Origin of the sequence: Alkanindiges hydrocarboniclasticus, assembly GCF_001982605.1 — a bacterium.
Classification (GTDB): Bacteria; Pseudomonadota; Gammaproteobacteria; order Pseudomonadales; family Moraxellaceae; genus Alkanindiges; species Alkanindiges hydrocarboniclasticus.
The window spans coordinates 115344-162092 of sequence record NZ_MLCN01000022.1; the positions used below are offsets into that span (position 1 = coordinate 115344).

44 protein-coding genes, 2 tRNA genes and 2 pseudogenes (1 of these 48 cut by a window edge) are annotated in these 46749 nt (G+C 45.1%); 30 read left to right on the forward strand and 18 right to left on the reverse strand.

Features of this window, described 5'->3' with window-relative positions; all coding sequences use genetic code 11:
* Nucleotides 1-600 carry the end of an NAD(P)/FAD-dependent oxidoreductase gene (locus BKE30_RS08680; RefSeq protein WP_076878194.1) on the forward strand. 723 nt of this gene lie to the left of the window's left edge, so 600 of the gene's 1323 nt are visible here — the last part of the coding sequence; its start codon lies beyond the left edge, outside the window; the stop codon is at nt 598-600.
* 167 nt (nt 601-767) lie between these two features.
* Entirely contained in the window at nt 768-1250 is a 483-nt protein-coding gene (slyD, locus tag BKE30_RS08685; protein WP_076878195.1) for a peptidylprolyl isomerase, read from the forward strand.
* Nucleotides 1251-1464: 214 nt separating this feature from the next.
* Here slyD and dusB read toward each other — a convergent pair whose 3' ends face one another.
* A complete protein-coding gene (dusB, locus tag BKE30_RS08690) occupies nt 1465-2484 on the reverse strand; it encodes a tRNA dihydrouridine synthase DusB (protein ID WP_076878251.1) in 1020 nt (339 codons plus the stop codon).
* Nucleotides 2485-2755: 271 nt separating this feature from the next.
* Between dusB and BKE30_RS08695 the strand changes: the two genes are divergently transcribed.
* The 3 genes from BKE30_RS08695 to BKE30_RS08705 all read left to right on the forward strand — a co-directional run bounded on the left by BKE30_RS08695 (nt 2756) and on the right by BKE30_RS08705 (nt 5438).
* A complete protein-coding gene (locus BKE30_RS08695; protein ID WP_076878196.1) occupies nt 2756-3232 on the forward strand; it encodes a pyridoxamine 5'-phosphate oxidase family protein in 477 nt (158 codons plus the stop codon).
* Between the two features lie 183 nt (nt 3233-3415).
* On the forward strand, nt 3416-4597 hold the full coding sequence (locus BKE30_RS08700) for a DUF1615 family protein (protein WP_076878197.1): 1182 nt from the start codon (nt 3416-3418) through the stop codon (nt 4595-4597).
* A 217-nt stretch (nt 4598-4814) separates the two neighbouring features.
* Nucleotides 4815-5438 carry a class I SAM-dependent methyltransferase gene (locus tag BKE30_RS08705; RefSeq protein WP_076878198.1) on the forward strand — a complete coding sequence of 208 codons (624 nt, stop codon included), beginning with the start codon at nt 4815-4817 and terminating at the stop codon, nt 5436-5438.
* A 10-nt stretch (nt 5439-5448) separates the two neighbouring features.
* On the opposite strand, the gene proB is transcribed toward BKE30_RS08705, so the two are convergent.
* The 6 genes from proB to BKE30_RS08730 all read right to left on the reverse strand — a co-directional run bounded on the left by proB (nt 5449) and on the right by BKE30_RS08730 (nt 11395).
* Entirely contained in the window at nt 5449-6582 is a 1134-nt protein-coding gene (proB, locus tag BKE30_RS08710) for a glutamate 5-kinase (RefSeq protein WP_076878199.1), read from the reverse strand.
* A 36-nt stretch (nt 6583-6618) separates the two neighbouring features.
* Nucleotides 6619-7833 (reverse strand): Obg family GTPase CgtA, encoded by a 1215-nt coding sequence (gene cgtA, locus BKE30_RS08715; RefSeq protein WP_076878200.1) that lies wholly within the window; start codon nt 7831-7833, stop codon nt 6619-6621.
* 135 nt (nt 7834-7968) lie between these two features.
* On the reverse strand, nt 7969-8307 hold the full coding sequence (locus tag BKE30_RS08720; protein WP_076878201.1) for a hypothetical protein: 339 nt from the start codon (nt 8305-8307) through the stop codon (nt 7969-7971).
* 160 nt (nt 8308-8467) lie between these two features.
* Entirely contained in the window at nt 8468-9928 is a 1461-nt protein-coding gene (locus BKE30_RS08725; RefSeq protein WP_076878252.1) for a glyceraldehyde-3-phosphate dehydrogenase, read from the reverse strand.
* A 389-nt stretch (nt 9929-10317) separates the two neighbouring features.
* Nucleotides 10318-10467: a hypothetical protein gene (locus tag BKE30_RS16010; RefSeq protein WP_158073179.1), complete on the reverse strand. Its 150-nt coding sequence runs from the start codon at nt 10465-10467 to the stop codon at nt 10318-10320.
* Nucleotides 10468-10867: 400 nt separating this feature from the next.
* Nucleotides 10868-11395 (reverse strand): lipocalin family protein, encoded by a 528-nt coding sequence (locus tag BKE30_RS08730; protein ID WP_076878253.1) that lies wholly within the window; start codon nt 11393-11395, stop codon nt 10868-10870.
* 288 nt (nt 11396-11683) lie between these two features.
* Here BKE30_RS08730 and BKE30_RS08735 point away from each other — a divergent pair, with 288 nt between their 5' ends.
* Complete coding sequence (locus BKE30_RS08735) at nt 11684-12181, forward strand: TIGR00645 family protein (RefSeq protein WP_076878202.1); 498 nt, start codon at nt 11684-11686, stop codon at nt 12179-12181.
* 51 nt (nt 12182-12232) lie between these two features.
* Here BKE30_RS08735 and uvrB read toward each other — a convergent pair whose 3' ends face one another.
* Complete coding sequence (gene uvrB, locus BKE30_RS08740; RefSeq protein WP_083698512.1) at nt 12233-14353, reverse strand: excinuclease ABC subunit UvrB; 2121 nt, start codon at nt 14351-14353, stop codon at nt 12233-12235.
* A 326-nt stretch (nt 14354-14679) separates the two neighbouring features.
* Between uvrB and BKE30_RS08745 the strand changes: the two genes are divergently transcribed.
* Nucleotides 14680-15285, forward strand: a complete 606-nt coding sequence (locus BKE30_RS08745; RefSeq protein ID WP_076878203.1) for a MarC family protein — start codon at nt 14680-14682, stop codon at nt 15283-15285.
* 63 nt (nt 15286-15348) lie between these two features.
* On the opposite strand, the gene BKE30_RS16200 is transcribed toward BKE30_RS08745, so the two are convergent.
* Nucleotides 15349-15516, reverse strand: a complete 168-nt coding sequence (locus BKE30_RS16200; protein WP_198938062.1) for a hypothetical protein — start codon at nt 15514-15516, stop codon at nt 15349-15351.
* Between the two features lie 253 nt (nt 15517-15769).
* Between BKE30_RS16200 and BKE30_RS08750 the strand changes: the two genes are divergently transcribed.
* The 4 genes from BKE30_RS08750 to BKE30_RS08765 all read left to right on the forward strand — a co-directional run bounded on the left by BKE30_RS08750 (nt 15770) and on the right by BKE30_RS08765 (nt 19075).
* Complete coding sequence (locus BKE30_RS08750; RefSeq protein ID WP_083698513.1) at nt 15770-16861, forward strand: YheT family hydrolase; 1092 nt, start codon at nt 15770-15772, stop codon at nt 16859-16861.
* Between the two features lie 142 nt (nt 16862-17003).
* The gene (locus BKE30_RS08755; protein ID WP_076878205.1) at nt 17004-18248 is read left to right on the forward strand and encodes a pyridoxal phosphate-dependent aminotransferase; all 1245 of its coding nucleotides are present in this window, start codon (nt 17004-17006) and stop codon (nt 18246-18248) included.
* Nucleotides 18249-18480: 232 nt separating this feature from the next.
* A tRNA-Asn gene (locus BKE30_RS08760) sits at nt 18481-18556 on the forward strand.
* Nucleotides 18557-18628: 72 nt separating this feature from the next.
* Entirely contained in the window at nt 18629-19075 is a 447-nt protein-coding gene (locus tag BKE30_RS08765; protein ID WP_076878206.1) for a DUF2726 domain-containing protein, read from the forward strand.
* An 80-nt stretch (nt 19076-19155) separates the two neighbouring features.
* On the opposite strand, the gene BKE30_RS08770 is transcribed toward BKE30_RS08765, so the two are convergent.
* Complete coding sequence (locus BKE30_RS08770) at nt 19156-19527, reverse strand: hypothetical protein (protein WP_076878207.1); 372 nt, start codon at nt 19525-19527, stop codon at nt 19156-19158.
* Nucleotides 19528-19747: 220 nt separating this feature from the next.
* Between BKE30_RS08770 and BKE30_RS08775 the strand changes: the two are divergent.
* A pseudogene (locus BKE30_RS08775) lies at nt 19748-20806 on the forward strand (SDR family NAD(P)-dependent oxidoreductase).
* 230 nt (nt 20807-21036) lie between these two features.
* Nucleotides 21037-21972: a sensor domain-containing diguanylate cyclase gene (locus BKE30_RS08780; protein WP_076878208.1), complete on the forward strand. Its 936-nt coding sequence runs from the start codon at nt 21037-21039 to the stop codon at nt 21970-21972.
* A gap of 186 nt (nt 21973-22158) precedes the next feature.
* On the opposite strand, the gene BKE30_RS08785 is transcribed toward BKE30_RS08780, so the two are convergent.
* Together BKE30_RS08785 and BKE30_RS08790 are read right to left on the reverse strand one after the other, a co-directional pair.
* A complete protein-coding gene (locus tag BKE30_RS08785; protein WP_076878209.1) occupies nt 22159-22368 on the reverse strand; it encodes a cold-shock protein in 210 nt (69 codons plus the stop codon).
* A gap of 383 nt (nt 22369-22751) precedes the next feature.
* Nucleotides 22752-22828: transfer RNA gene (locus tag BKE30_RS08790), tRNA-Arg, on the reverse strand.
* Nucleotides 22829-23052: 224 nt separating this feature from the next.
* Here BKE30_RS08790 and BKE30_RS08795 point away from each other — a divergent pair.
* The 9 genes from BKE30_RS08795 to BKE30_RS08835 all read left to right on the forward strand — a co-directional run bounded on the left by BKE30_RS08795 (nt 23053) and on the right by BKE30_RS08835 (nt 30814).
* A complete protein-coding gene (locus tag BKE30_RS08795) occupies nt 23053-24006 on the forward strand; it encodes an ABC transporter ATP-binding protein (RefSeq protein ID WP_076878210.1) in 954 nt (317 codons plus the stop codon).
* Nucleotides 24003-24776 (forward strand): ABC transporter permease, encoded by a 774-nt coding sequence (locus BKE30_RS08800; protein WP_076878211.1) that lies wholly within the window; start codon nt 24003-24005, stop codon nt 24774-24776. Before BKE30_RS08795 ends, BKE30_RS08800 begins: the two co-directional genes overlap by 4 nt.
* Nucleotides 24777-24830: 54 nt before the next feature.
* Nucleotides 24831-25649: an NADPH-dependent 7-cyano-7-deazaguanine reductase QueF gene (gene queF, locus BKE30_RS08805; protein ID WP_076878212.1), complete on the forward strand. Its 819-nt coding sequence runs from the start codon at nt 24831-24833 to the stop codon at nt 25647-25649.
* 37 nt (nt 25650-25686) lie between these two features.
* Nucleotides 25687-26346: a hypothetical protein gene (locus BKE30_RS08810; protein ID WP_076878213.1), complete on the forward strand. Its 660-nt coding sequence runs from the start codon at nt 25687-25689 to the stop codon at nt 26344-26346.
* A 197-nt stretch (nt 26347-26543) separates the two neighbouring features.
* Complete coding sequence (gene rodA / locus BKE30_RS08815; protein WP_076878214.1) at nt 26544-27686, forward strand: rod shape-determining protein RodA; 1143 nt, start codon at nt 26544-26546, stop codon at nt 27684-27686.
* Between the two features lie 93 nt (nt 27687-27779).
* Nucleotides 27780-28781: a lytic murein transglycosylase B gene (gene mltB, locus BKE30_RS08820; RefSeq protein WP_076878255.1), complete on the forward strand. Its 1002-nt coding sequence runs from the start codon at nt 27780-27782 to the stop codon at nt 28779-28781.
* Between the two features lie 292 nt (nt 28782-29073).
* Nucleotides 29074-29724: a septal ring lytic transglycosylase RlpA family protein gene (locus tag BKE30_RS08825; protein ID WP_076878215.1), complete on the forward strand. Its 651-nt coding sequence runs from the start codon at nt 29074-29076 to the stop codon at nt 29722-29724.
* Between the two features lie 158 nt (nt 29725-29882).
* The gene (locus BKE30_RS08830; RefSeq protein ID WP_076878256.1) at nt 29883-30332 is read left to right on the forward strand and encodes an Mpo1 family 2-hydroxy fatty acid dioxygenase; all 450 of its coding nucleotides are present in this window, start codon (nt 29883-29885) and stop codon (nt 30330-30332) included.
* A gap of 74 nt (nt 30333-30406) precedes the next feature.
* Nucleotides 30407-30814, forward strand: coding sequence for a hypothetical protein (locus tag BKE30_RS08835; RefSeq protein ID WP_076878216.1), 408 nt, complete (start codon nt 30407-30409; stop codon nt 30812-30814).
* A 133-nt stretch (nt 30815-30947) separates the two neighbouring features.
* Here BKE30_RS08835 and tsf read toward each other — a convergent pair whose 3' ends face one another.
* Nucleotides 30948-31826, reverse strand: coding sequence for a translation elongation factor Ts (gene tsf / locus BKE30_RS08840; protein ID WP_076878217.1), 879 nt, complete (start codon nt 31824-31826; stop codon nt 30948-30950).
* Nucleotides 31827-31987: 161 nt separating this feature from the next.
* Nucleotides 31988-32758, reverse strand: coding sequence for a 30S ribosomal protein S2 (gene rpsB / locus BKE30_RS08845; RefSeq protein WP_076878218.1), 771 nt, complete (start codon nt 32756-32758; stop codon nt 31988-31990).
* 234 nt (nt 32759-32992) lie between these two features.
* Between rpsB and map the strand changes: the two genes are divergently transcribed.
* Nucleotides 32993-33817: a type I methionyl aminopeptidase gene (gene map, locus BKE30_RS08850; RefSeq protein ID WP_076878219.1), complete on the forward strand. Its 825-nt coding sequence runs from the start codon at nt 32993-32995 to the stop codon at nt 33815-33817.
* 112 nt (nt 33818-33929) lie between these two features.
* On the opposite strand, the gene BKE30_RS08855 is transcribed toward map, so the two are convergent.
* Entirely contained in the window at nt 33930-35099 is a 1170-nt protein-coding gene (locus BKE30_RS08855) for a S1C family serine protease (RefSeq protein ID WP_076878257.1), read from the reverse strand.
* 179 nt (nt 35100-35278) lie between these two features.
* Here BKE30_RS08855 and BKE30_RS08860 point away from each other — a divergent pair, with 179 nt between their 5' ends.
* The 6 genes from BKE30_RS08860 (at nt 35279) to BKE30_RS08885 (ending at nt 40821) form a co-directional block, all read left to right on the forward strand.
* The gene (locus tag BKE30_RS08860) at nt 35279-36049 is read left to right on the forward strand and encodes a Nif3-like dinuclear metal center hexameric protein (protein ID WP_076878220.1); all 771 of its coding nucleotides are present in this window, start codon (nt 35279-35281) and stop codon (nt 36047-36049) included.
* A gap of 163 nt (nt 36050-36212) precedes the next feature.
* Nucleotides 36213-36815, forward strand: coding sequence for a peroxiredoxin (locus BKE30_RS08865; RefSeq protein WP_076878221.1), 603 nt, complete (start codon nt 36213-36215; stop codon nt 36813-36815).
* 165 nt (nt 36816-36980) lie between these two features.
* On the forward strand, nt 36981-37616 hold the full coding sequence (locus BKE30_RS08870) for a superoxide dismutase (RefSeq protein WP_076878222.1): 636 nt from the start codon (nt 36981-36983) through the stop codon (nt 37614-37616).
* Between the two features lie 229 nt (nt 37617-37845).
* Nucleotides 37846-38850 carry a patatin-like phospholipase family protein gene (locus BKE30_RS08875; RefSeq protein ID WP_076878223.1) on the forward strand — a complete coding sequence of 335 codons (1005 nt, stop codon included), beginning with the start codon at nt 37846-37848 and terminating at the stop codon, nt 38848-38850.
* A 148-nt stretch (nt 38851-38998) separates the two neighbouring features.
* Nucleotides 38999-39478, forward strand: coding sequence for a transcription elongation factor GreB (gene greB, locus BKE30_RS08880; protein WP_076878224.1), 480 nt, complete (start codon nt 38999-39001; stop codon nt 39476-39478).
* Between the two features lie 218 nt (nt 39479-39696).
* A complete protein-coding gene (locus BKE30_RS08885; protein ID WP_076878225.1) occupies nt 39697-40821 on the forward strand; it encodes an MltF family protein in 1125 nt (374 codons plus the stop codon).
* 63 nt (nt 40822-40884) lie between these two features.
* Here BKE30_RS08885 and BKE30_RS08890 read toward each other — a convergent pair whose 3' ends face one another.
* Together BKE30_RS08890 and serC are read right to left on the reverse strand one after the other, a co-directional pair.
* Complete coding sequence (locus tag BKE30_RS08890) at nt 40885-41418, reverse strand: GNAT family N-acetyltransferase (RefSeq protein ID WP_076878226.1); 534 nt, start codon at nt 41416-41418, stop codon at nt 40885-40887.
* Between the two features lie 41 nt (nt 41419-41459).
* On the reverse strand, nt 41460-42539 hold the full coding sequence (serC, locus tag BKE30_RS08895) for a 3-phosphoserine/phosphohydroxythreonine transaminase (protein WP_076878227.1): 1080 nt from the start codon (nt 42537-42539) through the stop codon (nt 41460-41462).
* Nucleotides 42540-42657: 118 nt separating this feature from the next.
* Between serC and BKE30_RS08900 the strand changes: the two genes are divergently transcribed.
* On the forward strand, nt 42658-43416 hold the full coding sequence (locus BKE30_RS08900; protein ID WP_076878228.1) for a ZIP family metal transporter: 759 nt from the start codon (nt 42658-42660) through the stop codon (nt 43414-43416).
* A gap of 230 nt (nt 43417-43646) precedes the next feature.
* Here BKE30_RS08900 and gyrA read toward each other — a convergent pair.
* Nucleotides 43647-46539: pseudogene (gyrA, locus tag BKE30_RS08905) on the reverse strand (DNA gyrase subunit A); the annotation flags it as partial.
* Between the last annotated feature and the right edge of the window lie 210 nt (nt 46540-46749).

A 46749-nucleotide genomic window follows, 5' to 3' on the forward strand; every position in this document is an offset into this window, starting at 1 on the left:
GCCGAACGCGAGCTTAAAAAAATGGGCATTAATGTGATGACCAGCCGGCGCGTGGTAGCAATCAGCCCGGATGGTATTGAGTGTGATGGCGATATTCATATTCCGGCCAACCTGAAAGTCTGGTCAGCCGGAATCAAGGCACCGGACTTCCTCAAAAATATTGCCGGGCTGGAAACCAACCGCATCAACCAACTGGTGGTTGGGCCTAGCCTGCAAACCACACTGGATGCCGATATTTTTGCCATGGGTGATTGTGCAAGCTACATACCCGAAGGTGAAACCCGCCCGATTCCCCCCCGTGCGCAAGTGGCCAACCAGCAATCGATTTTGCTGGCCAAGTCTATGAAAGCACGACTAAATGGCCAGCCGCTGCCACACTTTAAATTTACCGATAAGGGTTCACTGGTGTCATTAAGCCAAAAGAACAGTGTAGGTAACCTGATGGGCGATATTAATGTGCAAGGTATCATTGCGCGCTTAATGTATGTGTCGCTGTATCGCCTGCATCAGGTGGCGATTCATGGCTTTTTCAAGACAGCCGTCCTCATGACCAAAGACCTGCTTTCACGCTCATCCGGCCCGCGCCTTAAACTGCATTAATGATCTTATTTAACACTTGAACGCTGCCCTCACTTTAGCGCAATACTGTGACTGAAGTGAGGCTATCTGAAACAGTTAATAAATGAACGATTGCATTAAAAAAACAAAATAACCCGCTAAAACAGGTTATTATTATGCAACTTTTTATTTAAAACGGAAAAATTGACATGGCTGATATTCAAAATGATCAAGTAGTATCATTTCATTATACCCTGACTGATGAAAATGGTACTGTGATTGACAAATCCGAAGGCCAGCCACTGGTATACCTGCATGGTGCTGGTAACATTATTCCAGGTCTGGAAAATGCATTAACTGGCAAAAATGTTGGTGACAAACTTTCTGTTAATGTGGCTGCTGCCGAAGGTTATGGCGAATATAATGCCCAGCTGGTTCAGGAAGTTCCACGTAACATGTTCCAGGGTGTTGATGATATTCAGGCTGGTATGCAGTTTCAGGCCCAAACAGATGACGGCATTCAGATCGTTACTGTTAAAGATGTAAATGACGAAAGCGTATTTGTTGATGGCAACCACCCACTGGCTGGCCAAAACCTGAATTTTGATGTTGAAATCGTTGATATTCGTCCAGCTTCTCAAGAAGAGCTGGATCATGGTCATGTTCATGGCGCTGGTGGTCATCACCACTAAGCCCTGCCTGAATCATATGGTTTGATTCAGACATCAAAAAAAGCCGCCTTCTTCTTAAATTAAGGCGGCTTTTTTTATAACTATTTTGAGTGAAGACCCTAGCTAGGGATTCGTGATGTTTTGACATGCTGCCCAAGCTTGCTAAAGGCCAGCTCGACAAGCTCACCCGCCATCAACGCATAAAAGAAACTGTTTTTATTAAATTTTTATAGCACTAATAACCTTCCAGCAAGTTTACTGTCTCACTGTATTGCAAGCGTTCACCCTGCTCCAGCAACTGGTTAAAATAGCGAGTGACGACCTGTGCCTGCTCATGGGTGGATTCAACCTGATACATGGCTTGCCGAAATTCATTACTGGACTTTAAGCCCTTGGTATACCATGCAATGTGCTTACGCGCGATCCGGCAACCTGAATACTCGCCATAAAAAGCATATAACTCCTGCAAATGCTCCAGTAATACATTTTTAACCTCCAGAATATCCGGCGCAGGCAAGTATTCGCCAGTATCCAGATAATGTGCGATTTCACGGAATATCCACGGCCTGCCTTGCGCGGCACGTCCAATCATAATGGCATCGGCACCGGTTTGCTCCAGCACCAGTCTGGCTTTTTGCGGACTATCAATATCCCCATTGGCAATCACCGGAATAGCAATTTCCTGTTTTACCTGTGCAATCAGCGCATAGCGGGCAGCACCAGTGTACATGTCCTCACGGGTACGGCCATGTATCGCCAGCGCTGCAATACCCGCCTGCTCTGCGTGTCTGGCAACCCGCAGGATATTTTCCTCACCATTACAAAAACCAAGCCGGGTTTTTAAGGTGACGGGTACATCAACGGCTGCAACTACAGCATCCAGAATTTGGGCCACTAGACTTTCATTTTGCAGCAAGGCCGAACCCGCCAGCTTGTTACATACTTTCTTGGCCGGACAGCCCATATTGATGTCTACAATCTGCGCGCCATTGGCCACCTGATACCGCGCTGCCTCAGCCATTTGTTGTGGATCAGAGCCTGCAATCTGGGCTGAAATTGGGGCCATTTCTCCATCAAAATTGGCCCGGTACAGACTTTTTTTATTCATGCGCAGGGTTTTATCTGAGGTCATCATTTCGCTGACAGCATGGCCCGCACCAAAATATTTGCATAATGTTCTAAATGGCCGATCAGTGACGCCTGCCATTGGGGCAACAATCAGGTTATTTTTTAAACGGTACGGGCCGATTTGCATAATCATTTGTCTGGAGTAAAACGGCCTATATCATATCAATTTCTCTGTTCAAATAAAAAACCAGCAACAAAATGCCGGGTTTTGTATGTAAGTGGCAAAACTTCTTACAACACAGGCACACAAGAGTGCTTTAGGCCTACATAAAAAATTGTCAGGATGTTGAAGCTTAAAGACTGAACTTAAAGGCTCAGCCTAGAGAGGATTACTTAAGTTTTTAACGATGAGTTTTTAAATCATAATTTTATGGTTTTTATAAACCTGGAGTATAGCAATGTCTGACATCACTAAAATTGCAGAATTAACACGCGGTATCAAATTTGCCATGGTGACTTTTGTAAACCATGAAGGCCATCTTCATTCTGCGCCAATGACTACACAGGATGGAGACTTTAACGGTACAGTCTGGTTTATTGGTTCTAAAGATTCTGACCTGGTACGCAGTATTCCCGGCAATGCACAGGTTAATCTGGGCTATAGCGATCCTGCCGGCCACAATTATGTTTCCATTAATGGCGTTGCCGAACTGGTTGATGATAAAGCCAAACTGGATGAGCTGTGGAGTGAAGGCTATAATGCGTTCTTTGAGCAAGGCAAAGAAGACCCACGTATCCAGTTAATTAAAGTGATTGGTAATGGCGCCCAATATTGGGAAGGCGATGGCCGTATGGTTAGCATTATCAAAATGACCAAGGCTGCCATTACAGGCGCTACCGCCAAGCTCGGTGAAACCGAAGGCGTTAAATTGTAATTTTACAGATAGAAGCTTCAAAAGTCCGGTGTCATAAACCGGGCTTTTTTATTGGCCAATTTTTTTTTACGCTTTAACTTTTTAAACTTCATATACAAAAAAGCAGGCTAAAGAATTTGGATATAATTGGTTACAAATTGAACTTATGGCATACTATGCCTTGCCTTGTCCTGTTTGAATTGCATGATGTCTAACCGTGTTATTGGCGCCTTATTGCTTGGCGCATTTGCCCTTTCCGGCTGCCAATCCCAGACTGAAGAAACCGAAAGCCAGAGCCACAAAATTCTGGACACCAAGCATATTTATAAACTCATTCCAGCAGCAACCACCAACCGCATGGCATGGGCCAATGATGTACATGCCATTATGGATGATCTGGAAATTGAACGTAATCTCAGCAATACCTGTTCAATTGTGGCCGTCGTGGATCAGGAATCCAATTTTATTGCCGATCCGCATGTGCCTAATCTGGGCAAAAAGTCCATTAAGGAAATGAACGAAAGGCTTGAAAAAAAGCTGGGTAAAAAAATGGCTGGCTATTTTAATGACATGCTGGCCAAGCAGCCCTCGCCTGATGATAATTTCCTGATGCAGCTTGAAAAGGTTAAAACCGAGCGCGAGCTGGATGAACTATACCGGCAGATGTTCGAGTTCTTTACCAAGCAATACAAGATTAATCTGGTCACCAGTGCAGCCCGTATTATTGCAAGGCAGGACATTGAAGAAACCTTTAATCCGATTACAACACTGGGTTCAATGCAGGTGCATATTCGCTATGCAGTAGAAAACTCACGCAGTGGTAGCAATATCCATAAAATCCGTGACGACCTGTATACCCAATATGGCGGGCTTTATTATGGTATTCATCGCTTGATGACTTATCCAGCACAGTATGAAAAGCCAATTTACCGTTTTGCCGATTATAACTCAGGCATTTATTCCAGCCGCAATGCTGCCTTTCAGCAGATGGTCAACAAGCTCTCAAAACAGGAATTAAGTCTGGATGGTGACCTGCTGTCCTACAACAAGGATGGCGATATAATTTCAGAACCTACGGCTACTGAAACCGCACTAGCCCAGTTATTTATGGAAAAAAGCATTGCGCTGGATACCAAAGATATCCGGCGTGACCTGAAAAAGGAAAAGCAGCAGGAATTTGAAGAAACCAAAACCTATCAGCAGGTAGCAACACTGTATAAGGAAGAATTTAACAAAGATGTACCCTACGCCATTATGCCAGAAGTTGTGATTTCCGGCCCCAAGCTAAGCCGTGATTACGATACCAACTGGTATGCCTCCAGAGTCAACCAGCGTTATACCCGGTGCGTTAGCCGTGGTAAACGACTGGGCTTTAAATTAACCTGATTACCGATAGCCCATTCCACTAACTGATAACAACTCCTGTTTTTATCAATTAAGTCTTATTTGTTAGAAACCTGCTGGATCAATTATTGGCTTTGAATGCTTACCTCACTTGCTTAATACCATTAATAATTATTTTTAAAACTTAATCATATATTGGCTGTTTTCTACTTATAATCTATAACTGGGTGTATAAAAATTTAATCTTTAAATAATACCCATGACTCAAAACCTCGATGTTGCAAGTCCCATTGATTTACGCCAGATGAGCGATGCCAAAGCATGGGCCGATACTGCCCTGCAAAAACGTCCAGCACGCACTGATTTTTTCAACGCTTTTGCTACTCAGCATACCAATCCGCGTATTCTGGAACTGGGTTCTGGGCCGGGATTTTTAGCACAGCATATACTGGAGTGCATTACAGTGGATGAGTATGGTGCGCTGGATTTTTCTGAAGCCATGCATCAACTGGCGCAAGAGCGACTGAACAGCCATGGGCATAAAGTGCAATTTATTGAACGCAGCTTTAAGGAGAATCACTGGACAGCAGGCTTGGGGAAATTTGATGTGGTGATAACCATGCAGGCTATGCATGAATTACGTCATAAACGGTATACAGTAAATTTATTTAAGCAGGTACAACAGCTTTTAAGACCCGGTGGTGTTTTTCTGGTATGTGATCATTATGCAGGCATGGATGCCCATGGCATCAGTGGCATGCAAAATAACCAACTGTATATGAGTATTGACGAACACTTTGCTGCCCTACAACATGCTGGTTTCAGTGATATCCGCCAGCTTATGGTGCTGCAAGGCATGGTATTGCATCAGGCTAAAATATAAAAATAGCGGCTTAATAAATCGCCATATGATCCCGGTGAATCATTTCTACCGAACGGTTCTCGCCCAGAATTTCATGCACCCGCTCGGAGGGCTGGCCAATGACCTGTCGTGCCGATTGCGAGCTGAAATTAACCCGGCCAACGGCAATGCGCTCACCATTCAGATTAACGCACTCTACCACATCGCCACGTTCAAAATGCCCCTCAACCTGACGCACACCCACCGGTAACAAGCTGCGATGTTTCACCTGAATGGCTTCTACGGCACCGTTATCCAGTACCAGACGCCCGGCAGTTTGCAAATGCGCAGCCAGCCATTGCTTACGGGCCGTGATGCGGTCTTCATCCGCGGTCAGTAAGGTTCCCAGTGCCTCGCCCTGTACCAGACGCAATAGTACATTGCTGGTTTGACCACTGGTAATCAGTGTAGGACAACCGGATTTTGCGGCTAAACGTGCAGCACGCACTTTGGTGACCATGCCACCACGCCCCAGCACACCGCCACCACCTGCCATTGCCAGCAGGCTTTCATCCATGGCCCGCACGGTAGACAGCAATGTGGCGCTGGCATCCTTACGTGGATCACGGTCAAACATGCCTTCCTGATCCGTTAGAATAATCAGCAAGTCAGCACCAATCAGACTGGCTACCATGGCAGCCAGCGTATCGTTGTCACCAAAACGGATTTCATCTGTGGCAACAGTGTCATTTTCATTGATCACTGGCACCACACGCCATTTGATTAAACGCAGCAAGGCATCGCCAGCGTTTAAGTAACGACGGCGATCAGCAAGGTCATCATGGGTGAGCAAAACCTGCGCCGTTTGAATCTGGTGCTGTAGCAACGCACCAGCCCAAGCCTGAATCAGGCCCATCTGGCCAATGGCCGCACAGGCCTGTAAAGCTGGCAAATCATCAGGACGCGCACTAATTTTCATGCGCACCATGCCTTCTGCAACAGCACCAGAAGACACCAGAATCACTTCAATGCCCTGCTCATGCAGCATGGCAACCTGAGCGGCCCAATGATTTATGGCCTGATGATCCAGACCCTGCCCATTGGCAGTGAGTAAAGCCGATCCAATTTTTATGACAACGCGTTTACACTGAAGCTGACGCTGATTGCCTTGCTGTAGCAACGACATGTTTACACTCAAAATCAAATTAACCGGTTTTTTTACCTAGCGGACGTAAATATTTTCCATGCCGCTTTCATCAAAATCATCCCAATCATCATCGTCGTCATCATCTCCACCTTGACGTGCCGCACGACGGGCTTCCTTATAAGCTTCCTTGGCAGCCAGTGAATTTTCACGGGTTTCCTGTTCCAGACGCTCACGGAATTCTTTCTTAGCCTGTGCAAAGTCTGGATCTTCTACTTCCAGTTCACGTTCCTGCTCAATCTGGTCTATCAGGTAATAAACAATCTGACGGGTGCCTTCACCGGTTAAGCCCGAACAACGGAATACTGGCCCAGTCCAGCCCAGTTCACCCACAATATGGGTACACCATTCATTATGAGTTTCTTCCGGAATCTGGTCCAGCTTGTTGAGTACCAGCACGACTGGTAACTCAGCCAGTGCGGGCGAGAATTTTTTTAACTCATTAAAAATGGCCTTGGCGTTTTGTACCGGGTCTGAACCATCTATCGGCTGCACATCAACAATGTGTAATAAAATACGGGTTCGCGCCAGATGCTTTAAAAAGCGGATACCCAAACCTGCCCCTTCAGCAGCACCGGCAATCAGACCGGGAATATCGGCCATGACAAAGGAGCGGTGACGGTCTACATCCACTACCCCAAGGTTTGGCACCAGTGTAGTAAATGGATAATCGGCCACTTTGGGCTTGGCTGCACTCACTGAGCGAATAAAAGTGGACTTGCCTGCATTTGGCATACCCAGCAAACCAACGTCGGCCAGTACTTTTAGCTCAAGGCGAATTTCACGCGTTTCGCCAGTATCACCCTTGGTGCATTGGCGCGGTGAACGGTTGGTGGAAGATTTAAAATGGGTATTGCCCAAGCCACCCTGTCCACCCGCAGCAACCAGCAGACGCTGGCCATCTTCGATCATGTCGCCAATGACATCGCCACTAGCCACATCAACCACAGTTGTCCCTACAGGCACTTTGAGCACAACATCTGCACCACCACGACCAGAACAGTTGGCACCCTGCCCGTTTTTGCCACGTTCGGCACGGAATTTGCGGGTATAGCGGTAATCGACCAGTGTGTTGGCATCATCATCGGCAATGAGCAGGATATCGCCCCCCTTGCCGCCATCACCACCGTCAGGGCCACCAAACGGAATAAATTTTTCACGGCGAAAACTGGCCACGCCATTGCCACCGTCGCCAGCTTGTACCGAAATTACGGCTTCATCGACAAAGCGCATGACTATATTCTCCACCTGATAAAAAAGCACAATATTATGCCACAGTTTAGCAGCGACCTGTATAAAAGCTGCCTAAGGTTTTTAAGGCTGTTTTAGGCTTGAATACTTAAGGCCTAGCCCTGTACTTTTATATTCCTATTCGCTTTGATAATAACCTTCACTTAAGGGTGAATCCTGCGGATACAGTTTATCCTGTTGCAGGATAAGTTTCAGGTCCTTAAAAATTGACTGCTGTTGTTCATTGGGCTGGAGCTTAATGATATTGTCTTTTTGCTGCCATGTTCCACTGGACTCAATATCTGTAGCGCCATACACTAAAATGGCCTGATAGTTACCGTCAGGATATAGTCGCATCTCGGAACCCACTTCGGTAATGCCATGCAGGTAGTAGTGGCCAGTGGCAGCATTGGCGACACAGATGAATAGACTACCAATAATGGTAAAGATTATCTTTTTAACAGATTGATTTATCATTTTAGATTGCAGATTATTTGAACTGGTTAATTATTAGCAATCATTTTAAAGCCATAATCAACCGCTTGCTTTAACCATTCTAAAAAAATTGTTACTGCATCAGATAATTGCATAAAAAAACCCAGCCTAAGCCGGGTTTTTCTCAACACATAAACGTTGCTTAAACGCTAACGCTATCTACAGGAATATGCGGATAAACCACACCTGCCATTTGCTCGGCGATACGCAGAACCTGACAGCTATAGCCAACTTCATTGTCATACCAGACATACAGGGTCACACGGTTGCCACTGGTAATGGTGGCTTGCGCATCATACACACCAGCAGTACGTGAACCAATAAAGTCAGAAGACACCACTTCGGTTGAATTGGTATAACCAATCTGGCCTTGCAGGTTGGAGTTTAAGGAAATCAGGCGGATATATTCGTTGATTTCTTCGGTAGATACTTCCTGCGCCAGATTCAGGTTCAAAATCGCCAGTGATACGTTTGGCGTTGGAACACGTACCGAATTACCGGTCAGCTTGCCTTTTAATACCGGCAGTGCCTTGGCAACCGCTTTGGCTGCACCAGTTTCGGTAATCACCATGTTCAGGGTGGCAGCACGACCACGACGGTCAGCCTTGTGATAGTTATCAATCAGGTTCTGGTCATTGGTGAATGAGTGAACTGTTTCCACATGGCCATTTTCAACCGTGTACTTGTCATTAATGACTTTTAGTACTGGTGTAATGGCATTGGTGGTACAGCTTGCCGCACTGATAATCTGGTCAGAATCAATAATGTCGCTATGGTTGACGCCATACACTACATTCTTCATTTCGCCTTTGCTGGGTGCAGTCAGGATCACACGGGCAACACCAGGGCATTTCAGGTGCTGGGCCAGACCTTCGGCATCACGCCATTTTCCAGTGTTATCAATCAGCAGTGCATTATCAATACCATACTGGGTGTAATCCACCTCAGCCGGGCTGCCTGCATAAATCACCTTGATGTAATTACCATTGGCAATAATGGCTTCATTTTCTTCATCAATGGAAATGGTGCCTTCAAACGAACCGTGAATGGAATCACGACGCAGTAAGGAAGCACGCTTGGACAAATCGTTTTCGCTGGATTTGCGCACCACAATAGCTTTAAGGCTTAAGCCACGGCCAACGCCAGTTTGTTCAATAATCAAACGGGCTAGAATGCGACCAATACGGCCAAAACCATACAGAACCACGTCTCTGGTTTTTGGTTCGCACTTGTTGCCTGCTACTGGTGTCAGGGCAGCTTGCAGAAACTCATTAATATCGCCGCCTTTTTGCTCGTAGTCAGCAGCCAGTTTGCCCAGATCAACTTCACAGCTTGCAATGTTGTCAAACTTTACCAGTGCTTCCAGCAGAGGCATGGTGTCTACCACAGACAGCTCAACAGCAATCATGCGCGCACGGCGATGTGCTTTTAAAATCTGGATCACAGAGCGATTGATCAGTGAGCGACCATACACCGTAATAATAATGTCTTTTTCACGGTAAAGCTGTCCAATTAAGGCAATCATGCGTTCAGCAATTTCTTCGCGATTTTTCCAGCGGCCAAAATGTTCGCTATGCAGGGCAACGATGGTCTCTTTGCTCACGGAGGCTTCCTCTTTGGGGTTAGCTGCCATCACAGTAATAGCAGCAGGCAAGTTTTAAAGGCGCATATTGTAATGGAAAATTGCCTGCCTGAAAATGTTGCTAACGGATAAATAAGCAAGAAGTTTTGCCAGTCTACTAACTTTAGAATTTTTAATGTGATCCAACAGCGATTTATTAAGATGGATTAACGCATAACTAGAATAATGGTTAAATTTAAAACAATAAACAAGATTATGAAAGTCAAGGTAATGAATGCCTTCATTCATCTACAAGTGATGATAAGGCATTCATTACCTTGATCTTAAACCTAGCCTATAGAATGATGGGTCCTTAACACTAAACCAAAACCTCCTGTAACCAAGCCACAGCGACTTAAAATACAAGACACTTAACTGGCATGATTATCAGCATGTTTGAGGTCATCTTCTGTATGGCTAAAGGCAAGTCCTTCTACCAAATCAATTGCTGAAGCCAGTAGTGTAATCATGGTACGTGTAACCAGCTGTCCTGACTTAGGCTGGATAGTCACTTTAATCATGAGATTTCTCCAATTTATTTTCAGGTTTATTTCACAATAACGACTTGGTGCTGCATCATCCACGCTAAAAACACCACGATGATGCGTGTTACAACAACTTTAATATATAAAGTCAGCTTGTAATCATCTACGGGAAACTACCCTGCTTTTTGTGTAAAATCAGATTAAATGTATAAGCAAACCAGTAGTTTATAAAATCTAACGCAGGCTTTGGTCATATTATGTTAACAAATTCGTTTACAGTTACAAAACGAGTCGCTAAACATTCGGTTTTTTGCTGAAAACTAAAATTAATTTCTATTGGTTTTAACCGGCTTCTAATTTTTAAATTATTTAAATAAAAAACAGGAATATACCGTGGGCTTATATGGCATATTCCTGTTTTAAGCGTACTAAAAGCCTAACGCGTGTGTGATGTGCGCATCAGCTTGCTGGTATCAAAGCCCTGCTGTCTGGCCGCCTCAACATATTGCTGGTAGGTTTGCTCATCCAGCGTTGGAGTGCGGGATAAAATCCATAAATAGTTACGGTTGGGTGCACCAACCAATGCCGTTTGATAATTATCATCCAGCTTAATAATCCAGTAGTCGCCTTTGGTAAATGGAATCCAGCGCAAACCATCTGGCAGGAAACTCACTTTAAGCTTGCTATTGGTACGGTCCACAGCCTTGGCCTCACCTTGTGATGCCATGGTTTCACCATCAGCTTTACGGCACTGGTTTAATACGGATACATTGCCATTGGCTTGCAAGCCATAGGTTGCGGTGACATCGCTGGCACACTTGCGCTGAAAATACATCGGGAACCGGGCAATTTCATACCATGTGCCCAGATAACGGTTTAATTCCACCTGACTGACCGTTTGCGGCTTATTTGCTGGTGCTGCCACTGCAACCGAGCCAAGTACTGCAAAACCCAGCAGTACCATGGCACCACGTTTGAGCAATTTATGGGATGAAACTGTTTTGGTGCCTGTCATCTAAAGTCTCCTCAGCCGGGCTTGGCTGCTTATAACAGTAAATTGATAACTGCTAAAAATTTGATTAGCCTCACCTTATGCCAGCGCGCTGTAAGAATCCAATGAATTCCCTGACGTTTTTTGTATACTATTTTAGGGCTAGTTTTTGTTCGATTACGCTTAAATAATGATTGAAACCAGAACGCTTTCAGGCTTGAATAGCGCCCTATTGTTTTTAGTATTGAGTATTTGGCGTTAATGGAAAAATTTATAGAAAAAACCATGTATGCAACCCGCTGGTTACTTGCTCCGGTTTATTTTGGCTTGTCGCTAGCGCTGCTGATGCTGGCTATCAAGTTTTTTCAGGAAGTTTTTCATGTTTTGCCATACATCATATCAACCTCTGAAGCCGATCTGGTACTGGTCATCCTGTCACTGATTGATATGGCACTGGTCGGTGGACTGATTGTCATGGTCATGTTTTCCGGCTATGAAAACTTTGTTTCCACGCTGGATATTGCCGAAGGTCAGGAGAAGTTAAGCTGGCTTGGAACAATGGATGCCAGCTCACTCAAGATGAAAGTGGCCTCGTCTATTGTGGCAATTTCCTCAATTCATTTGCTGCGTATTTTTATGGATGCCCAAAATGTACCCAATGATAAACTGATGTGGTATGTGATTATTCACATGACCTTTGTGATTTCAGCTTTTATCATGGGTTATCTCGATAAGCTGACCAAGTATAAAACGACCTAAAGCCCAACATATTAAAGCCACTCAATTGAGTGGCTCTTTTTAAGCTTACAATCAATACAACAACTGCGCTTTTAAACGGGTAATTTCATCCCGAATACGGGCAGCCTGCTCAAATTGCAACTGCTTGGCCATATTGTTCATCTCAGATTCCAGCTTTTTGATGTGCTTGGCAAACAGCTTTGGATCGGCCAGCAAATGCTGATCATCACTGGACAGTGCAATATGCTTGTGCAGCTTGGCATCAATTTGGTCTTCTTCATACACCTCACCGGTATCAATTTCCTTGATAACCTGACGGATTGCACTACGCGGTGTAATCCCATGCTTTTCATTAAACTCAATTTGCTTGTTACGACGCCGGTCTGTTTCATCAATTGCACGCTGCATGGAATCCGTCATGCGGTCGGCATATAAAATAGCCTTACCATTTAAGTTACGCGCGGCGCGGCCAATGGTTTGAATCAGGGAACGATCCGAACGCAAAAAGCCCTCCTTGTCAGCATCCAGAATGGCCACCAGTGACACTTCCGGCATGTCCAGACCTTCACGCAGCAAGTTAATCCCTACCAGCACATCATACACGCCAGTACGCAACTCATGAATAATCTTGACCCGCTCTACGGTATCAATATCGGAATGCAGATACGCCACCTTGATGCCGTACTCTTTCAGGTAACTGGTGAGGTCTTCGGCCATACGCTTGGTTAAGGTGGTGACCAGCACCCGTTCATTAATATTTTTACGCAGGTTGATTTCAGACAATACATCATCCACCTGAGTCAGCACGGGCCGGATTTCAATTTGCGGATCAACCAGGCCGGTTGGGCGTACCACCTGCTCCACAATTTGCTGGCTATGTTCCAGCTCATAACGGGCGGGTGTTGCGCTGACAAAAATAGTGGTCGGTGCAATACGCTCCCATTCCTCAAATTTCATTGGGCGGTTATCCAGCGCACTAGGCAAACGAAAGCCATAGTTAACCAGATTTTCCTTGCGCGAGCGGTCACCTTTATACATTGCGCCAATTTGTGGCACCGATACATGCGACTCATCAATAATCAGCAGGGCATCTTCAGGCACATAGTCAAACAAAGTAGGTGGCGCTTCACCGGCTGGCCTGCCCGACAAATGTCTGGAGTAGTTTTCAATGCCATTGCTATAACCAAGCTGCTGGATCATCTCAATATCATATTTGGTGCGCTGCTCAATGCGCTGCGCTTCCAGCAATTTATCCTGCGACTTAAAAAATTCCAGTTGCTCGGCCAGTTCGGTTTTAATCGTACCAACTGCCCGCTCCAGATTTTCCTTGGGCGTGACATAATGGCTTTTTGGATAAATGGTAATACGCGGGACTTTTCGTACCAGTTTACCGGTGAGCGGATCAAACCAGCGAATGGAATCAATTTCATCATCAAAGATTTCAATACGTACCGCCATTTGCTCAGATTCAGCCGGAAAAATATCCAGAATCTCACCCCGCAACCGGTATGTACCCCGGGTAAATTCCAGCTCATTGCGCGTGTATTGCATTTCCACCAGACGGCGAATAAGCGCATCGCGGTCAATACGATCCCCCTGCACAATATGCAGCAGCATTTTTAAGTAAGCTTCAGGATCACCTAGACCATAAATAGCCGATACAGACGCGACAATAATGGCATCACGGCGCTCTAGCAGCGAACGGGTGGCAGACAAACGCATCTGGTCGATATGATCATTAATCGCCGAATCTTTTTCAATAAAGGTATCAGAGGATGGCACATAGGCTTCTGGCTGGTAGTAGTCGTAATAACTGACGAAATACTCCACCGCATTATTGGGGAAAAATGCCTTGAACTCACCATATAACTGCGCGGCTAGCGTTTTGTTATGCGCCATGATGATGGTCGGACGCTGGGTTTGCGCAATGACATTGGCCATGGTGTAGGTTTTACCGGAACCCGTTACACCCAGCAGTAGCTGGCCCTTTAAACCATCATTGACGCCGCGCACCAGTTTTTCAATGGCTTGCGGCTGGTCACCGGCTGGCTCGAAGTCGGTCTTTAAATCAAACGGCTTATCTAATATTTGTGTGCCAGAAAGATTGACACCGCGTTGCAATGCCTGCTCCTGAATCTGGGTTGCCACATGGTTCAGCTCATCCAAAGAGCGCATCTTGGTGGGTTCACGCATTGTATTTTAACTCTTTATATTCAGCCAGATCACACTAATAAATAAGGCTTTAGACTGAAAAATCAAGGCTATAAATACTGCTAAATGTAATTGGGGATTTAAGGCAAGTCTTAACGAACACATTGCTTTTAAAGCAGTCATCCCCGCTAACTGTAAAAGCTTTTTAAAATTTTGCTATCTATTTTTAGAAAGCTTTTGCAAGTGCATAGCCGTGTTTCTTACAAGCTTAAAACAACCCGCCAACCAAACAGGTAAATAAAGCGCCCCAGCTCACAGGTCAACTCGTTATAAAATAACCTCAACTTAAAATTCAGGCAGGAGACCGGATGTCCGAGCAATTTTTTACCTCATTTGCCTTGTTTTTTTCATTGCTAAACCCGTTTTTAATGAGCATTTACCTACTGGGTATGATCCGTCAGCTATCGCTGGCGCAGTTTAGTAAAGTGCTGGTTCAGGGTGCGTTAATCAGTAGTGTGGTATTCCTATTATTCTCATATGGCGGTGAAGCAATTTTTAACCGCTTCTTGCATGTTCGCTTTGAATCATTTCAGATTTTTGGCGGAATTATCTTTTTAATTATCGGGGTGCGCTATGTGTTTGAGGGCGCTGACACACTGGAATCTACGCGCGGAAAACCCGAATATCTGGCTGGCAGTGTGGCCATGCCCTTTATGATTGGGCCGGGAACCATTAGTGCTTCGGTGGTAATTGGCAGCAGCCTTAGTATTGCCGGAGCAGCAACCGTGATTGCCGCCACCATGGTTTTAACCTGTAGTATGCTGATTTTATTTAAATATATTCACGATAACCTTAAAGCACGCTATGCACGTTATGTTGATCGTTATATTGAGATTGTGGGCAGGCTGTCTGCCCTGCTGATTGGCACGATTGCGGTGGATATGATTGTGACTGGGGTGATGGGATTAATGTAAAAAAAGGGCTACTACAGAAGTAACCCTTAATAATCACCTGCGCCTAAAAACCTGCCACTATTATTAACGCTTGCCCATTGAGCGTCTGGTGCCTGCTGGTGGCATAAAAGTACGATCCGCATAACGCTTAGGCTTGGGACGCACCTGCTCTAGCGTTTCTTCATTTTCCTCATCGCGCTGTGGCATGGGAAATGGCAACTGGGCAACCTGTCGTTTGGCGGGCTTGCTCATCTTAAACAACCTATCATTAATCACTGTGCCTAGTTTAAACCTTTTGCTGACCAAACTGTAAAATTGTTGCATATGGCATAAAAAATTCACTTTTCAGGAACAGTTCAAACTTTATGTTCAGTTTAGTCAGGCATTATAAAAATGACTTATCAGTGTTCAACTGCTGAATTGACGATCTATGCAACAAATTGCATAATTAAATGAATATTAAACAAGCTGTAATTTTTTTAAGATGTAGCACGAGGACTTTTTGATGTCAGCGATAGCCAATCTGTTAGCTTCATTTCCACAGTTTCTCAAAAACAACAATCATTCTGAACTCGCGCTTTTTTATAAGCCAACACCAGAAAATAAAAATCTGATTCACTCAATCAAACAGTTACAGCAAAGTTATCGACCTACATTCTGGCTTGCCAATACCCATGTCCAGCTCATGTATCTTGAGCTTCAGAAAAAGCTGGAAAAGCCGCTGGTTTATGATCATGTTGAAACCCTGATCATGGCAGATGGTGGCAAATCCGGGCTGGCTTGGTATGGCTATAATCTGCCAGCTTCTACCCCAACCCTTGTTATTTTGCATACGCTAACCGGTAGCCCCCGTAGTATGCAAAACATGGTGCGGGATTTACATGAATATACCGGCTGGCGTGTGGTGGTTGCGGTGCGGCGTGGACATGCCGAGCTTGAGTTCGATCCACCGCGCTTTAATATTTTTGGTTCTACCCAGGATTTAAGGGAACAACTGGCTCGTATTGAGCAACTTTTCCCACAAACGCCACTGTATGCCGTGGGTTCTTCGGCAGGTTCAGGTTTACTGATCCGTTATCTGGGTGAAGAACAGCAAAATGCCCGGTTTAAAGCTGCTTTTGCTTTTTGTCCCGGCTACAACACGGATGAAGGCTTTAAATATTGTCATCCGCTGTATAGCAAATACATGGCCAAAAAATTAATTAAAACCTTTATCGAACCACACCAGAACAAGCTACAGCAGCTATCAACCCTTGAATATCTTAAAAATGCCAAAGATCTGGTGTCCTTTCATCAAAAGGTCTATGAGTTTTCCGGGTTTAACAGTTATGAAGATTATTCAGATGCCACCAACCCCATGAAGGTTTTTCAACAGGTTACCTGTCCTGTAATGCTGCTAAATGCAGAGGATGATCCGGTCTGTAATATTCAAAATCTTAAGCCTTATCTGGCTGATATTCAGCAAATGCCCAATATCATTGTGGTTAAAACCCGTAAAGGTAGCCACTGTGCCTATCAGCAGGGCTGGCACGGAAAATCATGGGCACATAAACTGATGGCTGAATATTTTCAGGTCATGCATAAAAATACTGTTTAAATAGCCTAAATCGTCCCAAACAACGCTGGCACAGTGCAAAGGAATTAAAAATTAGTTTTAATATCCGGCCAAACGCCTTGCAAAATCAGCTAGAATAACCCGATTTTTTGTGTTCAATTCCCCAAAAGAAGGAACCCCTGCCGTGGACGTACGTCTGTCTGACCGTGTTAACTCTATCAAGCCCTCACCGACTCTTGCTGTCACCAATAAAGCAGCTGAGCTGAAAGCCGCAGGCCATAACATTATTGGCCTTGGTGCTGGTGAGCCAGACTTTGATACCCCACAGCACATTAAGGATGCTGCCATTGCGGCCATCAATAACGGGTTTACCAAATATACTGCTGTAGACGGTACACCCGGCCTGAAAAAAGCCATTATTGCCAAGTTCAAGCGTGACAATAACCTTGATTATGCCGCTAACCAGATTCTGGTATCTTGCGGTGGCAAGCAAAGCTTTTTCAATCTGGCGCTGGCGTTTATCAATCCGGGTGATGAAGTCATTATTCCTGCACCGTACTGGGTGAGCTATCCGGACATGGTGCTCATTGCTGAAGGCGTGCCGGTTATTGTGAAATGCGGTGAAGAACAGCGCTTCAAGATTACCGCGGAACAACTGGAAGCGGCCATCACGCCAAAAACCCGTCTGCTGGTATTGAACAGCCCGTCTAACCCGACTGGCATGATTTATACCAAAGAAGAGCTGGAAGCACTGGCAGAAGTGCTGCGCCGCCATCCACAGGTGTATGTTGCCTCTGACGATATGTATGAGCCAATTCGCTGGTCTGGCCCGTTCTATAATATCGTGAATGTTGCGCCTGACCTGTATGACCGCACACTGGTACTCAATGGTGTCTCCAAGGCCTATGCCATGACTGGCTGGCGTATTGGTTATGCGGCTGGTCCGGCAAGCATCATCAAAGCCATGACCAAAGTACAATCGCAATCAACTTCTAACCCGACTTCAATCAGTCAGGTTGCTGCTGAAGCTGCACTAAATGGCCCACAAGATGTGCTGCAACCCATGATTGCAGCGTTTAAGCGTCGTCATGATCTGGTAGTTAATGGCTTAAATGCGATTAACGGCATTAGCTGTCTGGATGCCGACGGCGCATTTTACGCCTATGCGTCTATTCGTCCGGTTATTCGTGCGCTGGGTTTAAAATCCTGCACCGAATTTTCTGAATGGTTGCTGAACAAAACTGGCGTTGCAGTTGTACCGGGTGATGCATTTGGTTTAGGTGGTTATATGCGTATTTCTTACGCTACTGCTGACAGCGTGCTCGAAGATGCCCTAAACCGCATTAAAGAAGCGGTAGACAGTATTGATCCAGCCGCATTGAATGCTGCGATTGAATCTGTTGCAGCAGATCAGGCAACTGGCAAGTAATTTAACTGTGTATTTGAAAAAGCCCTGTCATTAATGATGGGGCTTTTTTATGGCTATTCCGCTGGTATTATGGCTTTGTTGTACAGTTAATAATCCTGTTTTAAAGATAAATAGAGCCGCTTGTGGTCTTAATGATTCACTTGCGCTCATGATTTAAGCAATCAACTGTTTATTTCATTAAAAGGACTTGACCCCTAACGTGTTGCTGCCTAAAATGCGCATCACCAACTGTTCTCCAATAGCTCAGTCGGTAGAGCAACGGACTGTTAATCCGTGTGTCCCTGGTTCGAGCCCAGGTTGGAGAGCCAAAATTCTAAAAATCCCTGCCTAATAAGCGGGGATTTTTTTATGGCTAATTGAAATTTTTTAGGAATCAAACAATGAGCTTATGGTGGATTATTGGGATTGCCATTTTTATAGTGCTAATTGCGCTGGCTAGCAAAAACAGGAAACCCAAACAGCAACATACACCAATTCATGCCAAAGCCATTTTAACCCGCCGTGAACAACAGTTTTTCCAGATTATGCAACAAGCCCTGCCTCGCGCTTATATTTTTCCGCAAGTCAGTTTTTCTGCCATTTTAACCACCAAAGGCTTTTATACCCGCAGTCAGTTTAACCGCAAGATTGCCGATTTTGTCTTATGCGACCAAAATCTTAATATCGTGGCAATTATTGAACTGGATGACAGTAGTCATAAAGGCCGTGAGCAACAGGACGCCGCTCGTGATGCCATGCTCAATGAAGCAGGTTATGCTGTCATTCGCTATGCCCAGATTCCTTCAAGTGCACAACTCCAAAAAGACCTGCATAAATATCTCAGATAACTGTTTTTACGTTCTATATTTAGATTATCTCTTTTGAATTATTATTTTTGAGCAAGATAAGGCTAGAGTTTTTAGCCTTCTTAGTTATTGCCTGTGTTAAATACCTTATGTTGGTTACCGCTGGCATCCCGCACGTTTTGCGCACAAATACTGGCTGTTACCTTAACTGGCTTGGCTTTGGCATCATAGCACTTGCAGCCTGCCGGGGTTTTCATGCAGCCCGCAATGTATTGTGCCGATGCGCTAGAAGTCAGCCGGTGCATTTGTGCCTTAATTTGCTCATTTTGGATCTGGATTTCATCTGCACCCTGATTGCTATTACTGGCAGCCACTGTATCCGATGAGATCTTTCCCGGTTCTGTTTTAAAAAAGGATTGCTTTTTAAGGACATTGAACACAACAAGGGCAATCACCAGAAAAATAGCAAGCTTGATAACTTTTTGTAGGGCCATGATTGTCTTTTTAATGAATAGAAATTTGGGAGTAGTGGCAAATTTCTATTATTTTATTAATATAAGCATGCCAGCCATTTAGCACTGATTTTAATAAACTTGGCTGGTAAAAAACAAGCTGTAACAGAGTTGTTTATAATTTAAGCAAAATAATTTGTTCTTACTCCGGCATACTTCAGACTATTTACTACAGCACCAGTAGGTCTGATGGAGTGCCTCAATGCCCCGTTTTTCTTATTTCTGGCTTATTCCCAATTCTCAGCAAGTATTACCCAGATTAATTTCACGCAGATTTAAGTTTTTGCTACTGGTACTATTGTTGTGCTTGTGCTCGTTTGTACATGCAGCCAGTAATACATTACATCATAAAGTAATTGTCATAACAGGTGCATCCAGTGGTTTTGGCAAGGGTATTGCCCTAAAACTGGCCAGTGAAGGCGCTACTGTAGTACTGGCTGCAAGACGTACCCAGCTTCTGGAAGAGATCGCACAATAATGCAGGCAGCTAGGGGGCAATGCACTGGTAGTAACCACAGATGTTGCCAGTGAACAGGATGTTGAGCGTCTGGCGCAGCGTACCTTAAACAGCTTTGGGCATATTGATGTATGGATTAACAATGCAGGCGTGGGCGCATTTGGCCGCTTTGATGAGGTCCCGCTTGCAGATCATAAGCGTCTTATGGATGTTAATTTGAATGGCACTTTGTATGGCAGCTATTATGCCATGCGTCAGTTCCGCCAACAGCACTATGGCTCACTGATTAATATTGCATCAGTGATGGGTAAAGTACCGCTACCCTACTACGCCAGTTATACCGCGTCCAAACATGCCATTGTCGGCCTTGATGCCGCCATTAATCAGGAATTACAGGTTAATAATGAGCGCAATATTCATGTTACTACTATCATGCCTTTTGCAGCAGACACCCCGTGGTTTAATCACACGGCCAACTATAGTGGCAAGTCGCCACGCATGATTGCTCTGGATCATCCCGATAAAATTATCAACGCTGTGGTAAAAGCCATTCGCCATCCCAAAAAAGAAATAGCTGTGGGTTACAAAGCAAAACTTGCGCTGGCTTCTCACCGGATTTCTTCCCGCTTAACCAATGCCCTGGCTGGCCGCGCTGGACACAAAATCATGATTCAGGACCCGCCACCGGCATCGCAAACCAGCGGTACATTATATAAACCTATGGCTGAAGGTACGGGTATCGTTGGCGGTATCAAACAGCGTGTAGAGCTGGAAGACCTGATACTGGAACAACAGCAACGCTAAGGCTTAAGCCTAAAATATAGGCTCAGTGGCAAACTGCTATCCTGTTGCGACTGTTCAACTTATCTTAAACATATTAGGGTTGGTTAACCAATGTGATGAATAAATTGCCAAACTTATACTTATTTATAGAAGAATTTCTTATAAAACTTTATTAGAACCGGGTTATACCCTACGAAGTAGCCTAGCCCTACTTATTGTTGCATTCACAAGCCTGTCAGTTGAGTAATACAATGAATTTTCAATTATCCGCAAGCTTTGAAGATGCAGGTCGTGCAGTACTCAACTTTTTGCATCAGCGTCTGGATTTTGATTTATGGATGATCACTCGCACCGAAGGGGATGACTGGATTGTATTGCAGTCTGAAGATCATGGCTATCAGGTAAAACCGGGGCAGGTATTTCATTGGGCCGATTCATTTTGCTCACACATGGTGCAGGGAATGGCACCCCGCATTGCCCCCTGCTCTGATGACATTGAACTGTATGCAACTGCACCTATAGCCAAAATGGTGCCTATTAAGGCTTATATTGGCTTTCCCCTACTTCGGGAAAATGGTGAGCTATTTGGCACTTTATGCGCCATAGATCCCCAGCCCAAGCCTGAATCCATCAGGCAGGAACAGGAACTGATTGATCTGCTGAGTAACCTGCTTAGTGTCATTTTGCAAAATGAATTACAGCGTACCCAGTACACTCGCTATTTTGAACGCCTGCAAGTGGAATCCCTCATCGACGACGTTACCCAGCTCTATGACCGACGGGCATGGGATCGCCTAATTAATGCCGAGGAAGAACGTAGCCGCAGGCATGGTCATCCTTCGGCTATTTATACGATTAAAATGGATAATTGGCAGGAAATCAATGAAACGCAAGGTAAAGCCGCAAGTAATGCCTTAATTAAACGCGCTACAGTTGCGTTAAAAAAAATATTGCATGATCACGATATACTGGCACGATTAAGAGAGGATGAAATCGCTATTTTGAATATCACGCTGGACAAAGCCAAAGCCGATGATTTTTTTCATTATATCAGGCAAACCCTGCAACACGTTGATGTTAAGGCGTCAATCGGCTATGCCCTGCGACATCCCTCTACAGGCTTGCATCATGCACTGGCTCAAGCTGAAAAACACGTACAAACCTATCAGCACAGTACACAACACTAACGAATATAAAATCTGATCAGTAGCTGTTAGCCCTTTAGTACTTCGTTTAAAAATTTAGAAAATAAAAATAATGCTAAGACTGGTTACCTGAGTAATCTTAGGCATAAAAAAACCTCCACTATTTAATGGAGGTTTTTTAGATCAAATCCTGTAAACCTGATGTCTACAGAATTGAAGTTTTAAAACTTAGAGTACAACGATTTTGCTGGCTTGTGGACCTTTTGGACCATCAGTTACACTGAACTGAACACGCTGGCCTTCGCTCAAGCTTTTGAAGCTGTTGCTTTGAATTTCGCTGTAATGAGCGAATACATCAGGACCAGAATCCTGTTGAATGAAACCAAAACCTTTAGTGTCATTAAACCATTTAACAACGCCAGTAGTAGTACTTGACATAATATAATCCTCATTGAAAAATTAATATGGTTTTGAGCCATATCTATTACTCAAAAAATAATCTATGAAACTAAAATCTTATGAAAACGAAGGATTATAAAATAAAACTACGAAATGACGGACTTAACGAAACAATATTATTTTATAGAGCACTTAACCTATTGGTTTCTCATTTATACGTTTATTGAAGCTGTTGGTCAACCTTTTATTTAAAATTAATGTAAAGGAACACGGCAGGATATGTATTTAGGTAACCATATAGTTCAAGCTAAAATATTAAGTACAACTTAAAGGCTGTATTAATCAACTTTTATAAGAATAGTCCATCAAACCGTAGCACAATAGAAGCTACAAGGATAATTATTTGATTTTTTAATGCGATATGGCGCGCCCGGCGGGATTCGAACCCACGACCCCTGCCTTCGGAGGGCAGTACTCTATCCAGCTGAGCTACGGGCGCATAAGGCGACACATCATAGGGAAAAAATAGGCGCTGGTAAAGCACTGCTTTTTTAATTGCTAGTTTTCTGTGCAACTTGCCAGATTTAACAAACCAGCTTTTTAAAAGAAGTGCACATGTTGCAACGCAGCGTCCATAAAATAGAACCGGATAAGTCTTGGCTTTTTTGGCAATATTACTGACAATAGATGCCCTGTGCTTAACCAGTCATTTGAGAGAATTCCATGACCGATGCTTTAGTGTTAAAGCAGCTCACCAAAACCTATAAAAACGGCTTTGAAGCATTAAAAGGTATTGATCTCACCGTAAAAGAAGGTGATTTTTATGCACTGCTTGGGCCAAATGGTGCTGGCAAGTCCACCACCATCAGCATCATTAGTTCCCTAACGCGCAAATCATCAGGACATGTGGAAATCTTTGGCCATGATCTGGATACGCATCCTTCACAGGCCAAGCAGTGTCTGGGTGTAGTGCCACAGGAATTTAACTTTGGCCAGTTTGAAAAAGTGTTTGATATTCTGGTCACACAGGCTGGTTATTACGGTATTCCCAAAAAAGAAGCACAGATTCGTGCCGAAAAATATTTAAACAAGCTAGGGTTATGGGAAAAACACGATGTGCAATCGCGCCTGCTTTCCGGTGGTATGAAACGCCGCCTGATGATTGCCCGGGCCATGATTCATGAGCCACGCCTGCTCATTCTGGATGAACCAACTGCTGGTGTGGATATTGAGTTGCGTCGCTCCATGTGGGAATTTTTAACTGAGATTAATAATCAGGGTACTTCTATTATTTTAACTACGCACTATCTGGAAGAAGCAGAAATGTTGTGCCGACGCATTGCCATTATTGATAAAGGCGTCATCAAGGAAGACACCGACATTAAAACCCTGCTCAGCCAGTTATCAGTAGAAACGTTTGTGCTGGATTTAAAGGCACCGGTCATGGACTGGCCTGCGTTTAATATTCAGGGCATGCATTTCCGGCAGGTTGATCCCTTAACGGTTGAAGTTAGCATTGATAAAGGTCTGGCATTGAATGATGTGTTTGCCCTGCTGGCAAGCCATGACATTGTGGTAACCAGTATGCGCAATAAATCCAATCGTCTTGAAGAGTTGTTCATTCATATGGTTGAAAAGAATCTGGCTGATCAAAAGCCTGCTGGAGCACACGCATGAACGTCCAGCAATTACAAATTGCCTTAAATACTCTGGTTACTAAGGAAATCCGCCGTTTTATGCGCATCTGGCCGCAAACCTTGCTGCCGCCTGCCATTACCATGAGCCTGTATTTTGTGATTTTTGGCAATTTGGTCGGTTCGCGCATCGGGCAAATGAATGGCTACAGCTACATGCAATTTATTGTGCCCGGTTTAATCATGATGGCAGTGATTACCAATAGTTATTCCAATGTGGTGTCCAGTTTCTTTAGTGTGAAGTTCCAGCGCAGTATTGAAGAGCTGATTGCCAGCCCGGTACCTCATCATATTATCCTGATTGGCTATGTGATTGGCGGAGTTACCCGTGGGCTGCTGGTTGGCTTTATTGTGACCCTGCTGTCATTATTTTTTACCGAGCTATCGATTCATCACGCCTTTGTCATGATCTTTACCGTGCTGGTTACCGCGGTACTGTTTTCACTGGGTGGATTTATCAATGCGGTGTATGCCCGCTCATTTGATGATATTTCCATTGTGCCAACTTTTGTGCTGACACCCCTAACCTATCTGGGTGGTGTTTTTTACTCCATGGATCAGTTAAGCCCGTTCTGGCAAAACCTATCCTTGCTCAACCCTATTGTTTATATGGTCAATGCTTTCCGTTATGGAATTTTAGGGGCGAGTGACGTTAACGTGTGGGCTTCGCTGGCTGCGATTAGCATCCTTTGTGTGGCGCTGTATATTTTTGCCTATCGCCTGCTGGCTCGTGGTACAGGTATGCGTGAGTAATCGTGCAAAAATGAGTATGGCTTTACATATTGATTAAACAGTATGGGTTAAAACATGAGTGTTGAACAATCGCTGCTGGGTCAAACCACCAGTTACCCCACAGAATATGCCCCGGAAATTCTGTTTCCCATTGCCCGTGCGCCCTCACGGCAGGCTTATGCCACTATTCACGGCATTGCTCAGGGCATGGACTGGTGGCATGCCTTCGAGCTGTCGTGGATGGATTTGCACAACAAGCCGCAGGTCGCCATTGGTCGCCTGCATATTCCAGCCAGTTCAGAATTTTTAATTGAATCCAAGTCATTGAAGCTGTATTTCAATAGCCTTAACTTTAAAAATTTTGCGTCCACTCAGGCCTTTATTGACTGCGTAGAACAGGATCTTAGCCGTATAGCCAATGCATCAGTCAGGCTTGAGCTTTATGATGCTGATGCGCTGTTGGTCAGCCAGCCGGTTGGTTTTTGTCTTGACCCGCTTGTACCAGACGGTTTCAGTGTGCATCCAGACCGCACATTACTAAAGCTGGACAGCTCAGCAGATCGGCAAGTGATTGAAACAAGCCTGTATTCGCATTTATTAAGAAGTAACTGCCCAGTCACTGGCCAACCGGACTGGGGCACACTTTTTATCAAATATCAGGGTATTAAGCCTTGTTATTCAAGCCTGCTCGCTTATATTATCTCGTACCGCCAGCACAGCGGATTTCATGAGCAGTGTGTTGAGCAGATTTTTGCAGATATCTGGCAGCAATTACAGCCTGAACGCTTAATGGTGTATGCCGCCTATACACGGCGCGGTGGCCTGGACATTAATCCCTGTCGTGTGTCTGATCTGGACTGGCTACCCTCACCGATTCGTTTAGCCCGACAATAATTTTTATTCCTGTATTGATATTTTTAGGAGGTTTTTCATGACGAGTTACTTTGGCATTATTCCATCTGATGAGCTAAAAAGTGATATTGATCTGGCCAAATCCAAGCGCGGTAGCAGCGAGCCACAATATCCATTGCGCGATAAAATCTCTTTAAAACTAAATGATGAACTGATTGATAACCTGCTGGTTAAGCTGGTTCAGCAATTTCCTGCCAGCGAAAAACGTGACACTGCCGAAAAACTGGCAGGTTACGTACGCAGCACCGTTAGTGTTCTACTCAAGCAACTATTGGGTAAAGCACCTAATGAGCAGGTGATGAAATCACTGGAGTTTCTGGAAAGCAGCACTTTTGTTGACAATACTGGCAATAGCCGGATTGGTGCAGCACTGCCGGATGATCTGGTTAATCAGTTAAAAGCCTCTTTTGCTGCCGTACATGCCGGTCAGGGCAAAGAACAGCGTCAGGCGCTAACCACCCAGTTCAAGCTGTTTGCTGACCAGATCATCAAGCATTTTATGACTGATTATAACAAGACTCTGGATCTGGGCCTGATCAAACGCAAAGCGGCTGAGCTGGCGACCAGTGCAGTGGGCAAAGCTGTTCATATCGCAATTGACAAGCTGATTCCGGCCCTAAGCCAGGCTGAGCTTGAAGCGGTAGCAACACATTTTGATCATCTGCTGGTACAAAAATAATTTACTGTCAAGTTTTGCTGCAACACCTTGAGCCTGGCCATTGCCGGGCTTTTTTAGACCTGATGTTTAGCCTAGCTTAAATCCTGCCTGCAAAAATCAATAAGCTGCTTTTCTCAGCCCATGGCCGTTGTATGCTAAAATTTGGCCTCAATTTCCCCTCCTGATTTTGTTTTACTTCTTCGTGGTTCTACTTCTTCATGGCAGAAAATCCGCAGTACCGTTTTTTACGTTATGCCCCCCGGGATGGCAGCAATATGCAGCTCAGTCCTACCCGCTGGGAGCGCATGCATATCGATCCATGGCTTACTGGGCTGTTCCTGCTGATTGCCAGCATGGGGCTGGTGGTGCTGTATAGTGCCTCAGCACAGGATATGGGGCTGGTGATGCGCCAGCTGGTCAGTTTTATTATTGGCTTTGTGGTCATGCTGGTGATGGCGCAAGTGCCTCCCAAGATTTATCAGGCCTTTTCACCCTGGTTTTATGCCAGCGGGCTGGTACTGCTGATTGGCGTGATGATTTTTGGTGAAGTGCGTATGGGCGCGCAGCGCTGGCTGGATATTCCTGGCTTTGGCAGTGTGCAGCCTTCGGAATTCATGAAGCTGGCCATGCCCATGATGACAGCCTGGTTTTTATCCGTCAGGCCCTTACCACCGACTTTTAAAGCCGTGGTAGTCACCTTAATGCTGATTGGCATCCCTGTGCTTTTAATTGCTGAACAGCCCGATCTGGGAACTTCCCTGCTAGTCATGGCAAGCGGCATGTTTGTGCTGTTTTTAAGTGGCCTGCGCTGGTGGATGATTGGGGCCTGTGTAGGTGCCCTTGCAGCCATTATTCCCGTGGCCTGGATGTTTTTACTACATGATTATCAACGGCAGCGGGTGCTGACCCTGATTGACCCCGAAGCTGATGCCCTGGGCACAGGCTGGAATATTATCCAGTCCAAAACAGCGATTGGTTCGGGAGGCGTTTTTGGTAAGGGCTATTTAAATGGCACCCAGTCACATTTACATTTTTTACCTGAAGGCCATACCGATTTTATTATTGCCGCGTTCTCCGAAGAATTTGGTTTGTTGGGTGTCGCGGTGTTGATGACCCTGTATTGCTGCATTATTTTTCGTGCTTTTCAGATTGCTTTTCGCAGCAATCATAATTATGGGCGCCTGCTGGCGGGTGCGATTGGTCTTTCCTTTTTTGTGTATGTATTTGTCAATGCCGGCATGGTGAGTGGCATTTTGCCAGTGGTTGGCGTACCTTTACCCTTTATGAGCTATGGGGGTACCGCCATTATTACCTTAATGGCAGGCTTTGGCTTGCTGGTATCCATTCAGACTCATCGCTAATTTTGTATTTTTGCTTTTTTGGAAAGAACGATGTTATTTAAAAATCTGCTGTTCAACAATTCACTGGCTAAATCATTGTTTAAAACATTTTCCATCACACTCCCATTGACGGATTACCGTACCGGTTTGCTGGCCTTGGTTGCTAGCTTAAGCAGTACAGTGGCAGGTGCCAATGATTTCCTGCTTGATCCGGCCTATGCCAATTTTCGCCAGAAAATGGTTACTGAATATCAGTTTTCCCATGCAGAAGTTGATTCTGCCATGAATTCGGCACAACGCATTGAGCGTATCTTGTCCATCATGACACGCCCGGGTGAAAGCAAGCAATGGTATGAGTACCGTCCGCAATTTCTGGTAGAGTCCACCATTAGCCGTGGCGTGCGTTTTAAGCAACAGTACAGCGATGCGCTATGGCGCGCCGAGCAACAATATGGTGTGCCACAATCCATCATTCTGGGCATTCTGGGGGTAGAAACCGGCTATGGCCAAAACAAAGGCAGTTTTCGCACCATTGATGCACTATCTACACTGGCATTTGGCTATCCCCGCCGTGCCGATTATTTTACAGATGAACTGGCCGCCTTATTGGTATTGGCGCGGGAACAGGGCCAGCCAGTAGAAAGCTATGTAGGTTCTTATGCCGGAGCACTGGGATATCCGCAATTTATGCCCAGTAACATCCGCAAGCTTGCTGTCGATTTTAATGGAGATGGCAAAGCAGATATTATTAATAACCCGGTTGATGCCATTGGTTCCATTGCCCACTATATGGCAGTTCATGGCTGGCAGCGCAATGAGCCTATTGGATTTCGCGCCAGTTACCGTGGGCCGGATGATTCACAAATTGTAGCACCTGATGGCCAGTTAGAGAAAACCCGTCCGGCCGGTGAATTTGCCACACTGGGATTAACCCCGCTTAATCCTGCGGTTAAGCTTGATCCCCTCGATATGGTGAACGGTATACGCCTTATGGAAGAATTTGGCCCGACCTACTGGCTGGTCTACCCCAATTACATCACTATAACCCGCTATAACTACAGCCGTAACTATGCCACTGCCGTCTGGCAACTGGGCGAAGAAATTATCAGCCGTTAATTGTTAATTGCAAATTACATTAGTTACCTAACGAAACCTGTCAAAAATGAAAAAATAAGGGCTTTGACAGGTTTTTGAAATAATTACTTACATTATTGGTTATTTTTTGATCTAATTTACGCTAAAAACAATTGTTTTTGTAACTGAACGCTATTTTTTATTGGACAAGTATTTAAATTAGTCACTATGATCACCACCAATGACATTCATTTACGATTAAACGTGGCAAAGAAACCTTTTTATGCTTGTTCAATTAAACAACATATCAGGTTCCCACCGGAGCGTTAAACATATGCAAAAATCAGTATTTTCTGTACTGACCCTGTCACTTGGTTTGGCTATCAGCACTGTATCCCATGCAGATCTGGTACAGGCCCAGCCATTAAACAACAGTTCTGAGTCTGCCAGTCTGGCCAATCGCGTATTGGATCAGGATGGAAAAAGCATTAGCTCAGCGTTGTTCAAAATGAATACTTCTTCTGTAGCCGCGCTAGCCAACAAACCAGCTATCGTTACTGCATTAAGCATTACCGAAACTGCAGGTAGCCGTGTTAAAACTGAAAACATTCCTACCCGCGTTGAAGCCAATGAAGAGCCAGGCATTATTGATCGCCTAAGCGCTGTGGCTTCAGAAGCAGTCCGTAAATTTACCCAGACTGGCATGGCGTCTTGGTACGGCCGTCAGTTCCATGGTCGCAAAACTGCCAGTGGTGATACCTTTGATATGTATGCCATGACTGCAGCACACCGCAGCCTGCCATTAAACTGCTATATCCGTGTGACCAACAAGAATAACGGTAAAAGTGTTGTGGTAAAGGTAAATGACCGTGGTCCATTCCATGGTAACCGTGTACTGGATCTGTCTTACGCTGCTGCCAACAAATTAGGCATTGCCAGTTCAGGTACTGGTAACGTGACTATTGAGCGTGTGGAAGGGCCTTAATCTTACCCTCTAGCGCTGTAAAGTCATCTAGCCACCTCCGGGTGGCTTTAATATTTCTGAATCAGTATTTTAAATCAAGACATTGAAATATTTTATCTTGCTTTGCCATTGTAGTTATGGCATTGTCAGGAAGTCATGAAAATTAAGGGACTATGCTCATGCGCAATCTTCAGCAATGGCTAGATGAATACAGTGAAAGCCACCGCAATTTAACTAATAAGCGTATTCACTGGTTATGTGTACCTGCCATTTTATTTTCTATTGTTGGCTTTAGCTGGCATTTAAGCACAGTCATGACGATTGTCCTGATTGCCTTAACCTTATTGTTTTATGCCCGTTTATCACTGCCCCTGCTCATGGCGATGAGTGTCCTGATGCTCTTGATGGTTTTACTTATTAACTGGTTACCTATTGGTGCAGGCTTTTTTGTCGGGTTATTTGTGGTTGCATGGATTGGACAGTTTTATGGCCACAAAGTAGAAGGTAAAAAGCCATCTTTCTTTAAAGATCTGCAATTTTTGCTGATTGGCCCAGCCTGGTGCATGGATGCAGCTATTGGCAAATTTTTCCCGAACTGGCGTAAGCGCTTTATTGAGCAGCCTGCCTGATTGTTACCTATTGCTTGATACGAAGGTTTAGTTTTTTGAAGTTAGTAATTTATTTAGCGGGGTGCGGGCTGTTAATGACTGCTTGCACCAGCACAGATTCCACCCCTTCTGCTTCACAGAAGCCCAGTACTGTGTATGAACAGTACAATGATAAAGTTATTCATGGGATTGCTTATGAGGAAGAAAAAATTTACTTCTCCAATGCCAAACGGGCTGAAGTAGAATCAAAAATTCCTCAATACATGCAGCAAATGAAAAAAAGTCGTGAACAGGTCATTCAGATGTACCAGAAGGTTTCACAGTCAGTTGCCAAGTGTAAAAAAATACGCCTAACTCAGGAACGGATTGAAGGGAATATAGCTTATTTAACCTATGAGCAAACTGACATTTGCAACCCCAGCTCCGGTGGACAGCAAAAGCAGTCGGTGGTTATGCACAATGAACAGGGCTGGAAAATTCATCAGGTTGAAATTGCATTGTAGAAATCAAGCACAAACATGCACATGCTATGCGCTGCTGTAGAGTGAGCATGGCATTTATTTTGCCAGCAAAATTCCATAAAAAACCCCGCAAGAACGGGGTTTTTTATAAGCATAACAAAGTAATTAAAACAAATTACTTGGCCGCTTCAGCTTGAGCAGCAGCAACTTCGTCAGCAAAGTTTACTTCTTTTTTCTCAATGCCTTCACCAACTTCAAAGCGCTTGAATTCAGTAACAGTCAAGCCAGCAGCTTTTAGTACGTCGCCAACTTTCTTTTCGTTGTCGATGACATAAGCCTGACGTAACAGGGTTACTTCATTGAGGTATTTGTCCAGACTACCCTGAACCATTTTTTCAACGATATTGGCAGGCTTGCCAGACTCAATTGCCTTGGCTTCAGCAATTTCTTTTTCCTTGGCCAGAATTTCAGCAGGAACATCTTCAGCATTTACAGCGGCTGGATTAAACGCAGCAACGTGCATGGCAACGCCTTTGCCAGTTTCTTCATCGCCACCGGTGTAGGCAACTACAACACCAATTTTCAGACCATGTCTGTAAGTGGCCAGTTTTTCACCTTCAACGATGTAACCACGACGTACCTGAATGTTTTCACCGATTTTTTGAACCAGCTCAACACGTGCTTCTTCAACAGTCAGAGTGTCATCAAATTTCAGGTTTGCAATTTCAGCAGCGTCGGTGGCATTGTTTGCCAATGCAACTTCAGCCACACGGTTGGCAAATTTGGTAAAGTTTTCGTCTTTGGCAACAAAGTCAGTCTGGCTGTTTACTTCAAGCAGTAAAGCACGGTTGCCGTCCTGAGCAATAATAATGGCGCCGTCAGCAGCAATATTGCCAGCTTTTTTGGCAGCTTTAGCCTGACCAGACTTACGCAGGTTATCAATGGCTACTTCAATATCACCACCAGCTTCTGATAATGCTTTTTTGCATTCCATCATGCCAAGGCCAGTACGGTCACGTAATTCTTTTACCATGCTTGCGCTAATTGCAGTCATGCTTGTCTCCTAAACTGTCATTTAAATCAAGAATTTAATTACAAATAAAAACGGCCCATTGGGGTTACCGCCTGGGCCGTTACATCGGACTACTGGTGAATGGTGACGTTAAACCATGTCATAACCATGAAAATCTGCCAATAAGACCGATGTATCCAACATTAAGCGTCGGTAGCAGCAGTTTCTTCGCTAGCCTGTTCAGCTGGCTCGGCAGCTTTAGCCTGAGCACCACCCTGGGTTTGCGCATATTCTTTACCAGCCAGAATTGCATTTGCCATAGAGCTGGCGTACAGGGTCACAGCACGGATCGCATCGTCATTACCAGGAATGATGTAATCAACGCCATCTGGATTAGAATTGGTGTCAACGATACCAATGACCGGAATACCCAGGTTTTTGGCTTCTTTAATGGCAATGGATTCATGGTCAACGTCAATGATGAACAGTGCATCTGGCAAACCGCCCATGTTCTTAACACCACCCAGTGAGCGCTCAAGCTTTTCCATTTCGCGGGTGCGTTCTAGCGCTTCACGCTTGGTCAGCTTGGCGAAAGTACCGTCCTGAGATTGCACTTCAAGCTCTTTTAAGCGATTGATCGACTGACGCAGGGTTTTCCAGTTGGTCAGCATGCCACCTAACCAGCGATGGTCAACATAAGGCTGGCCAGCACGTTGGGCTTGTTCACGGATGATGTTGCTGGCAGCGCGCTTGGTACCAACAAACAGTACCTTGTTCTTTTTGCTTGCCAGATTGTTTACAAAATTTAGGGCATCGTTTAACGCAGGAACTGTGTGTTCCAGGTTAATAATGTGAATCTTGTTGCGTGCACCAAAAATGTATGGACCCATTTTTGGGTTCCAGAAACGGGTTTGGTGACCAAAGTGTGCACCGGCCTGTAACAGGTCGCGCATGCTTACGTTATATTCTGCCATGATATTTACCTTAAAATGGGTTAGGCCTCCATATGTCCTCATTGTCCACTTTTGTGTTTTTAACAAACACAAAAGCACCCAGATCAATGTGTCGACATATGTGTGGGATTAACCGTCTGAACAACGGTTTTTGAATAAATAACTTTGCTAAAAATTATTACCCAAAAGCATTTGCTAAAACGGGGCGCTATTTATACCATATATAGGTCATTTTTGCCAAAAAAAATTAAGCCCATGAATAGTTTTAGCTCACCAAACCGGCATCTGATCAAATCGCCTGAAGCCATTGAAAAAATGCGCATTGCAGGACGCTTGGCAGCCGAGGTGCTAACCATGATTACGCCTTTTGTCAAAGCTGGTGTAAGCACGCTTGAGCTAGACAAACTGTGCCATGACTATATCGTCAATGTGCAAAATGCCATTCCAGCCTGTCTGGGCTATGGGGGCGGTCATGGTCGTAAGCCCTTCCCTGCGGTAATCTGTACTTCAGTGAATCATGTGGTGTGTCATGGCATTCCATCAGAAACCAAAATTCTGAAAAACGGCGATATCGTCAATATCGATGTCACTGTGATTAAGGATGGTTACCATGGCGACACCAGCAAGATGTTTATTATTGGTGAAGGTTCGGTACTGGCAACGCGTATTTGTGCAGTTGCACAGGAAGCCATGTATAAAGGCATGGAAACGGTTAAAGCCGGTTCCTATGTGGGTGATATTGGTGCGGCCATTCAAAAATATGTGGAATCCGAACGCTTTAGTGTGGTGCGTGAATACTGCGGTCATGGTATTGGTACCACTTTTCATGACGATCCACAAATCCTGCACTATGGCAAGGCAGGCACCGGCATGCGTCTGGAAGCCGGCATGACCTTTACGATTGAACCGATGGTGAATGCTGGGGTTTGGCAAACCCGCCTGCTGGGTGACAACTGGACGGTAGTCACCAAAGACCACAAGCTGTCAGCCCAGTGGGAACATACTATTTTAGTGACTGAAACCGGTATTGAGGTGCTTACTGCCCGTCCGGAAGAAGATTTATCCCGCTTTCAGGTCTGACCCGATTGGTATAAAGCTATTGCTGTAGAGTCATTAAAGTTCGATAGAAAAAAACCGCTCATTACGAGCGGTTTTTTTATGTTTAAGGTTTAATCAACATCATAACCAGAAATTACTCCATCCAGCCCGGTAATTCCATTACTGGGGTATTTTTTTGCTGCGGACGTTCAGCCACTGTAATTTTTAGGCTGATATTTTCCTTGTTACGCTTCACCAGCATGTTAATCATAGTATTTGGCTTTTGCTGAGCAACCCATTTAATAAGCTGGGTTGCACTTTGCATAGGCTGGTTATTGATAGACAAAATAATATCGCCTTTTTTCAAACCGCCCTGATCTGCCGGACCCTTGGCCAAAACACCCATCACTTGTACACCGGTATCCGGTACAGTGGTGGTTGGAAACTCGGAAGGATCGATGCCTTTAACTTCAATACCCAGCCAGCCACGGGTGACTTTGCCATCTGACAGAATGGACTGCCACACCTGCTGGGCCAGTCGCGCAGGAATGGCAAATCCAATCCCCAGTGAACCCCCGGTTCTGGAAAAAATAGCGGTATTGATGCCAACCAGATTACCGGATACATCAATAAGTGCGCCACCGGAATTGCCAGGATTAATAGCGGCATCTGTCTGGATAAAATCCTCATAGGTATTAATGCCAAGCCCTGAACGTCCAGTTGCCGAGATAATACCCTGAGTAACGGTTTGCCCTACCCCAAACGGATTACCAATTGCCAGCACCACATCGCCTACTTCGCTGGGAGAATTTTTAAAAGGCAGTACCGGAAGATTGCTAAGCTCAATCTTGATGACAGCCAGATCAGTATCCGGATCTGTGCCAATAACCGTGGCCGTTGCACGGCGACCATCCTGTAGCGCAACTACAATTTGTTCAGCCTGTGCTACCACATGATTATTGGTTAAAATATAACCATCTTTACTTACAATAACGCCAGAACCCAAGCTGGTTTCATCATCGCCGCTTTCCTGTGGAAACTGGCGCTCAAAAAATTTGCGTAATACCGGGTCTTCAATTTGCGGATGGGCAACAACTTTTTGGGTAGTAAAGATATTTACTACGGCTGGCGCTGCAACCTTAACTGCCCGATTATAGGAAACTACGCCGCCCTGAGGCGCAGTAGACAACAGTGGTTTTTGTTTTTCGGCTGGCAAATTGGCCATAACGGGCTCTACCGGCTTGGTTTGTTTGTGCCAGACAAAAAAGCCGGCGGCAAAAATAAATAATAATATCCAAGGTAACCAAATAATGGTGCGACGCACGTGCATACCCCTTTTTATCTGCTACTTTACTGTCAGTATAATGGCTTACTGGAAGTGCCAATACCCACCCAAATATTAGCCTGACAAGTTAAAGGTCAGGCAATAAACCACACATGGGTCTGGCAATTATTGTAAAGTGTTTAAGTACAAATTAATCAATTGAATAGAGTATTGTTGTTATGGTTGAGTTAAATCAATTATTGGCATGGTGTAATAGTACCTTAAATGTGAAGGCATTTAAGGATTACTGCCCCAATGGCCTGCAAATTGAAGGCAGCCATACCGTTCATAAAATCGTTACTGCCGTTACTGCATCGCAAGAAGCCATTGATGCCGCGATTGCTGCCAATGCCGACGTGCTGATGGTGCATCATGGTTATTTCTGGAAAGGTGAACCTGCACCGCTTACCGGCATGAAGGGCCAGCGCATTAAAAAACTGCTGCTGCATAATATTTCCCTGATTGCCTATCACTTGCCGCTGGATGCACATGTCACACTGGGTAACAATGCAGCACTGGCTGACCTGCTGGATATTAAAATAACTGGTCCACTTGATCCTGCTGAAAGCCAGCCTATTGGCAATGTGGGTGAGCTAGCGACACCCATGACAGTGGATGCCTTCATATCGCATCTGGCTGCCCGTTTACAGCGCACACCGTTACATCTGGCTGCAACAGATTCCAGTCAAACAGCCACCATTCAAAAAGTGGGCTTTTGTACTGGTGCAGCCCAGGATTTTTTAGATAAGGCTGCCGCGCTTGGCTGCGATGCCTATATTTCGGGAGAAGTCAGCGAGCGCACCTATCATGAGGCAAAAGAATTGGGTATTCATTATTTTGCCTGCGGACATCATGCCACTGAGCGTGGTGGTATCCGGCGATTAGGCCAGGCGCTGGCACAGCAATTTAATCTGGAAGTCATATTTATGGACTTTAATAATCCGGTTTAAATCTGCTAATGACATCAAATTTTTGAACAATGAACTATTTTTTAAGCAAAAAATGCATTTCACCAGTCTACAGTCTTGCTATCTGTAACTGGTTGCGGCATGGTAATGCAGTTCTTTTCACAGCAAAAATCTGATTGATTTTTAAACAATTTTGGAGAAATACATGGCAGTTTTAGTTGGAAAGCCAGCACCCGATTTCAATGTGGCCGCTGTACTGGGCAATGGCGAAATAGTTGATTCCTATTGCTTTAGCGAAGCCAGCAAAGGCAAATATGCACTGGTGTTTTTCTGGCCACTGGATTTTACCTTTGTTTGTCCATCCGAAATTATTGCACTAGATAACAAGATTGAAGAATTCAAGGCACGCAATGTTGAAGTTGTAGGCGTGTCCATTGACTCCCAGTTTACCCACAATGCATGGCGTAATACCCCCGTCAATGCGGGTGGTATTGGCCCGGTTAAATTTACCATGGCTGCTGACACCAGACAGGATATTGTACGTGCTTATGACGTACAGTCTGCAGGTGGTGTTGCATTCCGCGGTGCATTTATTATTGATAAAGACGGCATTGTACGCTCACAAATTATCAATGACCTGCCACTGGGCCGCAATATTGATGAAATTATCCGTATTGTTGATGCGCTGCAATTTACTGAACAACATGGCGAAGTCTGCCCAGCCAACTGGCAAAAAGGTGATAAAGGCATGACAGCAACACCAGCCGGGGTTGCCTCTTACCTGTCTGAGCACGCCACTGCGCTATAAGCAGCACAGGTTTAGTACTTGATACTTGGCATTGGGCTTAGTACCAAACTATAAAACTTTAGTGCTTTTGTACCCGTCTCGCAGCATGGCATACTTGAAACCAACAGTTTTATGAAAACATGCTGTTTTTAAAATCAATTTCCCAGCGAACGCAAGGAAAACACCATGACACAAATTACGCTACCTGACTTACCTTATGCTCATGACGCGCTTGAGCCGCATATCAGCAAAGAAACTCTGGAATACCATCACGACAAGCATCATCAGGCTTATGTGACCAACCTGAACAACCTGATCAAGGGCACTGACCTTGAAGACAAAGAGCTGGATGATATTATCCGTGCAACAGCGGGTGATGCTGCTGATCCAAGTAAAGCAGGTATTTTCAATAATGCTGCACAAGTATGGAACCATACGTTTTACTGGAACTGCATGACACCAAATGGTGGTGGTCAGCCAACTGGCGCAGTTGCAGAAAAAATCAATGCAGCATTTGGTAGCTACGAAAAATTCGTAGAAGAATTTACCAAAGCTGCAACCACCCAGTTTGGTTCTGGCTGGGCATGGCTGGTTGCCGATCAAGTGAATGGCGACCTGTCGATCATGAAAACTGCCAACGGCGACAACCCAATGGCACACGGCAAAACTGCCATTTTGACCATTGATGTATGGGAACATGCGTACTACATCGATTTCCGCAATGCACGCCCAAAATACATTAGCACCTTTATTGATCACCTGATCAACTGGGACTATGTCAATGCCAAACTGGCTGGCCAGCCTGCTGGTGTTGAAAAATAACAGGCACTTGCCTGCCTAAAAAAACAGGTCTTTTGGCCTGTTTTTTTAGGCTTATATTTGACAGATCACTGCCATTTGCAACATTAAAAGTAAATTACCCGTAATAAATTTCTTTACCGAACGCTGCTATAACCCTGTGACAAGCTCTCCTTATAATTAGCCATATAAATATTTCAATTGATGAGCTCTCCTTCTGCCTATGCCAAAAGAAAATTTTTTCCCAACTACTATGTTTTCATTCCATTCGGTTCAGTTCAGTTGTTTAAAACATGTGCTGCTTGTCGGCAGTATTCTGCTAAGTGGCTGTACGCATGTGGTTGCACCGCCACCAGCCACAGTCACGGCGATTGCCGATGCCCGTGAATATGAACTACAAAAGGCCGGCATAGCCTTAAAACAGAAACTAGGGAAAAACCAGCCAATGGTGGCACTGGTACTGGGGAGTGGTGGCGCACGCGGTTATGCTCATATTGGCGTTATCAGAATACTGGAAAGCTATGGCATTAAGCCACAACTGATTGTGGGCACCAGCGCTGGAAGTATTGTCGGTGCGCTATATGCCAGTGGGAAAAATGCAGACCAGATGGACAAAATTGCCAGTAGCCTAAAAAGTTCGGATGTGCGCGATATTACCCTAAGCCGTCAGGGCTTTTTTAACAGCGAAAAAGTAAGGGACTTTGTTAACAGGCAAGTAGAAAACCGTCCGCTTGAACAACTGGATATTCCCTTTTTTGTGGTAGCAACCGAGCTGCAAACCGGCACACGGGCAGTATTTAATTATGGCAATACCGGACAGGCTGTAAGCGCATCCGTATCTATTCCCAGTATGTTTGTGCCTACATCCATTCGCAAAAAAGAATATGTTGATGGTGGCCTTGTCAGCCCAGTACCGGTTGAAGTGGCCAAAAGTCTGGGTGCCGATGTGATTATTGCAGTGAATATTCTTGCGCAACCGGAAAACACCCCGACCACCAATATCTGGGGGCTGTTTAATCAGAATATTAATGTGATGCAAAACCGGCTGGCTTCTTATGAATTAAAAGATGCCCATGTAGTTATTCAACCCAATATCCGGGAAAAGCAGCATATTTTCTCATTGGATTCCCGCACGCAGAATATTCTGGCGGGTGAAGAAGCAACCCTGTTCCAGATTGACAAGATTAAATATGTGATTGAAACGGCACGGCAAAAACTGGCTCAAAATAATGCATTGTCCTCCGAAAGCAGGCCTTAATGCTTACTGGGCAATACCTTGTTTTATCTGAATGTCTTGGTTTAATTAAAAGCCCTGTTTTTACCAAATACCCTGCTATACCGCGGCTACAAGTTGCTTTATAAGCCCAGTTATTTAAAATTTATATTTTCCGGTTTTAAGAACAGTTATGTCCAGAGCACCCTATATTACTGCAGAAGGCTATAAAGTCTTATCTGATGAGTTGAGCTATTTGTTACGGGTAAGACGCCCAGAACTGACCCGTGCCGTCAGTGAAGCAGCCGCTTTGGGTGACCGCTCGGAAAATGCAGAATATATTTATGGCAAAAAATTACTGCGTGAAACTGACCGCCGTATCCGTTTTTTACAAAAAAGATTGCCTGACTTAAAAGTAATTGATCGTTTACCAGACCAGCCTGAACGGATTTTTTTTGGCGCTTTCGTTGAACTCGAAAATGATCAGGGCGAGATTTTAAAAATCCGCATTGTCGGTTCAGATGAATTTGTGCCCGAAAAACACTGGATTAGCATTGAGTCACCCTTAGCCCGGGCACTGCTGGGTAAACAGGTCGACGATGAAGTTTTTGTCAACTTGCCCAACAATCAACATGCAAATTACATAGTGGCGCACATTTCATACAAAATTTGACAAACACATTATAAAAGTCTAGTATTGTCAGCTCAGAAATTAATCACCTAGATGGTTAATTTGTAACAATCAGTAAATAAATAACCTATTTATCAGGTTAATCCTAGTTTTGTCGTCTGGAATGACGTCATGCGATGCCGTACCTCAACCATTAGTTAGTGCTTATCTGCCTATGCATTAGGTCAGGCTGCACTGCCTAGCGTAAGATGGAGACACCCATGCGCCATAACTCCGGCGGTTTGAGTTTGAAGCCTGCTTTTGCACTTTCTAAGCCAAACCGGTTTTCTTCAACATTTCGTATTGCTTTACTTTCTACCTTATTTCTTCCCCTTCATAGCTTTAGTAGTAGCCCGGTTACCCAGTATGACAAGGTAGTGGGCAAAAAAACCCTGACTGTTGTTGGCGTTGAAGGCAGTAGCACCTTTTTTAAGGAAGACCAGTTCCTGCATGGTTTTGGTTATGACCTGGCCCGTGCCTATGCTAACGACCTGAATGTCAACTTTAAGTTCAAGACTGCATCCAATAGTGCGGCTGCGCTGGATATGGTTAAAAAAGGTCAGGCTGACTTTGCCCTGACTACGGCCGAACCGGCACTGATTGAGAAAAAATCGCTCATTGCAATGGATATCAGCTGTGGTGACCAGAAAACCCTGAGCCAGTATGGTTTAAGTACCCATTTAAGCTGGTCATTCAAGGACGCTACCGACCCCATTGCGGCCACTGCCAATGGTTTTATCTGTAGTAACAAACAGCAAGGCACATTATCCAAGTTGGCGGCGTTTTATGACCGTAATGTGATGAATAAAACCGCACAACAGGTTTTTTATCGTGACATTAGCAAGCGCTTGCCAGTGTATAAGGCCAGTTTCCAGAAAACTGCCAAAAAGCACCAGCTGGACTGGCATTTGCTGGCAGCAATTGGCTATCAGGAATCCTATCTGAACCCGGCCTCGGTTTCCCCGACTGGCGTGACTGGTTTGATGATGCTTACTCAGGGCACTGCCCGGGAAATGGGCGTGGAGGATCGTCGTGATCCCACCCAAAGCATTCAGGGAGGTGCCCAGTATTTTCGCCTCATGCTGACCCAGTACAACCATATTGCCAAGCCGGATCAGGTCTGGTTTGCTTTGGCTGCTTACAATATGGGTCCCGGTGCGCTAAACAAGGTACGCAACACAGTTAAGCGTAAGGGTAAAAACCCTGACAGCTGGGTGGATGTATACCAGTATTTATCGGCTAATTCCAAAGCAAACCCACGATACAAACAATGCATTACTTATGTAACGCGTATCCGGGCTTATCTGGAAAACATCAAGCAGGATCAGCAACTGGCACGGCTTTGATTTTTGCCTGCTTGTGACACACGCATTGCCCTGCTATCCATGCGGGGCTTTTTATTGCGTGGTTTAGGCAATTTTTTGCATGATTAATAAATGTAAAGGCTGCTTCGGTGTTCCCACATTCTGATCCAGGGGATATGGCTTAATTTGACCGGTTTGCTGGTAACCTCGCCGTTCATAGTAAGCTATTAATTCCTGACGGGTATGCACCACAGACATCTCAAATATATCAGGCTGAAAAAGCTGACGACCCTGCTGCTCGGCATAATCCAGTAGCTGCCTGCCAATATGCTGCGCCTGATAGTGAGGTTCAACAGTGAGCAGGCCAATCTGTAAAACAGGGCTATGCCAGCTTAACAATACACAACCTACGATTTGCGGGTTATGTTTCTCAAGCGGTAGACACTCTGCAATCAGCAAATAATTTGAGGGTTGCTGTAGCAGGCTTTGCAGTTGCTCAAGGCTAATGCGTTGCGCAGTAATCCAGTTTGACTCGTGGGTCCAGCCTTCCTGACCCGATGTGGGCCGATAAGCCCGGTTTACCAGTGCCACCAAGGCACTGGCATCCTGCATGGTGGCTGGCCGGAAACTAAGTATCATGGGAGTATCAGCCAAAATTTTTAAGGCAATGGCTTTAAGTTTTAACCATGCTTTTGGGCAAAGTCCTGCATAAATGCGACCAGTGCCTGTACGCCTTGCAACGGTACGGCATTATAAATACTGGCACGCATACCGCCTACAGAACGATGTCCAGCCAGATTAAGCAAGCCAGCACCTTCAGCCTCTTTCAAAAATATTTTTTCCAGATTGCTGTCTTTTAAGGTAAATGGCACATTCATGATGGAACGATTCTGAAGGGCTATCGGATTTGCATAAAAATCGCTTTGATCAATGTAGCCATACAGCAACTGGGCCTTTTGCAGGTTCACCTGCTGGATTGCTTCAACTCCGCCCTGCTCCAGCAACCATTCAAACACCAGTCCAGATAAATACCAGGCAAAGGTAGATGGCGTATTAACCATTGAATCATTTTTTGCCTGATCGCTATATTTTAAAATGCTGGGGATATCAGGGCGTGCCTGATCCAGTAAGTGGTCACGCACAATTACAATGGTCAGGCCAGCTGGGCCAATGTTCTTTTGCGCACCAGCGTAAATAATGCCAAATTTGCTAACATCTAGTGGAGCAGACAAAATGCTGGAAGAAAAATCGGCAACCAGCGGTGCATTACTGTCTGGAATAAAGTCAAACTGCAAACCACCAATAGTTTCATTGTCCACATAGTGCAGATAAGCCGCATTGTCACTTAGTTGCCATTCACTCTGCGGGGCAATGGCAAACTTGCCATCAACAGTGCGGCCTGCTTCAATGACATTAATGTCGCCATAACGCTGGGCTTCCTTCAATGCTTTTTCAGACCAGATACCCGTATGCACATAATCGGCACGGGTATTTTTACCCAGCAAATTTAACGGAATTGCCGAGAATTGCAGGCTGGCGCCACCTTGTAAAAACAGCACTTTGTAATTGTCGGGAATATTCAGCAACTTGCGCAAGTCTGCTTCGGCCTTTTGGGCAACTGCGACATAATCACTACTGCGATGGCTCATTTCCATAATGGACAAGCCACGATCATGCCAGTTGGTCAGCTCTTGCTGGGCACGTTCAAGTACAGGAGTAGGTAAAGCCGCTGGGCCGGCGCAAAAATTATACGCGCGCATGGATATTCCTTATAAAAACAAGAAAAAAAGAGGCACTATTTAAGCATAAAACCTCTTGCCTAAGTAGCCATGTTTTTTCAAACTTGGGCAAGAAAATTCATTTTTTGGAGAAAAAGAGATGCCAATCTGGTTACAGGCTGGTCTGTGGGGCTGGCTGGCTGGTGGTGCATTGCTGATTGGCGCAACAACAGGTTATTTTCTTAAAGTTCCCAGCCGTTTTATAGCGGCAATTATGGCATTTGGTAGTGGCGTTTTAATTTCCGCCCTGTCCTTTGAACTAATGGATAAAGCCTATAAGCAGGGAGGCTTTAATGCAACCGCGTTGGGTTTTGTGACAGGTGCAATAATATATACGCTAGCCAACCGGACACTGGCCAGATATGGTGCCAAGCATCGCAAACGCTCTGGCCAGCAGCAAGCAAAAGAAGCGCAAACTGCTGCAAATGGAGGCGCTGCAATTGCAGTTGGGGCACTACTGGATGGTATTCCTGAATCCATCGTTATTGGCTTATCCATGCTAGGTGGCAGCAAGGTTAGCCTGGTGGCGGTTATTGCGATTTTCCTGTCCAACATTCCAGAAGGGATGTCCAGCGCAGCAGGCATGAAAAAAGCTGGACGCTCCAAGCTGTATATTTTTGCAATCTGGGGCGGGATTACATTAATTAGTGGTGTTGCTGCCATTACCGGTTATGGCGTGTTCAATGTATTTTCCAATGAGGTCATTGCTGCAACTATGGCTGTTGCAGCCGGTGCCATATTGGCAATGATTGCCGATACCATGATTCCAGAAGCCTTTGAAAATGCCCATGACTGGACAGGACTGATTACTGTACTAGGCTTTTTGACAGCCTTTATGCTAACCAAACTGGGTGGCTAAGCTAAAAACTTTATCTTATAAAAATGAAGCCCAATAAAAAAGGACGTTAAATGCAGCCATAACGTCCTTTTTTATTTTTAGCTGGACTTATTCAGCAGAATCAGTAGCCTGCTGATCAGATTCAGCCTGACCTTCATCAGTGACTAATTCAGCCTCACTATCTGCATCAGCAACAATGTCATCCGTGCTTGTATCGTCAGCCGCAATGTCTTCTACATCTGCAATATCATCCAGAGACACCACGCCAACCAGCACCTCATCGTCACCCACACGGATCAGACGCACACCCTGAGCATTACGGCCAGTGGTGGCAATTTCTGATGCACGGATACGCACCAGTGTACCGCCATTGGAAATCAGTAGCAGTTCATGATGCTCATCAATAGCAACTGCACCTACCAGTTCACCGTTACGCTCGCTGGTCTTAATGGCAATTACCCCCTTACCACCGCGTTTTTTGGTGGGATAATCACCAACCGGGGTACGCTTACCGTAGCCATTGGCACAGGCGGTCAGTACTTCACCATTTTCTGGCACGACAACCAGCGAGACAATACGCGCACCCATGCTATCACAGCTGCTATCGCTATCATCCTGATCATCACTGTCGGCCACTTGCTCCTGATCAAGCTCCTGCTCGACTTCCTGAGCACCGCCAATACGCATGCCACGCACACCCTTGGCAGTACGGCCCATGGCACGTGCATCGATTTCTGCAAAACGAATCGCCTTGCCTTCATTGGAGAACAGCATGATTTGCTGCTCGCCATCAGTAATGGCAACACCAATCAGCGTGTCATCACCATTAAGCTCAATGGCACGCAAACCATTTGAGCGCACGTTGCTAAACTGTTCCAGCTCAACACGCTTGACAGTTCCGCACTGGGTAGCCATAAACACATAGTAATTTTTAACTATGTTTTCAACCTGTGCTGCAAATTGCGTAAGCACAGTAGATTGAGTCGGCTCACCTTCAATAGCTGCCGTGCTCTGGCTAGTAAATAGTGCATGCAGCGCCTTTAAAGGCTCTTTAAGGGTTTCAGGCAGTTCATCAACACTATCTTCACTTAAGCCGGAAAGCACTGCTTCAAGCTGCGGGAAATGCTCTGCAATTAAAGCCTCGGCCTGTAGTAGAGTACCCTGTGCTTTGACAAAAGCCTTGAAATTGACAAACCGTTCTTTAAATTTCTTTGGGATATCAATAACCGGCAAAATGGCAGTAATGGTTTCAGCGGCATCCAGCGGCAATAAATTCACCATGGGGCGACCACGTGAACCGCGTGATGCCTGTGGTACTTCATAAACTTTAAGGCTATAAACCTTACCAACATTGGTAAAGCACAACACAGTAGCGTGGTTGGATGTCACCACCAGATGCTGGATAAAATCATCTTCCTTCATGCTGGTGGCAGACTTGCCACGACCACCACGACGCTGCGCCGCATAATCAGACAACGGCTGGGTCTTGGCATAACCAGCTTTGGAAACGGTCAGTACCACCTGTTCTTCAGGAATCAGATCTTCACGCGAGAAATCAACACGGGATTCAATAATTTCAGAACGGCGGCCATCACCATATTGATCCAGAATAGCGCGCAGTTCGGCACGGATGACATCCATTAGCAACTCAAAACTGTCCAGAATGGCTTGCAGCTCGGCAATTTGTCCCAGAATTTCGCTATATTCGCCCAGCAGTTTGTCCTGCTCCAGACCAGTCAAGCGATGCAGGCGCAACTCTAAAATGGCACCCACCTGAGCAGGCGACAAACGATACTGGTTTTCAGTCAGGCCAAACGGTTTGGTTAAATCTTCACCCTCAATTTCATCAGGACGGACAGATTTGTGACCTGATTTTTCCAGCAAGGCCAGTACGCCACCAGCCTGCCACATGCCCGCCAGCAGGCGCTCACGTGCCTCACCCGGATTGGCCGAGGTTTTGATGGTATCAATGATGTCGTCGATGTTGGCCAGCGCTACCGCCAGACCTTCCAGAATATGCCCACGTTCACGCGCCTTGCGTAATTCAAACATGGTCCGACGGGTAACCACTTCCTGACGATGACGGATAAATGCCGCAATCAAGTCTTTTAAGTTCATCAATTTGGGCTGGCCGTTATCCAGACAAACCATGTTGATGCTAAAAGAGCTTTGTAGCGGGGTATGCAAAAACAGGTTATTAACAATGATTTCCGCGTTTTCATTACGCTTTAAATCAATGGCAATCCGCATACCGTCCTTGTCGGATTCATCACGAAGCTCGGAAATGCCTTCCAGCTTTTTCTCTTTAACCAGCTCGGCAATGCGTTCAATAACACGCGCCTTATTGGCCTGATACGGAATTTCAGTAAAAACAATGGTAATACGGCCAGTTTTTTCATCTTCTTCAAAATGATACTTGCCACGGATATGCAGGCGACCTTTACCCGTGCGGTAGGCATCAACAATACCTGATTTACCGTAAATAATACCGCCAGTTGGAAAGTCAGGACCGCTGATATGCTCCATCAGGCCTTCAATCGTAATGTGGCTATCATCCACATAGGCCAGACAGGCATTAATCACTTCAGTGAGGTTATGCGGTGCCATATTGGTGGCCATACCAACCGCAATACCAGCAGCACCATTAATCAGCAGGTTAGGAATACGGGTTGGCAAAACCTGTGGAATCTGCTCAGAACCGTCATAGTTTTCTTCCCAGTCAACCGTGTCTTTTTCAAGGTCGGCCAGTAACTCATGCGCCAGACGGGTCATACGGACTTCGGTATAACGCATGGCCGCTGCACTATCGCCATCGACGGAACCAAAGTTACCCTGACCATCCACCAGCAGATAACGCAAGCTGAAATTCTGCGCCATACGAACAATGGTTTCATACACGGCAGAATCGCCATGCGGGTGATATTTACCGATTACATCGCCCACCACACGGGCAGATTTTTTATAGGCTTTGTTGTAATCGTTGCCCAGCTCGTGCATGGCAAACAGCACACGACGATGCACAGGTTTTAGACCATCGCGCACATCTGGCAATGCACGCGATACAATGACGCTCATGGCATAATCAAGATAAGAATGCTTGAGTTCTTCCTCAATCGCAATCGGGAGAATTTCCGATACGCTCATGCCTACTCCTTTACTGGCTTTTCGCCTATTTAGAATACAGATCAGAAACTTACTGCTTGAAAACCGCTAGATTAACGCAGTAAAAACTTTGAAATAAAAGTTAAAGGATTTTAACATAACCAGTCAATATTATCTAAATTTAATTACATCCAACTTAATTATTTATTTTTTAATTTCAATGAGTTAAATCCATATTCTAAAGAATTGTAT

What these genes read in the sequence shown, in the direction of transcription:
- slyD (WP_076878195.1), top strand. Translation starts at nt 768, where the DNA reads ATGGCTGATATTCAAAATGATCAAGTAGTATCATTTCATTATACCCTG.
- dusB (WP_076878251.1), bottom strand. Translation starts at nt 2,484, where the DNA reads ATGCAAATCGGCCCGTACCGTTTAAAAAATAACCTGATTGTTGCCCCA.
- BKE30_RS08695 (WP_076878196.1), top strand. Translation starts at nt 2,756, where the DNA reads ATGTCTGACATCACTAAAATTGCAGAATTAACACGCGGTATCAAATTT.
- BKE30_RS08700 (WP_076878197.1), top strand. Translation starts at nt 3,416, where the DNA reads ATGATGTCTAACCGTGTTATTGGCGCCTTATTGCTTGGCGCATTTGCC.
- BKE30_RS08705 (WP_076878198.1), top strand. Translation starts at nt 4,815, where the DNA reads ATGACTCAAAACCTCGATGTTGCAAGTCCCATTGATTTACGCCAGATG.
- proB (WP_076878199.1), bottom strand. Translation starts at nt 6,582, where the DNA reads ATGTCGTTGCTACAGCAAGGCAATCAGCGTCAGCTTCAGTGTAAACGC.
- cgtA (WP_076878200.1), bottom strand. Translation starts at nt 7,833, where the DNA reads ATGCGCTTTGTCGATGAAGCCGTAATTTCGGTACAAGCTGGCGACGGT.
- BKE30_RS08720 (WP_076878201.1), bottom strand. Translation starts at nt 8,307, where the DNA reads ATGATAAATCAATCTGTTAAAAAGATAATCTTTACCATTATTGGTAGT.
- BKE30_RS16010 (WP_158073179.1), bottom strand. Translation starts at nt 10,467, where the DNA reads ATGATTAAAGTGACTATCCAGCCTAAGTCAGGACAGCTGGTTACACGT.
- BKE30_RS08730 (WP_076878253.1), bottom strand. Translation starts at nt 11,395, where the DNA reads ATGGTACTGCTGGGTTTTGCAGTACTTGGCTCGGTTGCAGTGGCAGCA.
- BKE30_RS08735 (WP_076878202.1), top strand. Translation starts at nt 11,684, where the DNA reads ATGGAAAAATTTATAGAAAAAACCATGTATGCAACCCGCTGGTTACTT.
- uvrB (WP_083698512.1), bottom strand. Translation starts at nt 14,353, where the DNA reads ATGCGTGAACCCACCAAGATGCGCTCTTTGGATGAGCTGAACCATGTG.
- BKE30_RS08745 (WP_076878203.1), top strand. Translation starts at nt 14,680, where the DNA reads ATGTCCGAGCAATTTTTTACCTCATTTGCCTTGTTTTTTTCATTGCTA.
- BKE30_RS16200 (WP_198938062.1), bottom strand. Translation starts at nt 15,516, where the DNA reads ATGAGCAAGCCCGCCAAACGACAGGTTGCCCAGTTGCCATTTCCCATG.
- BKE30_RS08750 (WP_083698513.1), top strand. Translation starts at nt 15,770, where the DNA reads ATGTCAGCGATAGCCAATCTGTTAGCTTCATTTCCACAGTTTCTCAAA.
- BKE30_RS08765 (WP_076878206.1), top strand. Translation starts at nt 18,629, where the DNA reads ATGAGCTTATGGTGGATTATTGGGATTGCCATTTTTATAGTGCTAATT.
- BKE30_RS08770 (WP_076878207.1), bottom strand. Translation starts at nt 19,527, where the DNA reads ATGGCCCTACAAAAAGTTATCAAGCTTGCTATTTTTCTGGTGATTGCC.
- BKE30_RS08780 (WP_076878208.1), top strand. Translation starts at nt 21,037, where the DNA reads ATGAATTTTCAATTATCCGCAAGCTTTGAAGATGCAGGTCGTGCAGTA.
- BKE30_RS08785 (WP_076878209.1), bottom strand. Translation starts at nt 22,368, where the DNA reads ATGTCAAGTACTACTACTGGCGTTGTTAAATGGTTTAATGACACTAAA.
- BKE30_RS08795 (WP_076878210.1), top strand. Translation starts at nt 23,053, where the DNA reads ATGACCGATGCTTTAGTGTTAAAGCAGCTCACCAAAACCTATAAAAAC.
- BKE30_RS08800 (WP_076878211.1), top strand. Translation starts at nt 24,003, where the DNA reads ATGAACGTCCAGCAATTACAAATTGCCTTAAATACTCTGGTTACTAAG.
- queF (WP_076878212.1), top strand. Translation starts at nt 24,831, where the DNA reads ATGAGTGTTGAACAATCGCTGCTGGGTCAAACCACCAGTTACCCCACA.
- BKE30_RS08810 (WP_076878213.1), top strand. Translation starts at nt 25,687, where the DNA reads ATGACGAGTTACTTTGGCATTATTCCATCTGATGAGCTAAAAAGTGAT.
- rodA (WP_076878214.1), top strand. Translation starts at nt 26,544, where the DNA reads ATGGCAGAAAATCCGCAGTACCGTTTTTTACGTTATGCCCCCCGGGAT.
- BKE30_RS08825 (WP_076878215.1), top strand. Translation starts at nt 29,074, where the DNA reads ATGCAAAAATCAGTATTTTCTGTACTGACCCTGTCACTTGGTTTGGCT.
- BKE30_RS08830 (WP_076878256.1), top strand. Translation starts at nt 29,883, where the DNA reads ATGCGCAATCTTCAGCAATGGCTAGATGAATACAGTGAAAGCCACCGC.
- BKE30_RS08835 (WP_076878216.1), top strand. Translation starts at nt 30,407, where the DNA reads ATGACTGCTTGCACCAGCACAGATTCCACCCCTTCTGCTTCACAGAAG.
- tsf (WP_076878217.1), bottom strand. Translation starts at nt 31,826, where the DNA reads ATGACTGCAATTAGCGCAAGCATGGTAAAAGAATTACGTGACCGTACT.
- rpsB (WP_076878218.1), bottom strand. Translation starts at nt 32,758, where the DNA reads ATGGCAGAATATAACGTAAGCATGCGCGACCTGTTACAGGCCGGTGCA.
- map (WP_076878219.1), top strand. Translation starts at nt 32,993, where the DNA reads ATGAATAGTTTTAGCTCACCAAACCGGCATCTGATCAAATCGCCTGAA.
- BKE30_RS08860 (WP_076878220.1), top strand. Translation starts at nt 35,279, where the DNA reads ATGGTTGAGTTAAATCAATTATTGGCATGGTGTAATAGTACCTTAAAT.
- BKE30_RS08865 (WP_076878221.1), top strand. Translation starts at nt 36,213, where the DNA reads ATGGCAGTTTTAGTTGGAAAGCCAGCACCCGATTTCAATGTGGCCGCT.
- BKE30_RS08870 (WP_076878222.1), top strand. Translation starts at nt 36,981, where the DNA reads ATGACACAAATTACGCTACCTGACTTACCTTATGCTCATGACGCGCTT.
- BKE30_RS08875 (WP_076878223.1), top strand. Translation starts at nt 37,846, where the DNA reads ATGTTTTCATTCCATTCGGTTCAGTTCAGTTGTTTAAAACATGTGCTG.
- greB (WP_076878224.1), top strand. Translation starts at nt 38,999, where the DNA reads ATGTCCAGAGCACCCTATATTACTGCAGAAGGCTATAAAGTCTTATCT.
- BKE30_RS08885 (WP_076878225.1), top strand. Translation starts at nt 39,697, where the DNA reads ATGCGCCATAACTCCGGCGGTTTGAGTTTGAAGCCTGCTTTTGCACTT.
- BKE30_RS08890 (WP_076878226.1), bottom strand. Translation starts at nt 41,418, where the DNA reads ATGATACTTAGTTTCCGGCCAGCCACCATGCAGGATGCCAGTGCCTTG.
- serC (WP_076878227.1), bottom strand. Translation starts at nt 42,539, where the DNA reads ATGCGCGCGTATAATTTTTGCGCCGGCCCAGCGGCTTTACCTACTCCT.
- BKE30_RS08900 (WP_076878228.1), top strand. Translation starts at nt 42,658, where the DNA reads ATGCCAATCTGGTTACAGGCTGGTCTGTGGGGCTGGCTGGCTGGTGGT.